Here is a 57671-nt window from a genome sequence, read left to right on the forward strand (position 1 = left end):
CGAGGGCGACGGCCTGCGACACCGGCTGCGTGCCGGCCTCGAAGCGCTGCGGCGCGGGCAGGTACTCGGCCTTGTCGAGGGTGACGGTCGTGATCATCGACCCGCCGGTGGTGAAGGGCGGCAGGCTGTCGAGCACCTCGTCGCGGCCCCAGAGCGCACCGATGCCGTACGGCCCGTAGATCTTGTGCCCCGAGAACACGGCGAGATCGACCCCGGATGCCGGCAGGTCCAGGCGCAAGTGGGGAGCCGACTGGCACGCGTCGAGCACCGTCAGCGCGCCGACGCCGCGAGCCAGGGTCACGAGCTTCGCGACGGGGTTCACGATGCCGAGCACGTTCGACACGTGCGGGAAGGCGACGACCTTCGTGCGCTCGCCGATGAGTTCGGCCGCGGCGTGCAGGTCGAGCATGCCGTCGTCGAGCACCGGGATGTGCCGCAGGCGCGCACCCGTACGGGCGGCGAGCTCCTGCCACGGGATGAGGTTGGCGTGATGCTCGGCCTCGGTCACGACGATCTCGTCGCCCTCGCGCAGGCGCCCGGCGTACCCCAGCGATCCCGCGACGAGGTTGAGGCCGGCGGTGGCGCCGCTCGTCCAGACCAGCTGCTCGGGCTCGGCGCCCACGAACTCGGCGACCGTGACGCGCGCGTCCTCGAACAGCTCGGTGGCCTCGGCGGCGAGGGTGTGCGCGCCGCGATGCACTGCCGAGTTGGCGGTTTCGAGGAAGTCGCGCTCGGCGTCGAGGACGGCGCGCGGCTTCTGGCTCGTCGCGCCGGAGTCGAGGTACACGAGGGGCCGGCCGTCGATCTCGGCCTGCAGGATCGGGAAGTCGGCGCGCACGGCGGCGACGTCGAAGGGGAGGGTCACCCCTCCAGGCTACGTCGCGTGGGGTGGTGGCGGATCGTGCGAGGAAGAAAAGAAGAAAGTACTTGCCTATTTGGAAAGTAGTTGCCATGATCGAGTCAACGAAAGGATCGCCATGGACCGCACGCCCGCGATGACCGCGTCGGAAGCCCAACTGCTGCTCGATCGCGCCGACCGCCTCAGCCACGCCGCACACAACGCAACGCGGTGGCCGTACATCAGCTTCATCCTCGCGCTCGGGATGGCGACCTCGATGGGCACCTTCGCGATGGCCGTCACGACCGGAGATACGTTCGGCCTCGCCTACGTGAGCTTGCTGGCCGTCGTATTCGCCCTCATCATCTTCTTCGTCGTCAGCATCCAGGGCCGCGCCGCCTTCGCTCGCGGCCGCCGCTGGACCGCCTACATCGCGAGCTGGTTCGCTTCGTACGCGCTCGCCCTGGCAGTCGTCATCTGGGCGCACGGTGACGTGCTGCTCGCGGCGCTGGCCTCGGGCCTCGTGCTCGTCGTCTCCCTGGTCTGCGCGGCGCGCGAGGCTCGGTCGTGACCACGTCGACCCCGCATCCCCGGCACCGGCTCGACGAGCTGCTCCAGAACTCCGTGCGGTTCTCGATCCTCGCGGCCCTCGACCGGGCGACCACGCTGAGCTTCAAGGAGGTTCGGGATGCCGTCGAGGTCACCGACTCCGCGCTGAGCAAGCAGGTCTCGACGCTCGAGGGCGCCGGCTACATCGCTGTGGGGAAGTCGTTCGCAGGCAAGATGCCCCGCACCTCGCTCACCCTGACGAAGGAGGGGCGAGCGGCGTGGAGGAGCCACCTCGACACGCTCCGCGAGATCGCGGGGACGTCGGTCTGAGCCGTTCGATCGTTCGACACCGCGTCTCACCGACTCCTCATGGACGACTCGATGAGACGCGGTGTCGTGCGCGAAGAGTGAGGAAGCCGGACCGGCCCGTTCGGAAACCGTGAGCACCCCGGGATCGCCCTCGCCGGGAGCGTAGACCGGATGCCATGACCCTCACGGCTCTGCTCCCCACCCTCCGCTCCAGCATCCCGGCCCCCTTCGACGCGGCCGCCTGGCCCGCCGGCTCTACCCCCACGCTCGACGACGTCACCGTGCGGGCCGTGTCGGTCGGCCGTTTCGCCGACATCTGCGGCACGCCCTGCGTCTGCACGGGCCCCGCGGTGATTCCGGCGTCGGGCGGGGTGGCATCCGCGACGCTCTCGACGACCGTGGTGATCGCGACCGTGACGGAGGCCGGCCCCGATACGCTGCGCCTCGATGCCTGCGTCGCCGGGCTCGCGGCCGTCTGGCGCGAGGCACGGCTCATCGGCCGCGTGTCCCACGCGTACGACGAACCGTTCGCCGTCGTCGACGCGCACGGGGAGCAACCGTGCGGCACGGTCGTGCTGCCCGGGGACGTCCGCGCGGGCGATCGCATCGCCTTCCCCTGCCCCGGGTGCCACACCGTCGGAGAGGTCCGCTGATGCTGCTGCACTCGATCGTCTTCGCCTCCCGCTGCGCCCGAGTGCAGGCGGAGTTCCTGGCCGCGGAGGCCGAGGACGAGGCGGCCGACGTGCGTAACTCCTGAGTTTCGGGCCCGGCTCCTGTGGCAGCCGGCCCGGGCTCCGGTGTCGGCGCGTCTTTCCGACCGGGGGACAAGCCGCCGCGGCGCGAATCTCAGGAGTTTCGCACGCTCGCGGCGGTCGTCCCGCCCGGGCCCGCTCACACGACGAGCCGGTACCCCATCCCCTGCTCCGTCAGCAGGTGCACGGGCGCCGAGGGATCGACCTCGAGCTTCTTGCGCAGTTGCGACATGTACAGCCGCAGATAGCCGGAATCGGCGACCTGCTCGCTCGCCCAGATCTCCTTCAGCAGCGTCTGTCGCGTCACGAGAGACCCGGGGTTGCGGGCGAGGAACTCGAGCATGCGCCACTCGGTCGGCGTCAGGTGCACGCGTGCGCCTCCGCGCAGCACGGCCTTGGCCGACAGGTCGACCTCGACGTCGCCGAAGCGCACGACGGCATCGCCCGACGACGGCACTGAGCGCCGCGCGTGCACGCGCAGACGCGCCAGTAGTTCGTCGATCTGGAACGGCTTGGTGACGAAGTCGTCTGCCCCGGCGTCGAGCGCCTCGACCTTGTCGGCCGAGCCCGTGCGACCCGAGACGACGATGATCGGCGCCGTCGTCCAGCCGCGCAGGGCGTGGATCACCTGCACGCCGTCGAGGTGCGGCATCCCGAGGTCGAGAAGGACGATGTCGGGGTGCGCCCCCGCGGCGAGGGTGATGGCCGCGGCACCGTCGGCCGCCGCCACCACGTCGTAGCCGTGCGCGGCCAGCGTGATGCGCAGGGCTCGCACGAGCTGCGGATCGTCGTCGGCGATGAGTACCTTCACGGCATCCTCCTCGAGATTCCGGATGCCATGGCCTCCGCATCGGCCACGGGCAGCGCCACGACCATGGTGAGGCCGCCGCCGGGGGTGTCCTCCGGGGTGAGCGTGCCGCCCATGCCCTCGGCGAAGCCGCGCGAGAGGGCCAGGCCCAGACCCAGACCCGCGGTGTTGTCGGTGTCGCCCAAGCGCTGGAAGGGCGAGAACATGTCCTCGCGGCGGTCGGCGGCGATGCCGGGGCCGTGGTCGATCACGCGGATCTCGGCGGTGCCGCCGAGGCGGCTCGTCGCGATGCGGACGCGCTCGCCGTCGGGCGAGTAGCGCTGGGCGTTGGTGAGCACGTTGACCAGCACGCGCTGCAGCAGCACGGGGTCGGCACGGAGCATCGGCAGGTCGGGGTCGAGCGCGAGCTCGACGTCGTCGGGGCCGAGGTCGAGCTCGTCGAGGGCGGAGAGCACGACACCCGCGGCGTCGGTCGCCGCCAGAGACACGGCGAGCACGCCGGCCTGCACGCGGCTGACGTCGAGCAGGTCGGTGACGAGCACGGACAGCGTCGCCAGGCTTTCGTCGGCGGTCTCGAGCAGCACCTGGCGGTCGTCGTCGGAGAGCTGGTCGCCGGCGGCGCGCAGGCCGCCGAGCGAGGCGACGGCGGCGGCGAGCGGACGGCGGAGGTCATGGCTGACGGCCGACAGCAGGGCGGTGCGCACCTGGTCGGTCTCGGCGAGGGCGCCGGCCTCGGCCGCGGTCTCGGCGAGATCGGTGCGCTCGAGGGCGGCGGCGAGCTGCGCCACGACGACGTCGAGCAGGCGTCGTTCCGAGGCGTCGAGGTCGCCGCCGTGCAGCTCGAGGGTCGCGCGCCCTTCGCCGACGGGCACCGCGACCGCGCGATCGTCGCGCACGGGCTCCCCGTCGGTGGCGAGCACCGTTCCGTCGGCGGCGACCAGGCGGACTCCCGCGAGGCCGAACGCCTCGCGCGCGCGGCTGATCAGCGCGGGCACGGCGCTCTCGCCCCGCAGCACGCTGCCGGCGATCGTCGCGAGCATCTCGGACTCCGCCGCGGCGCGTCGGGCGGCCCGCGCGCGGCGGGCGGCCTGGTCGACGACGACGCTGACGAGCACGGCGATGACGACGTACAGGGTCAGCGACAGCGCGTGCGCGGGGTCGCTGATGGTGATCGTGTAGATGGGTGCGATGAACAGGAAATCGAGCGTGACCCCCGACAACACGGCCGCGAACACCGCCGGCCAGATGCCGCCGACGAGCGCGACGACCACGACCAGCAACTGGTAGGCCAAGACGTCGGCGGTGATCGACTCGTCGGAACCGGTGGCGATCATCAACAGCGACAGAAGCGGACCGCCGACCAGGGCGGTGACGAAACCCAGGATGCGCCGCTTCGCGCTCAGCGCGGGGCCCGCGAGCCGGGGGAGGGCGAACCGGCCGCCCGCGCGGGCGTGGTTCACGATGTGCACGTCGATGTCACCCGAGGCGCGGATCACGGTCGCCCCGATGCCCGGTCCGGTAAGGGCTGCGCCCAGACGACCGCGCCGGCTCACCCCGATGACCAGCTGCGAGGCGTTGACCGATCGCGCAAAATCGACCAGGGCGGTGGCCACGTCGTCGCCGACGACCTGGTGGTAGGTGCCGCCCAGGGTCTCGACGAGGGCGCGCTGCGTGGCCAGGGCGCCGGGGGCGCTCGCGCGCAGGCCGTCCTGCGTCGACACGTGCACGGCGAGCAGCTCGCCGCCGGCGGAGCGTGCCGCGATCCGGGCGCCGCGGCGCAGCAGCGTCTCGCCCTCGGGCCCGCCGGTCAGGGCCACCACGACGCGCTCGCGCGCCTGCCACGAACCCTCGATGCCGTGCTCGGTGCGGTACCGCTGCAGGGCGGAGTCGACCTCGTCGGCGAGCCACAGCAGGGCGAGTTCGCGCAGCGCCGTGAGGTTGCCGAGACGGAAGTAGTTCGACAGAGCGGCGTCGATCCGTTCCGCCGGGTACACCGAGCCCGCCGCGAGGCGGTCGCGCAGGGACTGCGGTGCCAGGTCGACGACCTCGATCTGGTCGGCGGCTCGGACCACGGCATCCGGGACCGTCTCGCGCTGAACGACGCCGGTGATCTTCTCGACCACGTCGTTCAGGGATTCGATGTGCTGCACGTTGACGGTCGTGATCACGTCGATGCCCGCCTCGAGCAGCTCCTCGACGTCGATCCAGCGTTTGTCGTTGCGAGAGCCGGGGACGTTGGTGTGCGCGAGTTCGTCGACGAGCGCGATTCTCGGGAGCCGTTCGAGCACGGCATCCAGGTCCATCTCATCGAGCGCGACGCCGCGGTGCGCCACGGCCCGGCGCGGAACCACCTCGAGGCCCTCGGCTTGAGCGGCGGTCGCGACGCGGCCGTGCGTCTCGACGATCGCGATGACGACGTCGTGGCCCTCCGAGCGCAGCCGGCGCCCCTCTTCGAGCATCTCGTACGTCTTGCCGACGCCGGGTGCCATGCCCAGCAGCACGCGCAAGCGCCCGCGCTTCACGAGGCGTCCCCCGTGCTCGAGCGTGGTTCCGGCGAACGACGCCGCCGCCGCACGGAGGGTGCGACGGCGGCGACGGGCGACAGGGTCATGACAGCGATTCTCGTCTCTCAGCGGGCGTCGAGCGCGCGATTGAGCTCCACGACGTTCACGCGCGGGTCGCCGAGGTATCCGAGATCGCGAGGAAGCGTGTGCTCCGACACGAGGGCGGCGACCTCCGACGAGGGGATGCCGCGGGCTTCGGCGACCCTTGCGACCTGGCGTTCGGCGTTCTCGACCGAGATGTCGGGGTCGAGGCCCGAGCCTGAGGCGGTCACCGCGTCGGCGGGGATCGAGCCCGCGCCGTTCAGCTCGCCGAACGCCGCACGGCCCTCTTCGATCGAGGCGATCAGGTCCGGGTTCTCGGGACCCAGGTTCGAGCCGGTCGAGGCCGAGGAGTCGTAGCTCGCGGCAGACGGACGCGACTGGAAGTACTGGGGGAGAGCGTTGCCGTCGGCATCCTGGAACGACTGCCCGATCAGCTGCGAGCCGGTGACGGTCCCGTCGGCGGTCTTGATGAGCGATCCGTTCGCCTGGAACGGCAGGGCGACCTGTCCGACCGCGGTGATCAGCAGCATGTAGGCGACGCCGAGCAGGAGGGTGAAGACGACCATCGCGCGGACGGCGACGGCGGTGGTACGCAGGGTGGTGCGCATGACGGGGCCTTTCAGAAACCGGGGAGCAGGCTCACGACGAGGTCGATGAGCTTGATGCCGATGAAGGGGACGATGACGCCGCCGAGCCCGTAGACGAGCAGGTTGCGGCTGAGGATGCTCGACGCGCTCGCCGCGCGGTACTTCACACCGCGCAGGGCCAGCGGGATCAGCACGATGATGACGATCGCGTTGAAGATGATCGCGCTCGTCACGGCCGAGGCGGGGGAGTGCAGCCCCATGATGTTCAGCGCCGCCAGGCCCGGGAACACGCCCATGAACATCGCCGGGATGATGGCGAAGTACTTCGCGATGTCGTTGGCGAGCGAGAACGTGGTCAGCGCTCCGCGCGTGATGAGCAACTGCTTGCCGATGCGCACGATGTCGATGAGCTTGGTCGGGTCGGAATCGAGGTCGACCATGTTGCCGGCCTCTTTCGCGGCCGAGGTGCCCGTGTTCATCGCGACGCCCACGTCGGCCTGTGCGAGCGCCGGAGCGTCGTTCGTGCCGTCACCGGTCATGGCGACGAGGTTGCCGCCCTCCTGCTCGCGCTGGATGAGGGCGAGCTTGTCCTCGGGCGTGGCCTCGGCGAGGAAGTCGTCGACCCCGGCCTCGGCGGCGATCGCCTTCGCGGTGAGCGGGTTGTCGCCCGTGATCATCACGGTGCGGATACCCATCGCGCGCAGCTCCTGGAAGCGCTCGCGAAGGCCGTCCTTGACGACGTCCTTGAGGTGGATGACGCCGAGCACGCGCCCGCGCCCGTGCGAAACTCCTGAAGATTCGGGGGCCAGGGTCGCCACGACCAGGGGAGTTCCGCCGGATTCAGCGATCTCATTCGTGAATTTCAGGAGTTCCGCACGGGTGGCGTCGGACACCGTCGCGCGCTGGCCGTCGAGCCAGGCCACCACGGCGGACGCGGCGCCCTTGCGCACCTGCGTGCCGTCGACCAGGTCGAGGCCGCTCATGCGGGTCTGAGCGGTGAAGGGCACGGGCTCCGCGCCCCGGGGCATCTCGGCGACGATCCCCTGGGCCGCCGCGAGCTCGACCACCGAGACGCCCTCGGGAGTGGGGTCGGCCTGCGACGACAGCGAGGCGTACTCGGCGAGCTCGGGGCCTCCGACGCCCTGCATCGGAACGAATGCCGAGGCGCGGCGGTTTCCGTAGGTGATCGTGCCGGTCTTGTCCAGCAGCAGGGTCGTGACGTCTCCCGCCGCCTCGACCGCGCGGCCCGACATCGCGAGGACGTTGCGCTGCACGAGACGATCCATTCCGGCGATGCCGATCGCGCTGAGGAGCGCACCGATGGTGGTCGGGATGAGGCAGACCAGCAGCGCGACGAGCACGGGGATCGAGACGGGCGATGCCGCGTACGAGGCGATCGGGTTCAGCACCAGGACCACGACGACGAACACGATCGACAGGCTCGCGAGCAGGATGTTCAGCGCGATCTCGTTGGGCGTGCGCTGGCGCGACGCGCCCTCGACCAGAGCGATCATGCGGTCGACGAAGGTCTCGCCGGGCTTCGAGGTGATCTTCACCACGATGCGGTCGCTGAGCACACGGGTGCCGCCGGTGACGGCGCTGCGGTCACCGCCCGATTCGCGGACGACCGGGGCCGACTCTCCCGTGATCGCCGACTCGTCGACGGTCGCGATGCCGTTGACGATATCGCCGTCGCCGGGGATGAGCTCGCCGGTCTCCACGAGCACGATGTCGCCGACGCGAAGGTCGCCCGAGGGGACGTCCTCGACCGCCGCGTTCGAGGCGGCGGGGTCGCCGGGGGAGTACGCGACCACCCGGCGGGCCGAGGTCGTCGTGCGGGTCTTGCGCAGGGTCGCTGCCTGCGCCTTGCCGCGGCCCTCGGCCACCGATTCGGCGATGTTCGCGAAGAACACCGTGAGCCAGAGCCACACGGCGATACCCCACGTGAAGCCGAAGGGGAGGCCGGTGTCATCGCCGCCGAGGAACGGCTCGGCGATCGCGATGAGCGTCGTCAGGGCCGCACCGACCCAGACGAGGAACATCACGGGGTTGCGCCATTGCGCGGCCGGGTTGAGCTTCTTGGCCGCGCCCGGGAGGGCGGCGACGACCTGAGCGGCGCTGAACGCGCGGCGCGGGGCGGCCGGCGCCTCGTCGGCAGCGGGGACCGGCGCGTGGGTGAGGGTGGACATCAGCGGGTAAGTCCTTCAGCGAGGGGTCCGAGGGTGAGGACCGGGAAGTAGGTGAGGGCCGTGACGATCACGACGACGCCGGCGAGCAGGCCCGCGAACTGCGGGCGGTGCGTCGGCAGGGTTCCGGCGGTGGAGGGCACGGCATCCTGGGCCGCGAGAGAACCCGCCAGGGCCAGCACGAACACGATCGGCAGGAACCGTCCGAGCAGCATCGCCACGCCCAGCGCCGTGTTGAACCACGGGGTGTTGGCGGTGAGCCCCGCGAAGGCGGAGCCGTTGTTGTTCGCCGCCGAGGTGAAGGCGTAGAGCACTTCGCTCAGACCGTGGACGCCCGGGTTGAGGATCGAGGTCGTCTCGACATCGTCCCGGATGCCGGGAACCCCGAAGCTCAGAGCGGTTCCGGCGAGCACGAGCGTGGGCGTGACCAGGATGTACAGGCTCGCGAGCTTGATCTCTTTCGGCCCGATCTTCTTGCCCAGGTACTCGGGGGTGCGGCCGATCAGCAGGCCGCCGACGAACACCGCGATCACGGCGAGGATCAGCATGCCGTACAGGCCCGATCCGACACCGCCGGGGGCGATCTCGCCGAGCATCATGTTGATCATCGGCATCATGCCGCCGAGAGCCGTGTAGCTGTCGTGCATCGAGTTGACCGCACCCGTCGAGGTGAGCGTGCTGGTCGTGCCGAAGAGCGTCGAACCGAAGATGCCGAAGCGCACCTCTTTGCCCTCCATGGCGCCGCCGGCGAGCATCGGGGCTGTCCCGTTCCCGGCCATCTCGGCCCAGGTGAGAAGAGCCGCGGATGCCACGAAGATCGCGCCCATGACGCCGAGGATCGTGTAGCCCTGGCGGTCGTCGTTCACGATCCGACCGAACGCACGGGGAAGCGAGAACGGGATCACCAGCATGAGGAAGATCTCGAAGAGGTTCGTCCAGGGGGTGGGGTTCTCGAACGGGGTGCGCGGAGTTCGTGTTGAAGATCCCGCCGCCGTTGGTGCCGAGGAGCTTGATCGCCTCCTGCGAGGCGACCGGCCCGCCGGGGATCGACTGGGCGGCTCCCGCCACCGTCGTGGCATCCGTGAAGCCCGAGAGGTTCTGGATGACGCCGCCGGCGAGCAGCACGACCGCCGCGACGATCGAGAACGGCAGGAGCAGACGGTAGGTGCCGCGCACGAGGTCGACCCAGAAGTTCCCGATCACACCGCTGCGGCGGTACGCGAAACCGCGAACGAGAGCGACCGCGATGGCGATGCCGACGGCCGCGCTGACGAAGTTCTGAACGGTGAGGGCGGCGAACTGCACGGTGTAGCCGAGGGTGGTCTCGCCGCCGTAGGACTGCCAGTTCGTGTTCGTGACGAAGGAGACGGCCGTGTTGAACGACAACGCCTCGCTCGGGGCGTCGAAGCCCAGCGAGAGCGGCAGCACCGCCTGAAGCCGCATGATCGCGTACACGAACACGACGCCGACGAACGAGAACAGCAGCACCGAGCGCAGGTAGGCCTGCCAGGTCTGGGCGCTGCGCGGGTCGACGCCGATCAGGCGGTACGTGCCCCGCTCGACGGCGAGGTCGCGCTGGCCGGTGTAGATGCGGGCGATGTAGTCACCGAGGGGGCGGTAGGCCAGGCCCAGGGCGACGAGAAGAGTGAGGCTGGTCAGGACGATCGACCAGATGGTTCCGCTATCCATGGGTCAGAACTTCTCCGGTCGGACGAGGGCGACCACGAGGTACACGACGGCGGCGACCGCGAGGACCGCGGCGAGGATCGAGAAGAAGATCACGGGCGCTCGCCCCCTCGTCCGGTGGTGCGGGAAGTCGAGGGTCGGGCCTCGGGGCCCAGCTTCTCGACCCCCTTCGCGACGAGGGCGACCAGCGCGAAGAGCGCGACGGTCGCGGCGAGGAAGACGGCATCGAGCACGACGACTCCAGATTCGGGTGAACACACCGCGGAGATCCGCGGGCACCGCGGGGCGGCACGTGTGTCGATACAACTCCTCGAGCCCGCGGCATCCCGGCGTCCTAACGCTTTCCCTACGGGTCGCTGACGGACACATACGGGGTGCTTACGGAGGATCGCCGCCGCCGAGACGGCAACTCGTTGACATCCTCGTTGCCGGCTGGCGCCGAGTTGTCAGCCGGATGCCGTCTCGAGACCATCGACGTCGTCGCCGACCGCGCATGATGGATGCATGCTCCCCTCCGACGGATCCGACGTGCGCGTCAGCGCGGGGCTGGTGATTCCGGCCGCGGAGCTGTCGTGGCGGTTCTCGCGCTCCTCGGGCCCGGGCGGTCAGGGCGTGAACACCGCCGACTCGCGGGTCGAATTGATGTGGGATGCCGAGGCGTCGAGCGTGCTGTCACGGGTGCAGCGGGAGCGGCTCATCGAGCGACTCGGTGACCGGCTCGTCGGCGGGGTGCTGACGATCGCGGCATCCGAGCATCGGGCGCAGCTGCGCAACCGCGACGCGGCGCGCGCCCGCCTCGCCGCTCTCGTGGCCGAGGCCGTAGCCCCTCCCGCCCCGCCGCGACACGCGACGAAGCCCACCCGCGGATCGAGGGAGCGCCGCCTGCAGGCCAAGCAGCGCCGCACCGACGTGAAGAGGATGCGCCAGCGTCCGACCGACTGACCCGCCCCGCCCTCCCGCCCCCTCCGCCCCCATGCCCGACGCCCCGCGCCCCGCGCCCCCATGCCCGACGTTGAGTGTCCAAAACACCCGGACGGTTTTCAAAACCGTCCGGGTGTTTTGGACACTCAACAGGGGTGGGCCGGGGGAGGGGGGCCGCGGGGGGTGGGCCGCGGGGAGCGGGCCGGGGGAGGGGGCAGCGCGGCGGGGGCGTTACGCCTGAGCGCCGCCCTCGGCGCGGCGGCGGCGCACCTGCTCCTCGAGGTCGGCGAGGCGCATCTCGCGCTCGAGGTCGGCGATCTGCTGCTCGGTGGTGCGGGTCTCGCGAGCAGCGGCCGGCGGGGGAGCGGGGTCGGTGTCCTTCTGCCAGCGCCGCGGGTCGCCGAAGGACATCGGCGTCGCTCGCGTCTCGTACTCCCGGCCGAGGGCGAACCACAGGATCGACCCGATCAACGGCAGCAGCACGATGAAGATGATCCACGCGAATTTCGGCAGGTGCTTCACCTGGTCTTCGCGCCGGGTGATGACGTCGACGAGGGCGACCACCATCACCACGAGGGTCAGGAGGGCGAGTACTGGCATGGCATCCACCCTGTCGCAGACTCCCGTCGGCGTCCACCGATTCGTCGCGACCGGGCCGGAGCCGGGGTGAGTGTTCGAAACACGCCGGAGGCACCGCCCTCCCCGCGGCGTGTTCTGGACACTCGACGGGGCGGCGAGAACACCGACGCCCCCACCACGAAGGCGGGGGCGTCGGGCCGGACTCAGGATGCCGAGCCGGGCGGGGTCTTCTTCGGGCGGTGAGCCGTGACCTCGGCCACCGGCTGACCACCGCGCTGCTGGCCCGGGAGGGGCCGCGAGCGGCGTCCGTAGATGACCTCGGACGAGTCGAGCAGCCACGGCACGAGCGTGATCGAGACACCGTGCACGAGCATGAGCTGGTGCGCCAGGCGGCGCGAGCGGCGGTTGTGCAGGATCGACTCCCACCAGTGGCCGACGATGAACTGCGGCAGGTACACCGTGACCACGGCCGAGCCGTTGTTCTCGCGGTACTTCTTGATGAACGTCGACACCGGCGAGGTGTACGTGCGGTACGGCGAGTCGATGATGACCAGGGGGATGGGCATGTCGTGCTCGGCCCACTCCTTCTGCAGCTTCGACGCGTCTTCGTCGGTGATGGCGACGTGCACCGCGAGCGTCTTCTGGTGGTTGGCGGCCAGGGCGTAGTCGATCGCCTTCATGACGGGCTTCTGCAGGCGGTTCACCAGCACGATCGCCACGTCTCCCGACGAGCCGAAGTGCACGGTCTCGTCCATGCGGATCTCGTGCTCGACGTCGCGGTAGTAGCGGTTCACGCCGATCATCAGCACCGCGAGGATCGGGATCGCGATGAACACCAGCCATGCGCCGTGCGTGAACTTCGTGATCGTGACGATCAGCAGCACCAGCACGGTCATGGCCGCACCGACGGAGTTGATCCACAGGCCCGAGACGGCGGAGCGACGCTCGATCGCGGCGGACTGCTGCTTCGCCGCCTCGGGAGTGAGCTCCTTCAACCCCCGCAGCACGCGTCGCCAGTGCTTGACCATGCCGATCTGGCCGAGCGAGAACGAGACGAAGACACCGATGATGTAGAGCTGGATCAGCGTCGTGAGGTTGGCCTGGTAGACGATGAGCACGCCGATGGCGACGATGCCCAGGATGATCATGCCGTTGGAGTAGACCAGGCGGTCACCGCGGGTGTTGAGGGCCTTGGGGGCGTAGCCGTCGCGCGCGAGCACCGCGCCGAGCAGCGGGAAGCCGTTGAAGGCGGTGTTGGCGGCGAGCAGCAGCACGCACGCCGTGGCGGCTTGGATGATGAAGAACGGGATGCTGTTCATGCCGAAGGTCGCGGCGGCGACCTGGGCCATGAGGCTCGGTTGCGGGTTGTTCGCACAGTCGAAGCCGATGAGGTGGCAGGGGTTCTCGGCGTAGTGCACGCCCGAGATGAGGGCCAGCATCGTCAGGCCCGCGAACAGCACAATGGCGATGCCGCCCATCAGGGTCAGCGTCGTCTGGGCGTTGCGGATCTTCGGCATGCGGAAGGCGGGCACGCCGTTCGACACGGCCTCGACGCCGGTCAAGGCGGAGCAGCCGCTCGAGAACGCGCGCAGCACCAACAGGATCAGCGCCGCTTGCGTCAACGATTCCGCCTGCACGCCGTAGTCGGCGCTCGAGGCGTGCGGCGCGTCTCCGAGCAGTGTGCGCGCGAGGCCCACGACGATCATCACGCCGACCGACCCGATGAACAGGTAGGTCGGGATGGCGAAGACGCTCGACGCCTCGCGCAACGCCGCGCAGGTTCACGATCACGATGAGGATGACGAAACCGACGGCGATCTCGACCCGGAACGGGTTCAACTCGGGCAGCGCCGAGATGATGTTGTCGACACCGGATGCCACCGACACGGCGACCGTGAGCACGTAGTCGACCAGGAGCGCCGCGGCCACGATCACGCCCGGCACCTCGCCGAGGTTCTTGCTCGCCACCTCGTAGTCGCCGCCGCCCGAGGGGTAGGCCTTGATGAGCTGCCGGTAGCTCAACACGACCACGACGAGCAGCGTCACCACGGCCACGGCGACCCACGGACTCAGGGTCAGCAGGGCCGTTCCGCCGATCAGCAGGATCATCAGCAGCTCCTGTGGCGCGTAGGCCACGGAGGACAGCGCGTCGGAGGCGAAGATCGGCAGCGCCATCTTCTTCGGGAGGAGCTGTTCGTCGAGTTTCTCGGAGGTGAGGGGCTCGCCGATCAGGATGCGTTTCGCGATCGGCGTCTCTTCGCCGTCAACGCGACTTTCGTCAGTCACGGCGCGCGACACTACGCGTACTGGAGGCCATGCGCAATCTGACGCGCACGCTGTTCAATGCATGGTCGCCAGACCGTGACCTAGCGGCGCATTCTCGCAATGCGAGAAACGCTCACTTCGCGGCCCTATTCCCGATGAATTCCGCGACCGCGTCAGCGCCCTCATGATCGTGCGCGGTCACCGTGACGACGGCGTCGCCGGCGAAGACGACGAGCTGCCCGTGGGCGCCGTGCAGGCGCCAGGCGTCGCCCGGTCCGTCCCACCCGGCGAGGGCGTAGCGACGGTACCCGGCGCCGGGGCTGCCGGTATCGATCCACCCCGAGTGCATGGCATCCACGATCCCCTCCGAGACCACCCGATGGCCGTCGATGACGCCGCCGTCGCGGATGAGCAGACCGAGACGCGCCAGCTCGGCGGTGCGCAGCTCGAGGCCCTCGCCGCCGAGGACGCGACCGTTCGGGCAGCGGCGCCACGACACATCGCTCCACCCCAGCGGGGCGAAGAGCCGCGGGCGCAGGAAGTCCTCGATGTCGCCGGTCCGCTGCGACAACGCGGCCATCGCCGTGTAGGTGCTGGCGTTCGAGTACTGGAACACCCGGCCGCTCGAGGGGCGGGACAGGAACTCCGCGGCGAGATCGGGCCAGTCGGTCATCATCGTCTCGGACCAGGGCAGATCGATGCCGCTCGACATCGAGAGCAGTTCTCGCAGTGTGACCGGCGTCGCGGCGGGAAGCATCGAGCGAACCGGGTCGTCGAGCGACACGATTCCCTCGTCGGCGGCGATTCCCGCCGCCAGCACCGCGACGGCCTTCGCGACGGAGTGGATCTCCTCCCGCACATCCGGCGTCCACCGGTGCATCGCGACGTCGTCGCCCACGCGCACGTGCACGCCGTGCGCGGCGAAGCCGGTGTCGTCGATATGAGCGACGAGCGCGTCGCGGAGGTCGGCGGCGCGGGTCATGCGCCCAGGCTACGGGCCCGAGTGATTCTGCCTAGGCTCTCGGGGTGGACAACATCGTGGGCTCGGGCGTACTCGCTGTCGTCGCGGGCGCCGTGGTCGCGATCCTCGCCTTCGTACCGTTCGTCGCGGTCAGCTATCGGCGTCGCGGTCGGCTCACGGTGTGGCGCTCGCTCCTGTGGGCGGGGGCGGCCGTGTACTTCTGGGCGATCTGGACGTACACGCTCATCCCCCTGCCCGACTCCGAGGTCTACCGCTGCGCGGGCGTGAACCTGCACCCCTTCGCGTTCGTCGACGAGGTCCGCGCGGCCGTCGCCGCCTCGGGCCGGTACCTGACCGACCCCGTCGTCCTGCAGGTGGCGCTGAACGTGCTGCTGTTCGCCCCGCTCGGCTTCTTCTTACGGGTGCTCGGGGGTCGCGGCATCCTGATCGCGGGTCTCGTCGGCTTCGCGACCTCGGGGATCATCGAGACGACGCAGCTGACGGGCGTCTGGGGTCTGTTCCCCTGCGCCTACCGCGTCTTCGATGTCGACGATCTCATCTCGAACACCAGCGGCGCTCTGATCGGGTCGGTCCTCGCGTTCGTCGTCCCGGCGCAGCACCGGGGTGTGGAGAGAGCTGCGGATGCCGACACCCCGCGCCCCGTGACGCGTCGCCGCCGCCTGCTGGGACTGGTGTGCGACGTCGTGGGCGTCTGGCTGGTGGGCTTCGCCGTGGCCGTGGTGGTGCAGGCCGTGCTCGTGCTGCTCGTCGGCGAGAGGTCGTCGTTCTCGACCGACCAGGTCGCCTCGCTCGCGGGGACGATCGCTTCGGCGGGGCTCTGGCTCGGGGTGATCCTGGCGACGGGTCGCTCGATCGGTGACCTCGCCACGCGTGTGCGGTTCACGAACGGTGTCCTCCCCGCGTGGGTGGCGCGCCCCTTGCGTTTCGCGACCGGGGCCGGGGCGTACGCGGTCCTCGCGGGCCTGCCCGCACCGTGGTCGCTGCTGGCCTTCCTTCTGGCGTCGACGACCGCGGCGCTTCTGCTGGTGTGGCCCGATGGCCGCGGCCTCACCGGGTGGATCGGCCGGCGCCGTTTGGTCGACGACCGCGCGGGAGTGGTGAGTCCCTCGGTCGACCGCGGCGCGCGCGTCTGAGACACGTCACCCCGCGCCGAATTCCTCGGCCAGCACGCCCATCAGCACCTCGTCGTGGAACCGCCCGCCGTGGAACGCCACCGCGCGTCGCACACCCTCGCGCACGAAACCGGCCTTCTCGTACGCACGGATGGCCCGGTCGTTGTAGGCCCAGACCCGCAGCTCCACCTTGTGCACCCCGAGCTCGTCGAACGCGTACCGCAGCATCGTGCGTGTGGCATCCGCGCCGTATCCGCGTCCGACGGCGTCGGGGCCGAGGATGATCGCGAACGTCGCGATGCGCGCCGGGAGGGCGGCTCCCCAGAGCGTCGCGTGACCGATGAGCTGCCCGGCCTCGTCGTCGATGCTGAAGCCCGCCCCGCCGGGGGAGTCGTTGCGACTCCACGCCTGGAACATCTCGCGGACGGATGTCGTGGGTCGTAGGCTCACGCTGTTCTGCTGCAGCACGGCGCTGTCGCTGCGCTGCCACCAGTCGACGAGTGGGTCGAGGTCGGCGTCGGTCAGCGCGCGTAACCGCACGCGCTCGCCGCGCAGGATGTCGGCGCCGTAGACCAGGGCGGTGTCGGTGTCGTGGATCGCGTCATCGGCCATGTCCCGACGCTACCGAAGGGGTCCGACACGGGTGCCCGAGGGCGGACTTCCCGGCCGACACGCCTGATCCAGCGGTCGGGGTGCGGCGCGTCTGGTGCGCGATCCGCGGTTGCGCTCGCACATGGGTGTCTCGACGGCGGAACACCCCCGCCGTCGCCGCCGCCTAGGCTTGACCCGGAGGATTCGATGTCGTCGAGAGCAGGGCGCGCGCAGCGGGCGGGGCGCGGCATGGCCGCAGCCGCGGTCGCGACGTTCGTGGCGACCCTGTCGCACGCGGCGGTCTCGGCCGAGCGGCCCACCGTTCGTCAACATCGTGCTGGCCCTGTGCCTCGCCGCGCCCCTGTGCGTGATGCTCGCGGGCCGCGCGATGTCGTGGACGCGCCTCTCGCTCGCGGTCGTCCTCAGCCAGGCACTCTTCCATGCGTTGCTCGTGCTCGACCTGCAGGGCGGATTCGTGCCGGCCGGTCACCACGCCACGACCTCGCTGTTCAGCGCCGCCGGCGGTCACAGTGCCTCGGCCCACGCGTCGGAGTCTCCGTGGATGTGGGCGGCGCACGCCGTCGCCGCTCTCGTGACGGTCGTCGCGCTCGGCCGGGGGGAACGCGCGGTGCAGGTCATCGCGCGGTTCTTCGTCGCGGTGCTCTCGGTGCTGCGGCCGTTCCGGGGGCTCTCCCCGCGGACGGATGCCGTGCTCTCGGCGCCCGCGCCGCTGCTGCTGACGACGGCGATGACCGTGCTGTCGTCGATGAGGCACCGGGGTCCGCCGTTCGCGGCCTGACCCCACCCCTTCATCCTTCGCGCGTAACCAACGCCTCTTCGGCGTGCGCATTTCGCAGAAAGCAGCACTATGTCTCGAAAGACCACTCTTCGCCGCGCCCTCGTCGGCCTCGCCGCCGGCGCGGCCCTGGCGATCGCCGTTCCGCTCGCGGCCTCGGCCCACGTCACCGTCAACCCCAACACGGCGACGCCCGGCAGCTACGCCACGGTCAACTTCCGCGTCCCCACCGAGTCCAAGACGGCATCCACCGTCAAGCTCGAGGTCACGCTGCCGACCGATACTCCGCTGACCTCGGTGCTCGTCGAGCCCGTCCCGGGCTGGACCGCCTCCGTCGAGAAGGGGGCGCTGCCCGCTCCCGTCGAGGTCGACGGCAACACCATCTCGGACGGCCCGCTCAAGATCGTCTGGCAGGCCGACCCCGGCGTGGGTATCGGACAGGATCAGTTCCAGATCTTCTCGGCCGTGCTCGGACCGATCCCCGACACCGGGCACCTCGTGCTCCCCGCCGTGCAGACCTACTCCGACGGCTCGGTCGTCGACTGGACGAACACCCCCGAGCAGGTCGCGGCTGACGACACGCTCGAGCCCGCCCCGGTGCTCTACATCAACGACACCCCGCCCGCGAGCGGGCACGGCGGACACAGCGGCCACGGCAGCGCTTCGGCCGCGCCGACGATGGACGATCACTCCATGGAGGCCTCGGCTCAGACGAGCGACTCCTCGGGCCTGTCCCTCGGCCTCAGCATCGCGGCCCTCGTGATCGCGGTCGCCGGCGCCCTGCTCGGCGCCTTCGCGGTGTCGCGTCGCCCGAAGCGCAGCTGAGTATGGGCAGCGGGAACGCTCTGCGCCGGGCCCTGGTCGGGGCGGTGGTCGTCGCTGCGGCGATGACCGCCGCCCTCGGCGGGGCGGCGGCGGCGTCGGCGCACGACAGCCTCGTGTCGTCGACTCCCGCGGAGGGCGAAAGCGTCTCGACGCTGTCGGAGGTCAAGCTCGACTTCAGCGCCAACCTGCTCGGCTACGACGGCGGCAACATCGTCATCGTCATCGGTCCTGACGGCAAGCACTACGAGAGCGAGTGCGTGGCTCTCGCCGGTCCCACCCTGACCCTCCCGGTCGCTCTGGGGGCACCCGGCGCCTACACGGTCGAATGGCGCGCGGTCTCATCCGACGGGCACCCCGTCTCGGGCGAGATCCCGTTCACGTACACCGGCGAGAACACCTCGGCCGGAGCGGATTCCTCGCCGTGCGCGAGCGCCCAGGGCGCGGCTCCCGCCGAGACCCCGGTGGCAGCACCCTCGACCTCGGGCGGCGTGTCCGGCCTGACGGTGGGCCTGCTGATCGGCGGCGGAGCGATCGTACTGGTCGGTGTGATCGTCGTCGTGATCCTCAGCCGTCGCCCGCGCGAGGACCAGGAGCCGTCCGACAAGGAGTGATTCCGGATGCCACGACCCGGCGCGCCCGCCCCACCCTCCGTTTCGCGGAGTCCGGGCCGGGCGCGCCGGGTTTCGGCATCCGGAGGGCGGGGTGTGGACCGCCGAGTCCGCGGGACGACCGCTGCGCGCGCCTCGCGACGGACTTAAAGGCTCGCGCCGGGCACCGAGAACGTGTCGCAGGCGTTGACGCCGCCCTGACGCCCTTCGTCGAACCAGCGCGTGCGCTGCGCACTCGAGCCGTGCGTGAAGCTGTCGGGGTTGGAGATCTGGCCCGCTTCGGCCTGGATGTGGTCATCGCCGACGGCCGACGCGGCGGAGAGGGCGTCGAGGATCTGCTGCTCGGTGGGTGGCTCCAAGTACGGGGTGCCGTTCTCGTCGACCTGCTCGCTTGCGGCGGCAACCCAGGCGCCCGCGTAGCAATCGGCCTGCAGCTCGGTGCGCACACCGTTGCTGTCGGCGCCCGGGCCGTTGTTCGGGTGCTGCTGCATCACGCCGGTGAGGTTCTGCACGTGGTGGCCGTACTCGTGGGCGAGCACGTAGAGCTGGGCGAGGGGCCCCGCTGTGGTGTCGTACTGGGCGCGCAGGATCGAGAAGAAGGTCGGGTCGACGAACACCGTCTCGTCCGGCGGACAGTAGAACGGACCCGTCGCGTTCGAGGCGGTGCCGCACGAGCTCCCCGTCTGCCCGTCGACGATGACGAGCTGCGGCGGGCGGTACCCGTCGAGGCGTTCGGCCCAGAACTGGTCGATGTCGAGTGAGGCCGCCGCGAGACGACAGGAGTCGTTCTCGTTGGCGTCCTGGCCCGTCTCGCAGCTCGCGATCCGTTCGCCGCCGCTACCGGGGGCGGCAGCGCCGCCGCCCGAGCCGAGCAGGCCCGTGAGGTCGGTGCCCGTGAACATCGAGATGAGCAGCACGACCACCGCGCCGAGACCAACGGTCCCGCCGCCGACGGCCGCCACGGTTCCTCCGCGGCGCTTGGCCGAGTTGCCGCCCACGCGGGCGTTGTCGTTGAACGTCACGACGTTCACCGTATGCGTCCCCGCAAGAGTGTCGAAGGGGCTGGACTTCGGGAGCGCGAGCGGTTCGCGGGGGTACTCGCCGTCTTCGCGCTACGTCGCGGTTCTCGGCCGGACGCCGAGCTGCCGAATGTCGGATGTGTAAACCGTTGTGACCCGTTTCGGTCCATACCATGCTTTTTTGGGTAATTTCGGTGTATCCGCGAGAAGTGTCGTAAGTACCGGTCTTCCCTCCTGTCACCGAACAACCCGGAAAGGTCCCATGCGTCACCAGCTCCTCACACCCAGACTCCTCGGTGCGGCAGCAGCCGTTCTGCTGGTCCTCGGCGGACCCGCCGCCGCCGCGTCAGCCGCACCCAATTCCTCAGACTGGCCGGCGGAGATCTCCGTCCCCGGCGCCTACGGGATGGCATTCAGTCAGGACGGTTCCACGCTCTACGTCGCGCAGCGAGAGAAGGGGGTCGCTGCGGTGACATCGTCCGGCGTCGTGAGTGAGATCATCACGTCGCCCGACGACTTCATGGCCGTCGCGACCGAGGCCGACGGCGACCTTCTTCTCACCGTCGACAGCAAGCCCAACATCTATCGCATCGACATGAAGGACGTCGCGGAGAACCCCGAGGTCTACCACCAATCGGGGATGTGGAAGGAGCGGGCGGCGGTTGTCTACACGTCCCCCTCCAGCTCCTTCCTCTACTCTCTGGCGGAGACGCCCGACGGCACGATCTACTACTCGACGTTCCAGGACCGGCAGATCAACGTCCTCCGCGACGGGGAGTCCACGCCCTTGCTCACCTCGTCGGCGACCTCCCCGTTCGTCGGCTTCTCGTTGCTGCCCGACGGGGGTCTCGGTGCGCTGGACGAGAACGGAGTCATCTGGGAAGTGTCCGCGGCGCAGCTCGCCTCGGGGTCTGTCGAACCCTCCGCATTCACGGTTCTCACCACGGGTATGCGCGGGAACGGCTTCGCCGCTTTCGACGACGGCACCTTCTACAACACCTCGGGCACGAAACGGACCTTCGAGGGCGCCCCTGCCGACGTCCCCGATGCGCCGACCGGACTCACGGCGACGACGGGTGATGGCGAGGTCACGCTGAGCTGGAAGGCCCCCGAGAACGACGGCGGCGCCCACGTGACCGAGTACACCGTCCTCATGTACAACAGCGCCGGTGGCGACTTCGAACCTGTCATGGGGACGACGACCACCACCGCGACGGTGACGGGGCTCAAGAACGGGACGTCCACCAAGTTCGTCGTCACGGCCTTGAACAGCGCCGGTGCGAGCGACTACTCCGACAGCGTCACCGCAACCCCATTCGCGCTGAAGGTGGCGTACGAATCTGGCGGGGCGGCCCTCGAGTCGGACAGCACGATCGAAGCGGGGCAATCCGTGACCGCGACCGGGAGCGCTCTGCCGCCCGGCGCGGCCCTGAGTCTGGTGCTGCACTCCACCCCGGTCACCCTCGTCACCGGAGTGGTCGCCAGTGACGGCACGTTCACGCTCACCGGTACCGTCCCCGCGGACACGGTCGCGGGAGCGCACACCCTCATCCTGACGGTCGCGCCCGCGGGAGACGACGCCCGCTCGGTGGAGCAGTCCCTCATCGTCACCAACGCAGTCCAGACTCCTCGCAAACGGTGATCCCGCCCTCGGGCACGTCGTCGGCGACGCCCGGTACGCCGACCTCCGCTGTCGGCCCGGCTGTCTCGGCAGGACACCTCGCGGTGACGGGGACGGATGACCCGGAGCCGGCACTTGCGCTCGCTGCGTTCCTGGTCGCTGCGGGCATCGTGTTCTCCGTCCTCAGCCGCTCGCGCGCTCGCCGCGCCTGAGGTTCGGCGAGAGAAGACGCTCAACGCGAGACGGCACCCCGCTCGGGGTGCCGTCTCGTCGTTTCGCCTCTCACCTCTCTCGAGGTCGGTCCGACGACGTCGGACACCGCGGAGAGGCGGAACGCGTTCAGCCCAAGAACTCCCGCGCCGCGACCACGAGATTCTCGACGCCGCGATCGATCGTCGGCTGCATGAGCGGCGCAAAGTGCGGGGAGTGGTTCGTCGGGATGTCGCGCTCGATCGTGCCGCCCGCGAAGGCCTTCTGGAACGTTTCGGGATCGACCCCGCCCCAGAACCAGAACACCAGCGGAGCGCCCGACTCGCGGGCGAACCACGACACGTCCTCGCTGCCGGTGAACATGCCCGGGTCGACGACCGAGCCCTCGCCGAACGAGCGCTGGAACGCCGCGGTGAGGCGGGCCGTGGCATCCGCGTCGTTGATGGTCGGCGGCAGGGTGTGGTCGGTGGTGATGGTCGGCGTCTGCTCGGCGCCCGAAGCGTCGGCCTCGGCGCGGATGATGCGCTCGACCTTGGTCATGACGCGCTCGCGCGCGGCGTCGTCGGGGTAGCGCAGGCTGAGCTCGAGCTTGGCCTCGGCGGGGATGATGTTGTTCTTCAGACCCGCGTGGATCGAGCCGACGGTGACCACGGCGACGTCGCGCGGGTCGACCTCGCGCGAGACGACGGTCTGCAGACGCATGACGGTGGCGGCGGCCATGACGACCGGGTCGATCGTGGAGTGCGGGCGCGAGCCGTGACCGCCGCGGCCGTGCAGCACCACGGTGAGGCCGTCGGATGCCGCCATCTGGGTGCCCGGGCGCACGCCGATCATTCCGGTGGGGAGGGGGGTGACGTGCTGGCCGAGCACGATGTCGGGCTTCGGGTACCGGTCGAGGACGCCGTCCGCGATCATCGCCTTCGAGCCCGCGCCATATTCTTCGGCCGGCTGGAAGACGGCGACAACGGTTCCCGACCACTCCTCGCGCGTGGCGACAAGGCGCTCCAGAGCGCCGATGAGCGCGGTCACGTGCATGTCATGGCCGCACGCGTGCATGACGGGGACGGAGTTACCCGCCGGGTCGGTGCCGCGCGCGGTGCTGGCGTAGGCGAGACCGGTCTGCTCCTCGACGGGCAGGCCGTCCATGTCGGCGCGAAGCCACACGACCGGACCGTCGCCGTTGACGATGCTCGTGACGAGGCCGGTGCGGCCCACGCCCTCTTCGACCTCGAGCCCCAGGCCCGCGAGATGCCGGGCGATGACACCCGCCGTCCGCGTCTCTTGGAACGACAGCTCCGGGTGGGCGTGCAGGTCAGTGTAGAGGCTTTCGAGGTCGACGCTCATGTGTCCGAGCCTAGTTCTCCCCGCCCGCGCGCGGTCGGGCTCCTCCTCGTCGAGTGTCCAGAAAACGCCGTACCGAGCGGCGCGGTGACGGCGTGTCGTGGACAGTCGACGAGAGAGCGGCGGCGGGCCACCGCACCGCTACCGGATGCCGGGGACACCCGCAACCCATCCGCTCCGGTCAGGTCGAGCGGCAACGCTTTCGCCATGACCACCACACACTTCGACTACCTCATCGTCGGCGGCGGAATGGTCGCCGACACCGCCGCCCGTGGAATCCGCGAGATCGACGCCGACGGCTCCATCGGCATCCTGAGCGACGACGTCGATGAGCCCTACACGCGCCCCGCTCTGAGCAAGAAGCTGTGGACCGACGAGGAGTTCACGTGGGGCAAGGTGCCTCTCGGCACCTCCGGCGACACCGGAGCCGACATCCGGCTGCAGACGCGCGCCACGGCGATCCGTCCGGACGAGCACGAAGTGGATGCCGACGACCAGACGTTCTCGTACGGCAAGCTCCTCATCGCCACCGGCGGGAAGCCCGTGCCCCTGCCCGTCGACGACCACTCGAACGGCGAGCGGGCGCTGACCTTCCGCACCGCCGAGGATTACCGACACCTCCGAGCCCTCGCGAAGGACCTCGACCGCATCGCCGTCGTCGGCGGCGGTTATATCGGCTCCGAGCTCGCCGCCGCCCTCGTGCAGAACGGCGTCGAGACGGTGCTCATTCACACGGGTTCGGTGCTCGGCGATGCGGTGTTCCCGGCTGCGCTGGCAGAGCGCTTCGAGAAGCTCTTCCGCGACGCCGGGGTCGAGATCGTCTCGGGCTCCAAAGTCGCAGGAGGAGAAGTGGATGCCACGGGCGCCCGCCTCGAACTCGAGAACGGCGATGAGGTGAGCGCGGACGCCGTCGTGAGCGGCCTCGGCATCGAAGTGGCCGTCGACCTGGCCGAGAAGGCGGGTCTTCAAGTCGACGACGGCGTGCACGTCGACGCGCAGCTACGTACATCGGCCGACGACGTCTACGCCGCGGGCGACGTCGCGAGCTACCCCGACCGTCTGCTCGGGCGCCGTCGCGTCGAGCACGTCGACAACGCGAACGAGCAGGGCAGGGCCGCCGGTCGCAACCTCGCGGGGGCTGCCGAGCCCTACACGCACACTCCCTATTACTACTCGGCGGTCTTCGGCATCCGGTACGAGGCGGTCGGCACGCTCGACTCCTCGCTCGAGACGGTCGAGGACTGGATCGACACCGACCGCGGGGTCGTCTACTACCTGGACGACGACCGCGTCGTCGGCGTCCTGCTGTGGAACGTGGAGGAGGCTCGGGATGCCGCCCGCTCGGTGCTCGCCGAGGCCGACACCCTGACGCGTGACGACCTGATGGGTCGCATCCGCTGACGCGGCCGGGCGGCGCGGCGCGAGAGCGGTCTCGTGCGGCGCCGTGCGGATGGCGGGCAGGTCGTGCGGACGACGCCGCAGGACTAACCTGGACGCGCGCTGAGTGTCCTCAGCCCGCGATCCCCCAGGAGCATCCGATGGCCACCGCCGAACTTCGCCTCTCCGTCCCCGTCGACTCCGCACGGGACGCCGTCGGCTACGCGCTCGCCGAGCAGGGCTTCACGGCGCAGCCCACGGCGTCCGGATCCCTCGACGTCTCGCGCGGGAGCATGGGCACCACTCTCGTGGCAGGCGCCTTCGCGGGGCAGGACATGCACGTCCGCTTCGACGTGCATTTCTCGGAGATCGCCGAAGGCACGCTCGTGTCGTTCGAGCACTCCACTCTGGGCGGCTTCTTCAAGGGCGGGGCGATCGGCGCCGCCAAGGTCGGAGACGTGGTGCGCGAGGCGGCCCACCGCGCGGGGGCCCGTCTCGCTCAGCAGGGCCTGCTCGTCGGCGGCGTGCCCGACTCCCCCTCCGACGTGGGTGCTGGCGAACAGCCTGCCGCGAGCGGCGGAACCTGGGCGCCCCCGGTTCCGCCCGCCCCTCCCGGGTACCCGGGAGTCCCTTCCGCCGGCGACGGCTCGGCCGCCGCTCCGGCCTACAGCGCACCCATCGGCGACGCTCAAATCGGGGCCCCCTCTTACGCGGCATCCCCTTACGGCACTGCGTCGGCCGCATCGGACCGCACCAACGGCATCTCGATCCTCGCGATCATCCTCGGTTTCGTCTTCCCCATCGGCGGCATCATCGCCGGTGCGGTCGCCCTCGCCCAGATCAAGCGCACGGGCGAGAAGGGGCGCGCCCTCGCGATCACCGGCATCGTGGCGGGCGCGGTCATCAGCGTCCTGGCGATCCTCGCCGTCATCGGCCTGTTGATCTTCTCTTTCACCGTCGGTTCGAAGGTGTCCTCCGCCGACCCGTTCGATGTCCCCACGTCCCCGCAGGACGGTGGCGTCACCGCGGGCCCCAGCGATGCTGCTCCGGGCGACGAAGACACCTTCACCCTGCCCGTCGGGGTCTGCCTCGACGACGTCCCGAGCGGATTCATCAGCTCGTCCAACATCGTCGAGTGCGCCACCGCGCACACGTACGAGGTGTTCAGCAGTTTCCTCCTCCCCGAGGGGGCTTTCCCCGGCGACGACGCCATCGCCTCCGCCGCTCAACAGGGCTGCGATGCGGCGTTCCCGTCCTTCGTCGGCATCCCGTACGAGCAGTCCGCTCTGAACTATCAGTACGTCGCCCCCACCGAGGGCACCTGGACCGACGGCGACCGCGAGATCTCGTGTCTGCTCTACGACCCCGCCGTGCAGGAGACGACCGGGTCGTTGGCGGGTTCGGCGCGCTGACGAGGGTCGGGGACGGCGGCGGACGCGCCGTCCTTCGACGGGCTGGTCGGGTTCAGCCTCTCGAAAGTCACTCCGAAAGCTGCTGACTCTCGACACCACGGGCTCGCCGACAGGAACGTCAGCGGTCACACGGCCGACCGGTGATGTCCGCATCCCACGGCGGCGGGCTTCGACGCCGAGCCGAGCTCTGGCTGCGGTGGGTCAGAGGCTTGTGTCGATGCCGTTGCTGGTGTCCCGGATCGCTTGGGCGACCCGACATGCCGGGATCGGGCTCTCCACGCCGCTCATCCCAACTTATTCAGGCGAATTATTCCGTTGAGACCCGTTTCAATGCGATGATGCGTTTGTGCACCGTTTAACCCCATTTATCCCGGGGCTGTGTCGCGGTGTGAATCAGGAGATCTCATGCCGCTGGGCCGTTCCCCCGTCAGTGCTTCGCCGAGGCGCGCGCGTTTCAGTGGGCGGGTGACGCTGTCCATTGCCGCAGCTGTCGTCATCGTGTTGGGTGCGGGGGCAGGCGGCACCACGGGGGCATGGTTCACGGCCACAGCCTCTCGGGACGGCTCGCTGGCGTCAGGCTCGATCAGCTCGGTGACGGGAACCGCAGCGGGTACTCGCCTTCAGGGCGTCAATGTCACCTGGAACAGCGCGCTCAGCCAGACCTGGGCGACTGCGAACCAGATCACGACCGATCCCGTGTACACGGTGACCCGCAGTATCGACGGAGGCTCCCCGACAACCGTCTACACGGGTCGAGCGACCACCGCAGCCGACCCCTTCCCGCATGCCGCGCTGTCCCTCGGGCACTCCACCATCTCCTCTGGTCAGGGGATGTCTGGAGCTATCAGCGGGGGGAAGGTCTACACCTGGGGTAAAGACACCGGAGGGTACGGACAGCTCGGCACGGGCAGCAGCGCGGCCGCGACCCCGACCGCTGTGACCATCTCGGGCAGCCGTCAAGTCACAGACCTTTCGATGGGAAGCGCGGGGGCTGTCGCCCTCGCCTCCGACAACACCGTCTGGGCCTGGGGATCAAAGATCTCCACCGACTGCAGTACAGCCTCCACCCGGCCGATGCAGATCACCGTTCCGTCGGGTGTCACGATCGCGTCTGTATCGGTGTTGCCGGACTGCGGGAGCATCTTGCTCTCCTCGGACGGACGGCTGTTCACCTATCTCGGCAACGGGTTCGACACGGCATCCCTGCCTGGCGGCCGCAAAATCAAGCAGATCTCGAAGGGCTTCTGCGTCCTCGCCACCGATGGCACCGTATGGTGCCGAGGTTCGAACACTCACGGTCAACTCGGTAACGGGTCGACCGCCAGCTCCTCGTCCGACTTCGTTCAGGTCCCGCTGCGGTCCGATCTGCAAGCCTCCCAGATCGCGTCGAACGGTTCGACCGTAGCGGTCGTCCTGAGCAACAACGCCGTCTGGGGATGGGGCGACAACAGTTCGGGACAACTCGGCAACGGCTCCACCGGCAGCACGGTGAACACGCCCGTGCAATTCAAGGGGGACGGATCGCTCGATTTCGTCAAGGTCGCTGTCGGAGGATCCCACATCAGCGCACTAGCTCGAGACGGATCCGTCTCGAGTGCGGGGCAGAACAGCTCGGGGCAGCTCGGTAATGGAACGACGACCTCCAGCACCACGCCCGTGATCGCTACACGGAACAACGTTCCCGCTTTCAGCGACATCACGGACGGCGCCTCTCAGACCTATGGGGTCACGAGTAGCGGTGCGGTCTGGGGCTGGGGTACCAACCTCGTCAATGGATCACCGACTCTGGGGGTCAACGACACATCCAATAATGTGTATACGTCGCCCCGCTCCGCTGCCGCCAATCTCACCGTCGACGACGGGTCGAACAGGCTTACCTGCTCCAACGGCGCTACCCCGAACAAGGCCGCGTATTGTGCGCCTTCCGGCACCATCACCTACTCGGTGACGTACGCGTACTACGGGTGGAAGGCCGCTGCGGCGAACACGGATGCATCATCGTCCGCAACTCAGACCGGTTCTCTCGTATTCGGTGCCCCCAGTTCGACCACGTTGTGCCTCGGGCCTCAGAATGGTGCATCGGCGAAGGGGACAGCCGTTGTGCTGGCAACCTGCGACTCGTCTGCCAGCCAGAAGTGGAGTGCATGGTCTGACGGCACGTTCCGATCGGGCGGAATGTGTCTGGACGCCGACGGCAGTGTCCCCGGCAGCAAGGTACAGCTCTGGGATTGCAACGGTTTCGGTTTCCAGTGGTGGACGGTCAGAGACGACGGTACGGTGTTCAACCCCAACTCCGGCCTCTGTCTGACCGACCCCGCTGGTTCAGCGGAAGCCGGAACCCGGCAGATCATCGACACGTGCAACGGGTCATGGACACAGAAGTGGTCCTTCTGATCGTCTGAAATGCCATGCGGGACCGCCGGGTCCATTTCTGGTGGGGAAGCTCCTCTGGGCGGCGATAGGCGGGTGTGCAGCCAGGCGCGTTCGTTCTCATAGTCTCGTGCGCGGTTCCACGGCCCTACGTGCAGCGTGTCACGCCGAACCAGAGGAACGAGGTGGTCGTGACCTGCACAGACGACGCGGTGGTCGCGGTCCATTCCCGGGTGAGGTTCGTTCGGATGCGGACGACGGACGTCCGCCCGAAGGAGAGGCCGTTCGGCGCGACGACGAACTCTCGGGCGTCAGGGCCCCGGCGAGCGATCGATCCCCGACCATCCACGAGAACGTCGAAGTCCAGAGGCCGCTCCCCCGCGTAAGACCAGGACACGGTGGCCGTTCCGTCTGCGTTGTTACGACAAGCCAGCGCGTCGACGGAGCGTGCCGTGGCCGCCGTGAACTAGCCCGACGTGCGCGACGAGGCCCAGAATGATCCCCCGAATGCAGCGCCGGGGAGAGCGATGAGGGCCAAGCTGAGAGCTCCCGCGGTCACAGGCAGGCACCGGTGACCCATGTATTCCGACCTGGCTTGGACGCCGCGGGCACGAGCGATCGCCGGTCCGTCTCTCGGACTCTCTTTTGCGGCCGGACCATGGCTGTGGGATGGAGAGGACGGGCCTCGACCTCGCTCGTCCGGGCGTACGGCCGGTACCAGCGCAAGCCACACGAGGAGGCCGTGCCCCGTGCCGGCCAGGAGGGGGATCAGCTTGCCGAAGTCGCCCGTCGAGGCCAGGAGGATCGGCGTTCCCAGGTACGGCACTCTCATGTACCCGACCCCGATGACCGCCGAGCTGTGCAGAGGGCTCGAGTCGGCGTTCGGGTTCGCATCACCTTTCGTGATGAAAACCTCGCCGTCGCGACGGACGATCCGATGAAGTCGTAACCGCCCGGGATGGTCAGGATCCCTACTGAGGAGTACGTACCCCGATCGCAGATCTCCTGGCGACATCGGACGGCTGACGACGAGGTCGCCGGGTGCGATGGCCGGCTGCATGGAGCCCGTCATCACCGTCGTCGTCGTCCAACCCAGCACGAGGGGTGCTACCGCCCAGAATGTCATCCCGAGAAGCAGGGCCAGGACGACGCGAGCCGTCAGGACGCCAGAAAATCGCGCCCAGAGAAACAACGCCCCAGCCGTTCCCTCGCTGTACCGCGGGTGGCCGGGGTCGGCGCCGATTACTGGTTCTGCGCTTCCCAAGTGAAATTGAGCTTGACGGTCCCGCCCATGGCGGAGGAGGGCGCGTTGCCGGCGACATCGAAGCTGATGCGGTAGGTGCGCGGCTCGGAGTTCGCTCCCGAGGTCACCCAGTCGCCGAAGCCGGTGCCGAAGCTTGTGCTGTTGGTGATGAACGCGTCGAGGGTGTTGTTGTAGGTCGCGCTGTTGGGGATAGCGGTGAAGCCACTGCAGGTGCCGTTTCCGCCCCCCGTGCCCTGAGTCACATGGAGATTGACCCACGAACCGAGAGAGTTCGTCTGAGTGGCGGTCGTGGCATAGAGCTTGACCGATGCCGGCAGCGATCCGCTCGAGGTGACGACGATGCAGTTGCTACCGGCCGAGCCGGGTTTGAGGTTGTCTGCCGTGAAGGCTGCGCTGTTGGGGAGGTCGTTCTTCAACGCGACAGTGCCCGCCGTCCAGTTGTTGGTGCCGTTCGACGTCGTCGCAGAGAACGCCGAGTACGACGCCGTGGAGACGAGGACACCGGCACCGAGTAGTGCGAGCGGTATGGCAGCCAGCGTGCCGAGGCGGGCGAGCTTACGGGTGGGAAGGTGCATGGCGGTTCGTTCTTTCGGGGAGGAGAAGAGAGGCGAGGTGTCTATCCGCGGCTGTTCGGGCGCGAACCGCTCCCTGTGTCGTCGGGCCCGCGAAGCTCTGTTCGGGCGGATGAGCGAGCGCGCGGTTCGCGGGACGGACACAGGGGTTACGGCGCCGCCTCGGTCTGAACTCGAGACGGCGCCGCACGGCGACCCGCCCGTTACCCCCGAGAGATCGCCAGCCTGATTTACGGGTTCTCCACAACCCGGACGAACAGTGAGGCGGATGCGGTCTGCCCCTGGTACTCATTTCCCACCCCGGACGGGAGGGACAGCGTGAACGTCACGTCTGCCGTCTCCCCCGCTGCCAATGTCCCCAGAGCATGAGCGTCGGTGTTCGTGAGAATGCTCGTGACGGTCACGCCGCCGCGCTGAGCGGTCCACGCCACCTGGCTCGCCAGCGGTGCCGACGGATCGGTGCTCGACAACGCGAAAAGCGATACCTGAACGTTCGTGGTGTTGGTGACTTTCGCGGTGACCACGGTCGGCGCGGCTCCGGGGAGCAGGAGGATCGAACCGCCCGCCGACGGTGCCGGATCGATGGAGACCACCGTCACCTGAACCGCGTCGCAGCCCGACCTGACGGCAGCCTGCGCTGCGGGCGTAGGGGCAGCGAAGCCGAGCATGAGGACAAACCCGAGGGCGATGGCCGTCGCCGAACTGCGACCCAACGACCGCGACGCGCGCTGGGGCTGGCGGTGCCGGCGAGCTCGAACGGCAACTGCGATGCCCGTTCCGAGGAGAATCGCAGCGATGATGCACAGGAGAGCGACGTCGATGTTGAGGCCCGTGATGGCCAGACCACCGTTCGTTCCGTCGACCCCACCACCTGCAGAAGGTACGACCCCCGTCACCGAGGGTACGCCGCCGGGAATCCGCACGTCGGGTTTAACGGGTACGGTGCAGTCCAAGATGGTGTCCTCTGGTACAAAACGGGTCTGAGCGGTTCTTGCTGAACCTAGCCCATCGCAATCGGTCAGTCAATTTTTGCGATTTGAAACCGTTATGTACCGTTTTCTCCCGCTGTCAACCGCCATTCGTTTTTCGAGCATCATCAGGCGGTTTGACGCGCGGGGCCGTAGAATGGAGCGACCCGTTACCCCGGAATGAGCACATGGCGAATCACGTAGAGCACCTGTTTGCTGGGTACCCGGCGATCCTGTCCGCGAAGGATGTCGCCGAGGTCCTCGGGCTGAACAACAAGACCGTTTATGAGTACCTGCAGAGTGGCACCCTGCCCGGCTACCACATCGGTACGAAGTGGGTCATCATCCGTGACGAGGTCGTGGACTTCATCTCCCGCGCATCCAACGTCGCCGAGCGCCCGGCGGTCAGCGTCGGCCCGTGAGGCCCTTTCCCGTTCCCTCGGCGTTTTCATAGGGTTTGCATGGCGTAATACCATTGCGCCGTGCTCGCTGACGACGTATCCCGACTTCTGACGACGCCAGCCAACGTTCCGGCTCTGTCGATGCGTGCGATGTTCTCGCACCGCCGTGAGACCCTGCGTGTGGACTACATCACACACCCCGAAGCGGCTCGGATGCTCCTGCCTGAGCCTCTCGAGGTGCCGCCCATCGCGCGCGCGAGCGTGTACGTGACGCAATACTTCGACACCTTCTCCACGGATCCGGTCATCGAGTTGGCCCAGGCGATCGAAGCTGTCGGAACGGACGGCCGCGTGGGTGACTTCGTTCAGGCGGTGTACACGGAGAGTGTGCCGGCTCTCGTGGGCAATAGAGAGAGTTTCCTCCAGCCCAGTCTTTTCGGCGCGGTTTCGATCTCGCACCGGAACGCCGTCACCGACTTCTCCCTCAGAATCAACGACGTCGAAGTCGTGCGCGGCAGTGCCGGCTACAAGACCGAAGCCATCGCCCATGATGACGCCCTCGAGCTGTTCGGCCGGCCGAAGTTCTTCCTGAAGATCCTCGGCACTCCATGGCTCGGGGAGCCCACCCGTCCTACCCTCTTCGGCTTGGAGCCGACGGACCTCGTGATCTCCGAGGCCTACCGAGCTCCCGCTCGTGTGGCTCTCTTCGGTCACGTCATGGCGCCTCTCGATGACCTGCCCATCGTTCACGTGGAGTCTTGTCACATGATCTCTGCCAGCTGGACCATGGGGACCGCGCAGGTCTTGCATCGTTACACGTAACCCGCGTGTTTCTCGCCGCGCCGATGCTCGCGACGAGACGGTTCCCATCTGCTCGCGGGTAGCGGGCCGCACCGGAGCGCCGCCTCGAGCCGGCGCTGTCGTCATCGACGAGCGATGTCGGGACTTCGCGTCGTGCCCTCAAACGGGGTTGCGAGAGTTTCCTCATTTGCTGTTATGGTAACGACGTTCCATCTCACTCCGTTTCAACCCGCATGACGTGTTTTAAGCTGTAAAGACCCGTTTCGGGTGGCTACGGAGCGAGAGGTTCGTCCGAGCCCGTCTTGCGTGTCAAGGCGACCGGTCGTCGTGCCCGCAAGGCCCGGCACCGGTGCTGAAGCACGAGCAACCCGTCCGGTGCATACCGGTCACCGTCGTACCGAAGCCGCTCGGTTGAAGGCGACGTCCATTCCCATCACTCGAAAGTGCACCGCTCATGAACTCCACGTCCCGTCCCAACAAGAAGAAGCTGTTCATCGCCTCCGCGGCGCTGCTGAGCATCGGTCTGACCGGTTCGCTCGCCACCGGCGCCTACTTCACCGATCAGAAGGTCGTCACCGGCAACCAGCTCACCGCCGGGACCGTCACCCTCGGCAACATCGCCGATGACGCGAACTCCACGGCGCCGGTCGTCTTCACCAACGTGCTCCCGATCGACGACTCCACCCCCGCCAAGATCGCGGCCAAGGCGAAGACCTTCAACGTCCACATCCGCAACAACGGCACCGCGGACATCGACTGGAAGTCGACGATCTCCCTGACCACCAGCACCTTCGCCAAGCAGGTGACGGTGTCGTACAGCACCGATAGTGGCGCGACCTGGTCCACGCCGACCCTTGCAGACAACCTCAATGGTGTCGCTATCAACAGCTCGAGCTCCCTTGCGGCCGGCGGATCGCTGCCCATCCAGTTCCGTGCCTGGCTGCCGGCCGCGACCGACAACAGCGCGCAGGGTAAGAGTCTGACGTTCACCCTCACGGTCAACGCCATCCAGGCGGGCGCTCCCTGGTCCTGACCCAGACCGGGTGCCGGTCGAGCCCCAAACCGACCGGCACCCTCTCGGGTCGCCTCCCGGCCGTGAGCACTGACATCGGCCGCGACCGAGAGGCGGACCCCATCAGCATTCCGTGCGATCGAGCGAACCAAATGACACTGATGCACGACATTGATCCCTCACTGGGGGAGACACGAGCAGCTATCGCGGCCTTCGTGATGATCAGCCTCGGTGTGGTCGTCGCTCCCATGCACCTCGACAGCGAGGCGAGTCGCAGCTTCGCGCCTTTCTGCGCGGGCACCGTCTTCCTCGGAGACCCGGCCCTTCGAGCGGCCGCCGCGCCACCACGGCGCGTACTTCGAGAAGCTCTGAGTGATTCGGAGTCGGTTCACACACTCGCGATCGATGTTCGCAATATCGGCCTGGGCTCCGTCGATTGGCACGCCGGGTTCGACGTGGCATCACACGGCTACCCCTCGAAACATGTGTCGCTCTCCATCAGTACCACTGGCGGCGCCACATGGTCACCGCCGGTGTCGATGGACGACGCCAAGAATCCTGCCTTCTGCGCACCGCCGATGCTCTCACCCGGGGCGCTGCACAGCATTCTTCTGCGTGTGCGTCTCTCCGGCCACCTGACGCATGACGGGTCGAGCGCCCTGGGATTGAGCGTGGACACCACCGTCCTTCAGAACGAGCTGAATCCGACCCCTCGGCGCCCCCATTGGCGCTGGGCGCGGTCGCCCGCCCGTCTTCGGGCCGGCGACGCCCTGTCTGACTAACACGTACTTGCCCAGGAGGCCCATCATGCGCATCCTCTCCTACCTTCGTTGGAGCGCCGTCGCCGCGGTGCTGGCCCTGCTCGTCGCCCCAGCGGCCGTCGCCCTCGTCACCGGGACGCAGCTCGTCGTCGTCGATGGAAAGTCCATGACGCCTACCTACGAATTCGGCGACATCGTCCTCCTCGGCGCGCCCCACCCCGACGACTTCGCCCCCGGCCACGTGGTGACCGTCGGGATGCCCAACGGCGACATGTACACCCACCGGATCGTCAGCATCACCGACGGTAAAGCGCAACTCAAGGGCGACGGCAACCCCGCCGAAGATCCCGACACGGTTACGTACGATCAGCTGGTCGGCGCAGTGAGAGGACATATCGGCGGCCCCCTCGCCGGCATCCTGGCATACGCCCAGACCCTGCCCGCCCGTGTCAGCCTCGCCGTCCTCGTTGTCGCGCTGATCATGCTCCCCCTGAGCCATCACCGCCGATCGGCTGACGACGAGGGCGATCACGACGCAACGACCCCGGCTGACGCGGAGGCGGACACACCTGACGACCACGCCTCGTCTTCCGACGACCTGGACATCTTCCTACCGGTGGTGCCAGCAGCCTCACGCGACGGTGATGCCGTCGTTCCCGCACCGCCCCATTCCCGCCGCGCCCGTCAGCAGGGGTGATTCCCTGCGGAGCGCCAACGAACGCCCGCCCCTCGCCCTCCAAACCCCCATTCTCCGGGAGATCACGTGACCGCTAACGAACAACTTCACGCAGTGGCGTTCCGCAGCTGCCCCACAGCGGTGGTCATCGAGAACGACGCTCAGGTTCGCGCTCTTCTCACCCAGACGCTCGAGGCCGCCGGATACGCGACGGATGCATGCCGGGATGGAGTCGAGGGGATCGAGACCATCCTGGCGACATCGCCGGACCTCGTCACGGTGGACGTCGACCTCCCGGGCATCGACGGGCTCGAGGTGGTGCGCAGAGTCCGTGCCGCCGGCCTGGCGACGCACATCATCGTCGTCTCGGCTCAAGACGACGAGCCGGCCACGCTCCTCGGGTTCACGACTGGCGCAGACGACTACGTCACGAAGCCTTTCCGCATCCGTGAGCTCCGTGCCCGCATCGATGCCGTGTCACGGAGAGCAGCCCGCGCGCACCAGAGCCGCTGACGTCTCGTCCGGGTGACCCCGCACTCCGCACCCGACCCGGCATGTACTCGTCTGCCAGTCGGAACTCGGCGGGCTGGGTCACCTCGCTCCGCTCTTGCCCGAGTTATTTGATCTTCGCCCGGTACTCGCAGATCCAAGTCGGCGCCTCAGCGCGCCGGCGCCGCCGTCGACCCGCGGTCGACCAGCTCGAACGGCAGAGTGCCCAGGCCCCGGCCGGGCTCGGCGCCCTCGAGCGCCGCGAGCACGGCCTCGGCCGCGCGTTCTCCCTGACCGCGCGCGAACTGATCCACGGTGGTGAGCGAGAACCACCGGCCGAGCTCGTGTCCGTCGACGCCGACGATCGACACGTCCTCGGGTACGCGTAGACCGAGTTCGCGCGCGGCGAGGATCGCCCCGATCGCCATCTCGTCCGAGGCGGCGAAGAGCGCGGTCGGCGGGTTCTCAGCGGTCAGGGCGCGGGTTGCCGCGGCGGAGCCGCCCTCGATCGTGAAGTCGGCGGGCTCGACCACAGCGTGGGCGATGCCCGCGGCCGCCAGCTGCTCGAGGAATCCCCGGCGGCGCAGCCCAGGCACCGTCGAGCCCGCGGCGGTGACGATGTCCGCCCCGATGTGCGCGAGGCGACGGTGGCCGAGGGCGAGCAAGTGATCCGTCGCCAGGCGTCCCACGGCGAGGTCGTCGACCGTCAGGGTGGTGAGCAGCGGGTTCGGGCCCGCGATCGCGACGATGGGCACGCCGAGTCCGCGCAGTGACGCCGACTCATCGGCATCCAGTTCGAGGGCAATGGTGATGACCGCGTCGATGCGCCGACGACGCAGGTGGTCGTCGAAGACGCGGCGACGCTCCAACGGGTCGGCGCTGACACTGTAGAGCGTGATGTCGTAGCCCTCGCGCACGAGAGCGTCGGAGATGCCCGCGAGCACCGTGCTGAAGAACCAGCGGTCGAGGAACGGCACGACGACCCCCACCGCCCGCGCCCGCCCGGTCGCCAGGCTCGACGCGGCCGCCGACACGACGTAGCCGAGCCGGTCGGCCGCAGCGATCACGCGGTCGCGGGTCGCGCTCGAGACGGGCCCCCGCCCGCTCAACGCACGCGAGACCGTGGCCGTCGACACCCCCGCCGCGCGGGCGACGTCGTCGATACCGGCCACGGTCTCGCGATCGATCGATGGATGCCGCGGCCTACGCCGCCGCGATCCAGACGGTCGTGTCGGTCGGCAGGCGCTCGCCGTCGAGGGGGCCGCTCGCGATGAGCACCTCGCCCGCGGGAAGCTCCACCGTCTCGTCGCCGAGGTTCGCGACCACGAGCAGCGACCCGTTGCGGAACGCCACGACGTCGTCGCCGTACTCGTCGAGCCACTCCAGGTGACCCGCGCCGAGATTGCGGTCACGACGTTCGGCGAGGAGCGACCGGTACAGCGTCAGCGTCGAGGCCGGGTCGTCGACCTGCACGTCGCGCGCGAGCTCGGCCCACTCGGCCGGCTGGGGCAGCCACGACTCGCCCGTGGTGTTGAAGCCGTAGGCGGGGGCGTCGGCGCTCCACGGAATCGGCACGCGGCAGCCGTCGCGACCGTACCGCTCGCCGTTCGTGCGGAACCACGTGGGGTCCTGACGCGCGTCGTCGGGCAGATCGATGACCTCGGGAAGGCCGAGCTCCTCGCCCTGGTACAGGTACGACGAACCGGGGAGTGCGAGCATCATCGCCGTCGCCGCGCGCGCACGGCGCAGCCCCTTTACGGGGTCGGGCTGGCCGGGGGACTTCGGGCCGATGCCAGCACCCTGCGGGTTCTCGGCCGTCAGCGCGAGACGCGAGGCGTGGCGCACGACGTCGTGGTTCGACAGGACCCAGGTGCTCGGGGCGCCGACCGCGCCGTACTGTGCGAGCGACTCGCCGATCACGTCGCGGAGGGCGGCGGCATCCCACTTCGTCTCGAGGTAGTGGAAGTTGAACGCCTGGTGCATCTCGTCGGGACGCACCCACAGGGCGGTCTGCTCGACGGTCGGCAGCCACGCCTCGGCGCACAGGGCGCGGTCGCCGTCGTACGCGGCGAGCACCTCGTGCCACTCGCGCCACACCTCGTGCACGCCGGGCTGACCCCAGTAGGGCACTTCTTCGGCGTCGCCGCCCATCGAGCCGCCCTCGGGGTCGGGCGTGAAGTCGGGCAGGCCCTCGGCCTTGATGAGGCCGTGCGCGACGTCGACGCGGAAGCCGTCGACTCCGCGATCGAGCCAGAAGCGCAGGATGTCGCGGAACTCCGCACGCACCTCGTCGTTGGTCCAGTCGAAGTCGGGCTGGCTCTCGTCGAAGATGTGCAGGTACCACTGGCCGGGGGTGCCGTCTGCCTCGGTGATGCGCTTCCACATGCCGCCGCCGAAGACGCTCTCCCAGTTGTTCGGGGGCAGTTCGCCGTTCTCGCCCTTGCCGTCGCGGAAGATGTACCGCGCCCGCTCGGGGCTGCCGGGGGCGGCCTTCAGGGCCTCTTGGAACCACACGTGCTGATCGCTGGAGTGGTTCGGGACGAGGTCGACGATGACCCGGATGCCGCGCTCGTGCGCACCCGCGAGCATCGCGTCGAAGTCGGCCAGGGTACCGAAGATCGGGTCGACGTCGCGGTAGTCGGCGACGTCGTACCCCGCGTCCTTCTGCGGCGAGGTCTGGAAGGGGCTGAGCCAGATGGCATCCACCCCCAGGTCTTTCAAGTCGTCGAGGTGCGCGGTGACGCCGGGCAGATCGCCGAGGCCGTCACCCGACGCGTCGGCGAACGAGCGGGGGTAGATCTGGTAGATGACGGCGGTGCGCCACCACTCGGAGCCGGGCGCGGAGACGAGGTCGGCCTGCGCCTCTTCCTGCGTGAAAGTCATGGTGTCCACGTTAGTGGAAGCGCTTGCATCGTGGTCAAGTGGGCGGCGGGTGAATCCCGCCGGGCGTAGCCGGGGGGGCGAGGCCCGGGCGACTCGCGCCTGGGGGCGTGAAAACTGTTCGAGTGTCCAGAACACCCGGACGAAATCTCGAAATGTCCGGGTGTCTTGGACACTCGATGCATCGGGCGAGCGCCCGCCGTGCGCTCGCGCCGGCGAGCCCGCCCCGGCGAGCCCCGCCTCGCGGGCGCCGCGATTAGGCTGGGGCAGTGCCCGACGCCTCCGACCTTGCCCGCGCTGAATCGCTCATCACGAGCATCCCCGACTATCCGAAGCCCGGGATCGTGTTCCGCGACATCACGCCGCTGCTCGCCGACGCCGCGGCCTTGCGCGTCGTCGTCGAGGCCCTGATCGAGCCCTTCGCCGGACGCTTCGACGCCGTCGCCGGAGTCGAGGCTCGCGGGTTCCTGCTCGCCGGGGCCGCCGCCATCGTCGCGAACGTGGGCCTCATGCCCATCCGCAAGGCCGGCAAGCTGCCCCGCCCCGCGGCGAGTGTCTCGTACGACCTCGAGTACGGCTCGGCGCGGATCGAGATGCACGACGATGCCGCAGCCGGCGCTCGCGTGCTCCTGCTCGACGACGTTCTCGCCACCGGTGGAACCCTCGGTGCGGGCCGCGAGCTGCTCGAGGCCGTGGGTAGCGAGGTCGTCGGTATCGCGACGCTGCTCGAGATCGACGGTCTGGGCGGCCGCGAGGCGCTCGGCGGCGACCTGCACTCGGTCTTCCACGTCTGACGCGGCGCTTCGCGCGCTGATCGACGGGTCGCCCAAGCGAACTGAACGTCGACGTTCCGGTGAGCGGCGGGGTGCACGTCGGTGAACCACGACGGCCTCGGAGGGCCGATCCCGGCTCACGCGGGCGTGCGCACCGCCGCGAACTTGTTGCGGCGACGCAACGCGAAGCCCAGGCGCTCGTAGGCGGCGATCGCGCCGACGTTGGCGGCGGCGGCGTGCATCATCGCGCGATCCCCGCGCTGCTGGATGTGGAAGGCGACGTCGAGCACCAGCCGCGAGGCGAGGCCCTGGCGACGGTGGTCGGCGTCGACGGCCACCGCGCTGATCTCGGTCCAGCCCGTGGGGTGCAGGCGTTCGCCGGCCATCGCCACGAGACGTCCGTCGCGACGGATGCCGATGTACCGACCGAGCTCGTAGGTGCGGGGCCGGAACGGGCCGGGCTGATTGCGCGCGACGATGTCGATCATCTCGGCCGCATCAGCCGCACTCAGCTCGACGGCCTCGTCGTCGGGCGGGTGCGCAGGGCGTCGGTCTCGACGAGCTGGACTCCCTCGCCGCCGCCGACCCATTGCCAGTCCGAGGGGATCTCGCCCTCGAAGCCGGAGAGCCCCACGTCGGCGCCGGGTCCGACGAGCTCGCGGAGGGCGTCCCACACGTCCGGGTCGTCCCACGTACGCACGGCCACGAAGGGGGCGACGTCTTCGGGGTAGCGCTTGACCAGATCGCCGCCGACCGCGAAATGCGCGTGCGGTCCCGCGAGCGAATGCCACGCCGCGTTGTCGAGCACCGTGGCATCGGCGTGCGGGACGGGGAGCGGGAGGGCGGAGGTGGTGGTCATGGGCATCCGTTCTGGGGGAGGTGCGACGGGGCGCACGTAAGACAACAGCGTCGACCGCTTCGCATTCCGCGGCGCGTCAGCGCACGCCGGCTCGGGCCCGCGCCGCGAGGGCGACCGAGACGGCACCGGCGATCCGATCGGTCTGTCGCAGCGACAGGGCATCGGAGCGGGGGCGGGTGAAGGCCCCGGCCTCCATCGACGAGGTGAAGGGACCGATCGCGAACATCGCCGCACGGGACTGCCCGTCGCGACCGATCACGCGACCGTCGGCGTCGACGTCGATGCGCCCGACGAGCGAGCCGGTGAACGACTCGTCCGAGACGTGCACTTCGCGTCCGTGGCGACTCGCGAGTTCGCGCAGCGCCGGGTTCTCGCTCGCCGACGCGGTCGCGGCGGGGAGCCACGCGTCGAGGAGCGCGCGAGCGCTCACCTCGCCCGCGGTCCGCGGCGACGACGCCACGAAGCCTCGTTCGGCCTCGACGCGCACTGAGATGTCGGGTCCGAGAAAGCGCACGATCCCGGCCTCAGCCAGGGCGAGGAACTCCTCCAGCCGGTGCGCCGGCGGCCCCGAGGCGACGTAGCTGAAGAACGCGTGCCAGGTCACGGGCAGATCGACAGCGCGCGAGCGGGCGCTCCACCGCTCGGTCGGGATGTCGGCGAGCCCGAGGAACGACGACAGGATCGTCAGGAACAGTGCTTGAGCGGCGCTGCGGTCCTGGCTCGTGCGCAGCTGCAGATCGTCGACGATGTGCCGGCGCACCCGCTCGTGCACGTCGAGGGCGCCGCTGAACGTCTCATCGCCCAACGGCACGTCGAGCGTGCGCAGGTCGAAGCGGTCGAGGGGGTCGGGGACCACCTCGGCGGCGGCCAGCCGGAGCGCCGAGGTGTCGGCATCCACCTCCCGAAGGGTCTCTCGGAACACCTCCCACGTCGTCGTCACGCGTTCGGGGTGGCCCGTGAAGAGCTCGCGGTAGTGCCCCCACACGAGCTCGCGCGCGATGAGGGGCCAGACGTCGTCGAGGAAGTCGACGGTGCCCGGTCGCGCGAGCAGCTCGGCGACCGCGGCCGGGGTCAGGATCTCGCGCACGGGTGTTTCGCCCTGCAACCGCGACGACACCTTCGAGCGGTAGGGCACCCCCCGGCGGGAGCCGAGGTGCAGGCGCGGCTCGAGCCCCGACGGCTCGTAGCGCAGGTTGCCGGTCGTATCGGTGACGAAGCGTCCGCCCCGACCCGCGGTCAGCAGCACCACGGCGTCGACCGCGGCCAGGCCCATCCCCCGGACGATCACGTCGCTGCCGGGGGCGAGCACGCTGAGGTCGGCGTCGGCGGTGAACGCCGGAGGGAGGTAGGTCAGCCCGGCGCTCGCGGCGGCTTCGCGCAACGACACCGCCTCGCCCTCGGGCTCGCGCGCGTTGTGCCCCATCGCGTAGACGAGCACGTCGGCGGACAGACGGATGCCGTCGGCGAGGGCGACCTCGTACCCGTCGGCGGTGTCGTCGACCCATTGCACGACGCCCTCGTGCCACCGCACCTCGACCCCGGGCGGGGCGATGGCGACCGTGCGACGCCAGAACCAGTCGAGGTAGGCGCTCTGCAGACGCCGCGTGGGAAAGGAGTCCGGGCGCAGGCCCTGCAGCTCGAAACGCAGCTCGGGATCGTCGATCGTCACGTCGGGGAGCGTTCCCGCGCGTACCCGCTCGGCCCACTCGATGAGCGAGGGGCCCGAGCGGATCGGTCCCGAGATCGTGCAGGACTCGTCGGTGAAGACGGTCACGTCGCCTGCCATCGAGTTGAGCTTGAGCAGGGGCGACTGCTCGCGTCGCCAGATGCGGCCCGCCCCCGGCGGGTACGGGTCGACGAGGGTGATGCGCAGCGGCACCGGGGAGCGTCGGGCGAGCAGCCGCTCGACGAGCATGACCGCTCGAGGCCCCGCCCCGACGATCACGAGGTCGGTCATCGCGCCCCGACGCCCGCGTGGACCGGAGGGAGACCCAGCAGGTCGTGCAGCGTCGCCCCCTCGTCGTACGAGCGGCGGTACGACCCGCGATCCTGCAGCAGGGGCACCACCTTGTCGACGAACTCGTCGAGGCCGTGCGGGGTGACGTGTCCGACCACGGTGAACCCGTCGGTCGCGCGCTCCTGCACGTAGCGGTCGATCTCGGATGCCACGTGCTCCGGCGTGCCGACGAAGGTGTGCTTCGCGGTCAGGCGGATGACGAGCTCGCGGATGCTGAGGTTCTCGGCCCTGGCCTGCTCGCGCAGCTGGCCGACCCGGGCGCGGATCGCGGCGTGCCGCCCGGCGAAGCCCTGCGCCGTCTCGACCCCCGTGTCGGGCTCGAGGTCGGGCAGCGGCCCGTCGGCGTCGTACCCGCTGAGGTCGCGGTTCCAGATCTGCTCGAGGTAGGTGATCGCGGTCTGCGGGCGCACCTGGGCGAGGGCGATCTCGCGCGAGCGCTCGCGGGCCTCGTCGGCGGTGTCGCCGAGCACGAAGGTCGCCGCGGGCAGGATCTTCAGCGAGTCCTCGTCGCGGCCGTTCGCCGCCAGGCGCCCCTTCACGTCGTGGTAGAACTGCTGCGCGTCGTCGAAGGCGGTGTGCAGCGAGAAGATGACGTCGGCGTGGGCGGTGGCGAAGTCGCGGCCGTCGGGGGAGTCCCCGGCCTGCACGATCACGGGCCGCCCCTGCGGGGAGCGCGGCACGTCGAACACGGCGTCGACGTCGAACAGGCGGCTCTCGTGCCGCACCCGAGCGATGGCGTCGTCGCGCAGGAACCGACCCGTCTCGGCATCCGCCACGATGGCGTCGTCGCGCCACGATGCCCACAGCGCCTTCGACAGCGCCGCGAACTCCGAGGCTCGCACGTACCGATCGGCGTGGTCGAGGTAGCCGCCGCGACGGAAGTTCGCCCCGTGGAACGCGTCGGAGCTCGTCACGGCGTTCCACCCCGCCCGCCCGTTCGACAGCAGGTCGAGCGTGCCGAGCTGGCGCGCGAGCTCGTACGGCTCGTTGAAGGTCGTGTTGAGCGTGCCGACGAGGCCGATGTGCGCGGTCACCGAGGCCAGAGCGGTGAGGATCGCGAGGGTGTTCGGGCGTCCCGCCACGTCGAGGTCGTGCAGCTGCCCGCGGTGCTCACGCAGCCGCAGGCCCTCGGCCAGGAAGAGGTAGTCGAACAAGCCCCGCTCGGCGGTGCGGGCGAAGTACTCGAACGACGAGAAGTCGATCTGGCTGCCGGCCGCGGGGTCGGTCCACACGGTGGTGTTGTTCACGCCCGGGAAGTGCGCGGCGAGATGGATCTGACGGCGGGTCATGCGCCGACCTCCTGACGGGCGTAGCGACTGGCGAGACGGGGGAGGCCGAGACGCTCGCGCAGGGTGGGAGAGCCGTCGTCGGTGAGCAGGATGCCGGCGGCCGCCGCGCGCGGCACGACCCGGCCGGCGATGGCCTCGAGGTCGGCCGGAAGCCGGGCGGGGCGCAGGCGCACGCCGTCGATGCCGACGGCGGCGAGGGCGCGGATCTCCTCGACGACGTCGTCGGCGGTGCCGACCACCACGCGGGCGTCGGTCGAAAGCGGTGCGCGCTCTTGCAGGCGGTCCCAGACGGCACGGGCCGCCGCCGGAGTCTCCTCGACGAGCACGAGCAGGTCGGCGAACACGCGCAGGGGCTCCGCGATCGCGCGATGTGCGTCGGCGGCATCGGTCAGTTCGCCGAGGATGCCGGCGACCGCCGCCGCCTCGGAGGGGGTGACGTACACGAGATCGGCCTGTTCGGCTGCCAGACGGTAGGGGACCGTCTGGTGCGCGAGCACGGTGATGAGCGGCTGCCCCTGTGGAGAACGGGGCACGATCGAGGCGCCGGTGATCGAGAAGAACTCGCCCTCGAACTCCACGTTGTGCACGCGGTCGCGGTCGAGGAACCTCCCGGTCTCGAGGTCGCGCACGATCGCGTCGTCCTCCCACGAGTCGGCGAGTCGGCGGATCACGTCGGCCACCTCGCCGGCCTCGCGGAACGCCGCGACGATGAGGGGATCGTCCTCGATGCGTCCGGAGGCGGGGCGGACGGTGGGGCCGTCGGCGCGGCGACCGAAGTTGGCCCGCTCCTGCGCCGTCGAACCCGCGACCAGCCGCACCCCGCCGCGTCCACGGCTGGCGTGGTCGAGGGTCTGCAGGCCCGTCGCGAGGTGGAACGGTTCAGGGTGCGCGGTGGTCGCGGTGGGGACGAGTCCGAGACGGCGCGTGACGGGGGCGAGGAACGACGCCAGCAAGACGGCGTCGAGGCGCCCGCGGGCACGATCGCGGCGGGTCTCGGCATCCGGCTCGAACGACCGGCCGCCCAGGCTCAGGGCGTCCTCGATCGTCGCGAAAAGGAGCCCCGCACCGTCGGCCGTGCGGGCGAGGTCGCGCCAGTACGCGGGCGAAGTCAGCTCGGTGGGCCGGGCCGCGGGCTCGCGCCAGGCGGCCGGGTGCCAGCCGGCGCCGTCCAGGGCGACGGCGAGATGGATGCGATCCGGCATCGGGAGCTCCTTGTGTCAGGCGAGGTGCTGATCACTGTCTCGCCGGAGTGCGCCGGGTCTCAATCCGTGTCGTCATACAACGCCTCGAAGCGTCACGAACGGACAGAGACGCGTGAACGTAGCGCCCGGACCCACGGGGCGCACGACTGTGACGCTGCGAGACGCATCGTGTCGGCCGGTGACGCATCGCGACAGACCGTTTCGCTCGAGGTGAGCGCGTCGCCGAGGCCGCCTACGTTCGGCGTGATCACCGTCCCCGTCGAGAAAGGTCCGCCCATGAGTGTCCCCCACCGCGATCGCCCCGACCACGGCTCTGTCCGCTCTGCTCGACGACCTGCGCGGGGAGGCGCCCGACATCGAGGTACGGGCGTCCTCGCCCGAGACGGCGGAGTTCGGCTACGACGCCGGCACGGCGCCCCGCCGCGACGCCCTGGTGCCCGACGGGCCGGCGGTGGCGTTTCCCGCGACGGTCGCCGAGGTACAGCTGCTGGTACGCCTTGCCGCACGTCACGGCGTCAGCGTCGTGCCGCGAGGGGCGGGCACCGGTCTCTCGGGCGGCGCGACGGCCCACGCCGATCAGCTCGTCGTCTCGACCGACCGCCTGACGCGGATCGTCGAGGTCTCGCCCGCCGACGAGGTCGCCGTCGTCGAGCCCGGGGTGCTCAACGCCGCCCTGAACGAACGCCTCGCCCCCCTCGGCCTGTTCTACGCCCCCGACCCCGCGAGCTGGCGCATCTCGACCATCGGCGGCAACATCGCCACCAACGCCGGGGGCCTGCGCTGCGCCAAGTACGGCGTGACCCGCGAATCGGTGCTGGCCCTCGACGTCGTGCTCGCCGACGGCAGCCTCGTCTCGGTGGGCCACCGCTCGATCAAGGGCGTCACCGGCCTCGATCTGGTGTCGCTGTTCGTCGGGTCGGAGGGCGTGCTCGGCATCGTCGTGGGTGCCACCGTGCGCATTCGCCCCCTCCCCGTCGCGCGTCGCACGGTGACGGCGTTCTTCGACTCGACGAGCGCGGGGGCGGCGGCCATCGGAGCCATCACGGCCTCGCGCGTGCGTCCCAGTGTGATCGAGTTCCTCGACGAGCCCACCCTCGAGGGCATCGACGCGGCCCGGGATTCCGGGCTCCGTGCCCGCGGCGCAGCACTGCTGCTCATCGAGCTAGACGGCTTCGGCATCGACGAGCAGACCGCCGAACTGACCACCGCGCTCGAGGCCGCCGGTGGCCGCGTGCGGGTCGAGAGCGACACGGATGCCGAGATCCTCTGGGAACTGCGACGCTCGGGACGCCGATTCGACGAGCGGTCCTGGTTCGCCGGTGGCGACGTCGCCGTGCCCAAGTCGCGCATCGCCGAGGTGTTCGCCGGCTTCCCCGCGATCGAGGCCCGCTACGGCGTGGCCGTGAGCGCCGTCGCCCACGCCGGCGACGGCAACCTGCACCCGGTCATCACCCTGCCCATCCCGGTGGACGCCGACCCCGCCGTCGTCCCCGCGTCGGTGCACGACGCCGCCGACGCGGTGGTGCGCGCCGCCCTCGCCGTCGGCGGCACCGTCAGCGGCGAGCACGGCATCGGCACCGTCAAGCGCGCGCTCGCCGCCGAGGAGCTCGCCGCCCGGGTGCGCGAGGCCCAGCTCGCGATCAAGACCGCGCTCGATCCCGCCGGGCTGTTCAATCCCGGCAAAGCCCTGTAACCCGCATCCCACCGCACACGCACCCGAGGACACCCCATGACCACTCGCCTCCGTCCGCTGCGGCGCCTTCTCGGCGTCGCTTCCGCCCTCACCGTCGGTGCCGTCCTGCTGAGCGGGTGCGGCGCCGGCTCGACCGCGGCCCCGGCCGCCGGTGCCGCGCCGAAGTCCGGCGGCGACCTGGTGTTCCTCATCGACTCGCTCGGTGCCACGTGGATCCCCAACAACAGCTCGATCTCGAGCTACCAGGGCCACATCTGGGGCCACCTGACCGACAAGCTCGTGTACGTCGACGCCGAGGGCACGCTGAGCCCGTGGATCGCCGAGAGCTGGGACGAGAACGCCGACAAGACCTCGTTCACCCTCCACCTGAAAGAGGGGGTGACCTTCTCGGACGGCACGCCGCTGGACGCCGCCGCCGTCGTGGCGAACATCGACATCTGGGCGAAGGGGCGCCCCGACGAGGGCATCAACCGCATCGGTCTGTTCCCCTCGGCCAACTACGTCGGGGCGGAGGCGGTGGATGCCACGACGGTGACGGTGTCGTTCGCCGCTCCCACCCTGAGCTTCATCCCGACGCTGGCGTACCACGGGTCGATCCTGCTCTCGCCCGCGACGCTCGCCCTCCCCGCCGACCAGCAGGCCGACCTCGCGAACGACATCGGCAGCGGTCCCTTCGTCGTCGAGAAGGTCGCCGACGGCGACAGCGTCGTGCTGAAGAAGCGCGACGACTACGACTGGGGTCCCGAGGCGCTCGGGCACGACGGGCCCGCCTACCTCGACTCGATCACCTACAAGCAGGTCGCCGAACCCTCGCTGCGCACCGCCTCGGTCGAGTCGGGCCAGGCGCAGGTGGCGTACAACGCCAGCCCGCAAGATCTCGAAGCGCTCAAGAGCGAGGGGCTCACGGTCGAGACGCCCCGCTACCTGGGCTTCGTCAACGGCTACGCGCTGAACACCTCGGTCGCCCCCTTCGACGACATCAGGGTGCGCCAGGCGGTGCAGCACGGCATCGACCGCGACGAGATCCTCTCGACCGTCTACACCGAGGACTGGCACGCCGCGGAGTCGTTCCTGCAGAGCACGGTGCCCGAGGCGACCGATCACAGCGCCGACTTCGCGTACGACCCCGACGAGGCGGCATCCCTTCTCGATGAAGCCGGATGGGTGAAGGGTGCCGACGGCGTGCGCACGAAGAACGGCGAGAAGCTGTCGTTCACGCTCTACCCCAACCCGTACCTGCAGGCATCGCAATCGGTCGACGAGCTCGTCGACCAGCAGCTGACCACCCTCGGTTTCGAGGTGCACCTCGAAACCTACGACGTGCCGACCTACGGACAGAAGGTCATCGGCAACGCGACCGTGCCGGCGACCGAGATCACCCGCAGCTTCGTCGACGTCGGAACGGTCGCGGGCGTCCTGACCTCGCAGAAGAAGGGCGACGAGGACTGGTTCAAGGTGGGCACCTCGGATGCCACGCTCAACGACCTGTCGACGCGCATCGCCACGGCCACCGACCGTGACGCCCGCGCGAAGGTCGCCGACGAGCTGCAGGGTTACGTGCTCGACCAGGGTTACTTCGTGCCGCTCACCCAGATCGTGCAGCGCGTCTACGTGCAGGCCCCCGACGTCAGCGGCGTCAGCTACAACGGCCTCGCCTACGCGTACTACCTGGACGCCTGGTTGAACGACTGATCGCCGGGGGCGGATGCCACGGCATCCGTCCCCCGAACCGTTCCACCGAGACGAGAGGAGGAGAGCATGTTCCGCACCTACGGCCGCTTCGCGCTGCGCCGCACCGGCCAGGCGCTCGTCGTCGTGCTGCTGGCGTACCTGTTCACGTTTTTCGTGATCAGCATCCTGCCCGGCGACCCCGTCACGAGCACCCTGCGCAACCCCGACAACGGCTTCACCGAGGACGACATCGCCCGGATCGTGGCGTATTACGGCCTCGACCAGCACTGGTGGGTGCAGCTCGGATCGTCGCTCGGACGCTTCGTGGTCGGCGACCTCGGTGTCTCACTGCGGTCGAACCTGCCCGTGAGCACTCTCGTGCTCGACGCGCTGGGGTCGACGCTGAGCCTTGCGGCGGCCGCCCTGCTGGTCGCCGTGGTGCTCGCCGTCGCGATCGCGTACGGCACGCAGTTCCTCCCCGCGCGCTTCGGTCAGGGCGTGCTGCGCTCGCTGCCGTCGCTGTTCCTGTCGGTCCCGAACTTCGTGATCGGCCTGTTGCTGATCCACGTGTTCGCCTTCGGGCTCGGACTGTTCAGCATGATCGACACCGAGACGCCCTGGGGCACCTTCTTCGCGGCGGTGGCCCTCGGCATTCCCGTCTCGGCGCAGCTCGCGGAGGTGCTCATCGCCTCGCTCGATCACGAGTCGCGGCAGGAGTACGTCGCCGTCGCGCGCTCGCGGGGCCTGCGATCGGGGGCGCTGTTCCTGCGTCACCTCGTGAAGCCCTCGGCGCTGCCGACGGTCACCGTTCTCGCACTCATCGTCGGAGAGCTCCTCGGCGGCGCGCTCATCACCGAGGCGATCTTCGGCCGCGTCGGAATCGGCACCCTGGTCGAGTCGTCGGTGGCCAGTCAAGACCTCCCCGTCCTTCAGGCCGTGGTGTCGCTCGCCGCCATCGTCTTCGTCGTCGTCAACCTGCTCGCCGACCTCGCCTATCCGCTGCTCGACCCCCGCGTGTCCATCGGCTCGCGCGGGCGCGCGGTCACGGCGACCCCGCGAGAAGAGCCGGCGCCGCTGCTGCGGGAGGAGGTGAGCGTCGTATGACCGCCGCACTCGCCGCGCCGCCGCGCTCCGTCGTCGCCCGGGCCCGCGGCATCCGCCTCGCCGTTCCGTTCGGCGTCATCGTGTCGTTCCTCGTCGTGGCGGTGGTGCTGGCGTTCTCGCTCGCGCCGGCCCTGTTCACGTCACAGAACCCCGCGCAGGGCGTGCCGGCCGACAAGTTGCAGCCGCCCAGCGCCGCGCATCTGCTCGGTACCGACCACCTTGGACGCGACCTGTTCGCGCGCATCGTGTTCGGCGCGCAGTCGTCGGTGACGAGCGCCCTCGTCGCCGTGGTGATCGGCGTGGTGGTGGGCGGGCTCATCGGCCTGCTCGCGGGGTTCCTGGGGTCGTGGACCGACACGGTGCTCGCCCGTCTCGTCGACGTGCTGCTCGCGATCCCGGCGTTCCTGCTCGCGGTCGTCATCGTCAGCTCCCTGGGCTTCCAGACCATCAACGCCGCGATCGCCACCGGCGTCTCGGCCGTCGCCGTGTTCGCGCGGGTGATGCGGTCGGAGGTGCTGCGCGTGCGCTCGTCGGTGTTCGTCGAGGCGGCGCGGCTGCAGGGCGGATCGAGCCTGCACGTGCTGTTCCGGCACGTGCTGCCCAACGCGTCGCGCTCGCTCGTGCCCCTCGCGGTCCTGCAGTTCGGGCTGTCGATCCTCGTCATCGCGGGGCTGGCGTTCCTCGGCTACGGCGACCCGCCACCGGCATCCGACTGGGGTCTGCTCATCTCGGCCGGCAAGGACTACCCGCGCGCGCCGTGGCTCGTCGTGTGGCCCGCCCTGGTCACGGTGGCGACCGTGCTGTCGATCAACCGCATCAGCCGTTGGCTTCGGAGGACGTCATGACCATCACGCTCCCTCTCCGCGAGGAGACGCCCGCCACGCCCGCTCCGCTCCTGCGGGTGCAGGACCTCTCGGTCGCGTACGGGCGCACCCCCGTGGTGCACGACGTGTCGTTCTCGATCCCGGCCGGTGGCAGCCTCGCCCTCATCGGCGAGTCGGGCTCGGGCAAGTCGACGATCGCGCGATCCGTGCTGCGGCTGCTGCCGCGGGCCACCGGACGGGCGAGCGGGCGCGTGGAGTTCGGCGGCGACGAGCTGCTCGGGCTGAGCGAGGCGCGGTTCCGCCCCCATCGCGGCCGTCGCCTCGGCTTCGTGCCCCAGGACCCGTCGAACGCGCTCAACCCGGTGCGCACCATCGGCTCGCAGGCGCACGAGGCCGCCGGGTTGTCGGGAATCACGGATGCCGGCGCGCAGCGTGCCGCCATCCTCGACGTCTTCGCCCGCGTGGGCCTGCCCGACCCGGGCCGGGTCTACGGCTCGTACCCGCATCAGCTCTCCGGCGGCATGCTGCAGCGCGTGCTCATCGGGCTTGCGGTGCTGCCGAAGCCCGAGCTGCTCGTCGCCGACGAGCCCACCAGCGCGCTGGACGTCACGATCCAGAAGCGCATCCTCGACCTCCTCGGCGAGCTGCGCGACGAGCTCGGCATCGGCCTGCTCCTCATCACGCACGACCTCGCGATCGCCGCCGAGCGCACCGACGAGATCGTGGTGCTGAAGGACGGGCGCGTGCAGGAGGCCGGGCGCACGCGCGAGGTCTTCGCGGCACCGACCTCGCCCTACACGCTGCAGCTGCAGGCCGACGCCCCGGCGCTCAACCCCGACCGCTACCGGCACGCCGACGAGCGCGGGGTCGACGCGTGGACCACCGACACCACCGCGACCCGCATCGAGGTGCGCGAGGTGTCGAAGAGCTTCGTGGTCGACGGGTCCGAGCGCGCGGCGGTGTCGGCGGTGTCGTTCCGCGTGCCGCCGGGCACGACCCACGCGCTCGTGGGGGAGTCGGGCTCGGGCAAGACCACGACGGTGCGCCTGCTGCTGGGCCTCGAGACCCCCGACGCCGGCGAGATCCTCGTCGACGGCAAGCCCGCGACCGGACGCACCGAGGCGGAGCTCCGCGGCATCCGTCGCCACCTCCAGCTCGTGTACCAGAACCCCTTCACCTCGCTCGATCCCACGTGGAGCGTCGGGCGCATCGTCCGCGAACCCCTCGACCGCTACCGCGTCGGCACGCGCGCCGAGCGGTCGGCCAAGGTCGCCGAGGCCCTGGATGCCGTGGGCCTGTCGCCGCAGCTCACCCGCCGTCGCCCCGACGCACTGTCGGGCGGTCAGCGTCAGCGTGTCGCGATCGCGCGCACCCTGGTGCTCGAACCCGACGTCATCGTGCTCGACGAGCCGACCTCGGCGCTCGACGTGACGGTGCAGGCGGGGGTGTTCGACGTGCTCCGCCGACTGCAGCGCGAACGCGGTCTCACCTACCTCTTCGTCTCGCACGACCTCGCGCTCGTGCGGCAGATCGCCGACACCGTCTCGGTGCTCAAAGACGGACGGGTCGTGGAGGCCGGGCGGGTGGCCGACGTGCTCTCTCACCCGCGCGAGGAGTACACACGGGCCCTCGTCGACGCGATCCCCACCCCCGACCTCCGGAGTCCCTCATGACCCTGCTCTCCCCGCCCCGCTCGCGTCCCGCACTCATCGAGGCTTTCACGGCGCCCCAGGGCTTCGGCGACCAGACCCTGCGCGACCGCCGCGCCGACGCGATCGAGCTGCTCGGTGGCATCCCGGACTCCTCCGTGCTGCCGAGCGCCGAGCTCGCCGAGGCGACCGCCCGGGTGCTGGGTCGCGCCGGTGCGCCGTCGCTGCAGTACTCGCGCACCGAGGGGATCCCGGCCCTGCGCGAGTGGATCGCCGCACACGAGGGTGTGCCCGTGGAGCGCGTGCTCGTGACCAACGGCGGCTTCCACGGTCTCGCGATCGCGGTGCAGACGGTGCTCGAGCGTGGCGATCTCGTCGCGGTCGACAACCCCGTCTTCCCGCTGTTCCTGCGCGGCCTGCAGCTCGCCGACGCGCGTGTGCTGCCCATCCGTGTCGGCGCCGACGGGCTCGACGTCGACGCCCTGGCATCCGAGCTGCGCGCCGGCGCGCGCCCGGCCGCGGTCTACACGGTGCCGGAGTTCCACAACCCCTCGCAGTCGTCGTTGCCGACCGCCCGGCGGCGCGAGCTCGTGGAGCTCGCCGAGAAGTACGGCTTCGTCGTCTTCGCCGACGACCCGTATCGCGAGCTGCGCTTCCACGGCGAGCCGGAGTCGCTCGCGCCGTTCCACGACTCCGACCACGTCATCCACGTCAACACCTTCACCAAGACCCTCGGCCCGGGCCTGCGCCTCGGCTGGGTCGTGTTGCCCGAGCGCCTGATTCCGGATGCCGTCGCCCTCCGCAGCCGCCAGGACGGGCACTCGTCGACTTTCGTGCAGGCGGTCGTCGCCGAGCTGCTGACCAGCGACACCGGACTGTTCCCGCGCGTCTTGGGTGCGGCGCGGGAGCTGTACCGGTCGCGGGCGCACGCTCTGGCCGACGCGCTCTCGGCATCCGGCTTCTTCGACGTCACGGTGCCCGACGGCGGCCTGTTCCTGTGGCCGCGTCTGACCGACGACTCCCTGGATGCCGACCGCCTCGCCGCCGACGCCAGCGCCGAGGGCGTGGAGTACCAGCGCGGATCGTTCTTCCCCTCGGGCCCCGGAACGGATGCCGACCGGCACCTGCGCCTCGCCTACGGCGACACGTCGGAGGAGCTGTTGCTCGAGGCGGCGGCGCGGCTGACGCGGGCGGTGGCGCGGCAGCGCTGACGAGGGCGTGGCCACCGGGGGGGTGTTCGCTCAGGGATCTGCATAACCTCAGTCCGTTGTGGGTGGTTTGGGCTGAGGTTGTGCGGATCGCTGATGTTGCGCGCGGCGGGTTCGGGGTGACCGGCGTGGCGCGTTCGCTCAGGGATCTGCATGAACTCAGTCCGCTGCGGGAGGTTTGGGCTGAGGTTGTGCGAATCGCTGCGGTTGTGGTGGGCGGCGCGAGAGCGTCCCGCGCTCGCGCGTTGACGGCGGTGGCGGCACGCTCACGGCCCGCGGCCCCGCGTGCGACGACGTGACCACCCCTGAGTGTCCAAGAAACCCGGACGTCCCGAAAATTTGTCCGGGTTTCCTGGACACTCAACGTGCCGCGCGGACGGCGGTGCGTCCGGGGCGTCAGGCTGACGGCTGCCAGCCGAGCAGCGGGCCGAGCCGCCCGGCGATGTCCTCGAGGATCTGCGCGTAGTCGTCGGGTTCGAAGGCGAAGGGCAGCGCGAACGCCACCTCGTCGACCTGCGGGAAAGACCGCGACGACAGCAGGCGCTCGGCGATCTGCTCCGACGTGCCCACGAGGTCCTCGGCGAACAGCATCCGACGCGGACCTTGGGGGATGCCGACGCGCCCGCGCCGCGACTCGGCGTACGCCTCGTACCGCCGACGCTGCTCGGGTGTCGCCGAGTCGGTCGGGACGACCACGAGCCCCTGCGACACCCGGGCGTTCTCGCCATCGGGGTGCGTCTCGCGGTACAGGCGGATCTGCGCGTCCTGCTCGACGTCGAAGTCGGTCGAGTCCACCGACTGGATCACGCTGCTGGTGAGCAGATGGAAGCCGTTCTCGGCGGCCCAAGTCGTCGAGGTCGGGCTGCCGGCGCCGTACCAGAGGCGACCGGCGAGACCGGGAGAGTGCGGCTCGATGCGCTCCGAGTACTCCTCGATGCCCTCGGTGCCCGAGAACGGACTGACCCGCTCGCCGGCGAGGAAGCGGCGCAGGCGCGAGAGGCGCTCGTACCCGAAGTCCTCGTCGTCGGCCGTGTCGGGGTACAGCGCCGGCGCGATCTCGTCGAGGCGGCGGGGCGGCCCCACCGAGAAGCCGGGTTCGAGGCGCCCGCCCGTCAGCACGTCGACGGTGGCGAGGTCTTCGGCGAGGCGCAGCGGGTTCTCCCACCCGAGGGGGATCACCGCGGTGCCGAGGCGGATGCGGCTCGTGCGCTGGGATGCCGCGGCGAGCACGGCCACGGGCGAGGAGATGCCGTACTGCAGGTGCCGGTCGCGCAGCCATGCGCTGTCGAAGCCGAGGCGCTCGCCGCGCTCGATGATCGACAGCGTGGTCTCGTGCCCGGCGCGCGGGTTCTCGCGATCGAAGAGGCCGATGGTGAGGAAGCCGAGGGAGCGGAGAGCGCGGGTCACCCCGCCACGCTAACGGCGCCGACGACCGGACGGGGCCGCGGCGTCACGGTCCGTCGTCGCGGGCGAGCCGGGGCAGGGTGCGGAAACCGCGACGGGAATCTGAGGTCGCGGGGGCGCGCGTGTCCGGGAGAGACGGATGCGGACACGCAGCACGCGGGTTCGGCTCCGCCCCCGACCCGGGGGCTGAGCGGACCGCGAACACTCGGGAGGCGGAAACAGAACCGCTATCCGCTGGACGTCGTTTCGAAACACCCCGTCGCTCTACTGGGGGAATGGACAACGCTTCAGCGCTCGCACCCGCCGACCGTGATCGCGTCTCGACGCGTGTCAGCCTAGCCCTGCTCGGCGTCCGCAGCGACGCCCCCGTGCGCCGCACGGGCGGGGCCGGCCCCAGCGACGACGGCCACTTCGTCGTCGACGGCGAGGGGGCGGCAATTCCCCTCAACCCGAACAGCCCGTACGTGATCACCGCCTCGGGGCGCCTCACCCGAGACGGAGCGGATCTCGGCTTCGACGTCGCCCCGGTCGTCCGCCCGCGGTTCTATGACCTCGAGACCGCCGAGGGCGTGGCCTACGACAAGATCGCGAAGCTGCACGGCAAGAACGTGCTGGCCACGACGGTCGTGCAGACCTGCGTGCGATACGACGAGAGCGAGCGTTGCCGGTTCTGCGCCATCGAGGCCTCGCTCGATGCGGGCACGACCATCGCGGTGAAGACCCCCGCGATGCTCGCCGAAGTGGCCGAGGCGGCCGTGCGGCTCGACGGCGTGACGCACATGGTCATGACCACCGGCACCTCCAACGGGTGGGACCGGGGTGCCAAGCACCTCGCCCGCTGCGTGCGCGCGGTGAAGGCCGCCGTCCCTCAGCTCGAGATCCAGGTGCAGTGCGAGCCGCCCGCCGACCTGCAGGCCATCTCCGACCTGTACGACGCGGGCGCCCGCTCCATCGGCATCCATGTCGAATCCATGGACGACGAGGTTCGTCGGCGGTGGATGCCGGGCAAGTCGCGCGTCAGCATGGACGAGTACCGCGCCGCCTGGCGCGAGGCCGTGCGGGTGTTCGGCTGGAACCAGGTGTCCACCTACCTGATCGTGGGAATGGGGGAGGACCCCGATGAGGCGGTCGAGGGCGCCCGCGAGCTCATCGAGATGGGGGTCTATCCCTTCGTCGTTCCCTTTCGTCCGTTGAAGGGAACGCTCGCCACCGATGTCGACAAGGTGCCCGCGCCCCACCGCGCGGTCGTCAACGACATCACTTCTCGCGTCGCCGACCTGTTGCACGCGGCGGGAATGCGCGGGGAGGACCAGCGTGCCGGCTGCGCCGCCTGCGGCGCATGCAGCATCCTCAAGACGGCGGGCGCGTGATGTTCGACGTGCCGGTGCTCACCGGGCAGCGCATCGGCCTCGCGCCCCGAGCGTGGGAGATCCGGGTCGCCGACGAGGCGCAGACGGAGGCCTACCGCGCGATCCGTCGCGAGGTGTTCGTCCACGAGCAGGGTCTGTTCGACGCCCACGACCGAGACGACATCGACGACGACCCGCGCACCGTCGTGCTCGTCGCGACCACCCCGGACGCGGAGGTCCTCGGCGGTGTGCGTCTCGCCCCGGCCACGGCCCGCGACATCGGGTGGTGGACGGGAGGTCGGCTCGCGGTGCGCCGCGATGCCCGGCACGCCGGGGGGATCGGCTCGGCCCTGGTGCGTGCGGCGTGTCACGAAGCCCTCGCGCGCGGCGTCATCCGGTTCGAGGCGACGGTGCAGGAGCGCAACGAGCCTCTCTTCCGCCACCTCGGCTGGGAGCGCTGGGGAGCCACGGTCATCGCCGGGACGCCCCACGTGCGCATGCGCTGGCCCGTCGACCGTTTCGCCGCGCTGGTGCGCGCCACGAAGGTTCCCCTCGGTGACGTGCTGTCGGGCATTCGCGACGATCATCCCGAGGGGCTCGGCGGCGCGGGCTGGGTCGGCGACGACGGCGCGCTCGTCGCGGGCACCGACGTCGTGGTCGCCACCGACGCGATCCTGCCCGCGCTGATCGACAAAGACCCCGAGTGGGCCGGCTGGTGCGGGGTGCTGGTGAACGTCAACGACCTCTCGGCGATGGGCGCGCACGCCGTCGGACTGATGGATGCCGTGTCGGCGCCCACCGCGTCCGCGGTGCGCCGCATCGTCTCGGGGCTGCGCAGCGCCGCCGTGGCGTGGGGCGTGCCGATCCTCGGCGGTCATACCCAGTGGGGCGGAGCATCGTCCCTCGCGGTCACGGCCCTCGGCCGCACCACCCATCCCGTAGCCGGCGGCGGTGGCAGACCGGGGCAGCCACTCGGCCTCACCGTCGACCTGCACGGGCGGTGGCGTCGGGGATTCGAGGGACGCCAGTGGGACTCCACCTCGACGCGCACCGGAGCGGAGCTCCGCCATCTCGCCGGCATCGTGCCGGAGCATCGGCCCGCGGCCGCCAAGGACGTCAGCATGGCCGGCATCGTCGGGACGACGGCGATGCTCGCCGAGGCCTCGGGTGCCGGTGCACTCATCGACGTCGCCGACATCCCGGCGCCCGACGGCGTCGCCTTCGGCGACTGGCTGACCTGCTTCCCCGGCTTCGGCATGGTCACCGCCGATGCTGCGGACTTGTCGTCACCGCTGGCCGCCACCTCGACGATCGGCGAGCTCACGGCCGCGCCCGGTGTCGTGCTGCGCTGGCCCGACGGTGTCGAGACCACCGCTGTCGAGGAGGCGGCCACCGGGCTCGGCAAGGCGTAACGCAAGCTCATTCCGGCTGAAACCATTTCGAAACACAACATCGCGAGCCTGGTATCAGACAGCGCTCCATCCCCGGCTCCACCGACGCGAAGGACATCACCATGACCACCGACATCGACGCCCAGATCGCCGAGAACATCGCAAAGTCGCTCGGCGAGGTTCCGCACCCCTCGCTCCCCAAGGGCAGCAACATCTACGGCTCGACCAAGCTGTTCCCCGACTTCCAGGCCGAGGACGGCGAGACGTACTTCACGCTCATCCACGGCATCCCGCACGAGTCGTCGGTGAGCTTCGTCGCGATCCTCCAGGCCACCCGCGCCCTGCGCAAGGGCTTCGAGTCGGCGATCTACCTGTACGGCCCGGGCACCCTCGCCGCGACGGCGAACCGCGGCTTCCCGACCACGGGCGACGCGGGCTTCCCGGGCGAGCTCAACATGAACAACTCGCTCGAGACCTTCATCAAGGAGGGCGGCACGGTCTACTGCTGCCGCTTCGGCCTGGCTCTGCACGGCATCCGGGAAGAAGACCTCATCGAGGGCGTCATCCCCGCGCACCCCCTCGACGTGCAGGACGCGCTCATCTACTACGCGCGCAAGGGCGCGATCATCAACTCCACGTACAACCTCTGAGGCTCGTCATGTCGATCATCGTCGCCTCCGTCTCGGCCAACTTCACCCGGGACCTGGAGCAGAACTACGCCCTCATCGCCGAGCTGGTGGCCGAGGCGCGCGCCGCGGGAGTGTCGTTCCTGGCGTTCCCCGAGGCCGCGATCGGCGGGTACCTGTCGTCGCTCGGCAACCACGGAGACACCGTCAAGACGACGACCCGCTCGATGCCGCCGGCCATTCGGCTCGACGGCCCCGAGATCGCCCGGGTGCAGGAGCTCGTGGGCGACATGGTCGTGACGATCGGCTTCTGCGAGCTGGCCGACGACGGGGAGACGCGGTACAACGCTGCGGTGTGCCTGGACGGCGAGAACATCTACGGTTCGTACCGCAAGGTGCACCAGCCGCTCGGCGAGAACATGTCGTACTCGGCCGGCG

General features: G+C 69.9%; 50 protein-coding genes and 3 pseudogenes (2 of these 53 cut by a window edge). 29 read left to right on the forward strand and 24 right to left on the reverse strand.

Annotated elements, in window-relative coordinates:
- On the reverse strand, window positions 1-865 hold the 5' portion of the coding sequence (locus QE454_RS06885) for an aminotransferase class V-fold PLP-dependent enzyme (protein ID WP_210076973.1). The gene continues 377 nt to the left of window position 1, outside the view; only the first 865 of its 1242 coding nucleotides appear in the window; its start codon is at window positions 863-865; its stop codon lies off the left edge, out of view.
- Between the two features lie 112 nt (window positions 866-977).
- Here QE454_RS06885 and QE454_RS06890 point away from each other — a divergent pair, with 112 nt between their 5' ends.
- The 3 genes from QE454_RS06890 (at window position 978) to QE454_RS06900 (ending at window position 2349) form a co-directional block, all read left to right on the forward strand.
- A complete protein-coding gene (locus QE454_RS06890; RefSeq protein WP_307456667.1) occupies window positions 978-1409 on the forward strand; it encodes a chemotaxis protein CheY in 432 nt (143 codons plus the stop codon).
- Window positions 1406-1717 (forward strand): transcriptional regulator, encoded by a 312-nt coding sequence (locus tag QE454_RS06895; RefSeq protein ID WP_103211037.1) that lies wholly within the window; start codon window positions 1406-1408, stop codon window positions 1715-1717. The genes QE454_RS06890 and QE454_RS06895 overlap by 4 nt, the downstream gene beginning before the upstream one ends.
- Window positions 1718-1872: 155 nt before the next feature.
- Window positions 1873-2349: a hypothetical protein gene (locus QE454_RS06900; protein WP_210076971.1), complete on the forward strand. Its 477-nt coding sequence runs from the start codon at window positions 1873-1875 to the stop codon at window positions 2347-2349.
- A gap of 238 nt (window positions 2350-2587) precedes the next feature.
- Here the strand turns inward: QE454_RS06900 and QE454_RS06905 are convergent, their stop codons facing one another.
- From QE454_RS06905 to QE454_RS06935, 7 genes and pseudogenes are all read right to left on the reverse strand, one after another.
- The gene (locus tag QE454_RS06905) at window positions 2588-3259 is read right to left on the reverse strand and encodes a response regulator (protein WP_210076970.1); all 672 of its coding nucleotides are present in this window, start codon (window positions 3257-3259) and stop codon (window positions 2588-2590) included.
- Window positions 3256-5778 (reverse strand): ATP-binding protein, encoded by a 2523-nt coding sequence (locus tag QE454_RS06910; RefSeq protein WP_307456660.1) that lies wholly within the window; start codon window positions 5776-5778, stop codon window positions 3256-3258. The genes QE454_RS06905 and QE454_RS06910 overlap by 4 nt, the downstream gene beginning before the upstream one ends.
- A 107-nt stretch (window positions 5779-5885) precedes the next feature.
- Window positions 5886-6470 carry a potassium-transporting ATPase subunit KdpC gene (kdpC, locus tag QE454_RS06915; RefSeq protein WP_307456657.1) on the reverse strand — a complete coding sequence of 195 codons (585 nt, stop codon included), beginning with the start codon at window positions 6468-6470 and terminating at the stop codon, window positions 5886-5888.
- An 11-nt stretch (window positions 6471-6481) separates the two neighbouring features.
- Window positions 6482-8638, reverse strand: a complete 2157-nt coding sequence (kdpB, locus tag QE454_RS06920; protein ID WP_307456653.1) for a potassium-transporting ATPase subunit KdpB — start codon at window positions 8636-8638, stop codon at window positions 6482-6484.
- A pseudogene (kdpA, locus tag QE454_RS06925) lies at window positions 8638-10324 on the reverse strand (potassium-transporting ATPase subunit KdpA). The gene kdpB and the pseudogene kdpA overlap by 1 nt, the downstream one beginning before the upstream one ends.
- A gap of 3 nt (window positions 10325-10327) precedes the next feature.
- Window positions 10328-10417 (reverse strand): K(+)-transporting ATPase subunit F, encoded by a 90-nt coding sequence (gene kdpF / locus QE454_RS06930; RefSeq protein WP_074696280.1) that lies wholly within the window; start codon window positions 10415-10417, stop codon window positions 10328-10330.
- Entirely contained in the window at window positions 10414-10581 is a 168-nt protein-coding gene (locus QE454_RS06935; RefSeq protein WP_210076965.1) for a hypothetical protein, read from the reverse strand. Before QE454_RS06935 ends, kdpF begins: the two co-directional genes overlap by 4 nt.
- 244 nt (window positions 10582-10825) lie before the next feature.
- Between QE454_RS06935 and arfB the strand changes: the two genes are divergently transcribed.
- The gene (gene arfB, locus QE454_RS06940; RefSeq protein WP_307456646.1) at window positions 10826-11263 is read left to right on the forward strand and encodes an alternative ribosome rescue aminoacyl-tRNA hydrolase ArfB; all 438 of its coding nucleotides are present in this window, start codon (window positions 10826-10828) and stop codon (window positions 11261-11263) included.
- 210 nt (window positions 11264-11473) lie between these two features.
- On the opposite strand, the gene QE454_RS06945 is transcribed toward arfB, so the two are convergent.
- The 3 genes and pseudogenes from QE454_RS06945 to QE454_RS06955 form a co-directional block, all read right to left on the reverse strand.
- Window positions 11474-11842, reverse strand: coding sequence for a PLD nuclease N-terminal domain-containing protein (locus tag QE454_RS06945; RefSeq protein ID WP_307456643.1), 369 nt, complete (start codon window positions 11840-11842; stop codon window positions 11474-11476).
- A 182-nt stretch (window positions 11843-12024) separates the two neighbouring features.
- Window positions 12025-14119 (reverse strand): annotated as a pseudogene (locus QE454_RS06950) (APC family permease).
- Between the two features lie 100 nt (window positions 14120-14219).
- The gene (locus QE454_RS06955) at window positions 14220-15068 is read right to left on the reverse strand and encodes a serine hydrolase (RefSeq protein WP_307456638.1); all 849 of its coding nucleotides are present in this window, start codon (window positions 15066-15068) and stop codon (window positions 14220-14222) included.
- Window positions 15069-15112: 44 nt separating this feature from the next.
- Here QE454_RS06955 and QE454_RS06960 point away from each other — a divergent pair, with 44 nt between their 5' ends.
- Window positions 15113-16201, forward strand: a complete 1089-nt coding sequence (locus QE454_RS06960) for a VanZ family protein (RefSeq protein ID WP_307456635.1) — start codon at window positions 15113-15115, stop codon at window positions 16199-16201.
- A gap of 6 nt (window positions 16202-16207) precedes the next feature.
- On the opposite strand, the gene QE454_RS06965 is transcribed toward QE454_RS06960, so the two are convergent.
- Window positions 16208-16792 carry a GNAT family N-acetyltransferase gene (locus QE454_RS06965; RefSeq protein ID WP_307456632.1) on the reverse strand — a complete coding sequence of 195 codons (585 nt, stop codon included), beginning with the start codon at window positions 16790-16792 and terminating at the stop codon, window positions 16208-16210.
- A 313-nt stretch (window positions 16793-17105) separates the two neighbouring features.
- Between QE454_RS06965 and QE454_RS06970 the strand changes: the two genes are divergently transcribed.
- From QE454_RS06970 to QE454_RS06980, 3 genes are all read left to right on the forward strand, one after another.
- Window positions 17106-17570 carry a hypothetical protein gene (locus tag QE454_RS06970; RefSeq protein ID WP_309668564.1) on the forward strand — a complete coding sequence of 155 codons (465 nt, stop codon included), beginning with the start codon at window positions 17106-17108 and terminating at the stop codon, window positions 17568-17570.
- Window positions 17571-17639: 69 nt separating this feature from the next.
- Complete coding sequence (locus QE454_RS06975) at window positions 17640-18392, forward strand: YcnI family protein (protein ID WP_210076959.1); 753 nt, start codon at window positions 17640-17642, stop codon at window positions 18390-18392.
- Window positions 18393-18394: 2 nt separating this feature from the next.
- Window positions 18395-19003, forward strand: a complete 609-nt coding sequence (locus QE454_RS06980) for a copper resistance CopC family protein (protein ID WP_307456623.1) — start codon at window positions 18395-18397, stop codon at window positions 19001-19003.
- Window positions 19004-19146: 143 nt separating this feature from the next.
- Here the strand turns inward: QE454_RS06980 and QE454_RS06985 are convergent, their stop codons facing one another.
- Window positions 19147-20022 (reverse strand): neutral zinc metallopeptidase, encoded by an 876-nt coding sequence (locus QE454_RS06985; RefSeq protein WP_210076957.1) that lies wholly within the window; start codon window positions 20020-20022, stop codon window positions 19147-19149.
- A gap of 259 nt (window positions 20023-20281) precedes the next feature.
- Between QE454_RS06985 and QE454_RS06990 the strand changes: the two genes are divergently transcribed.
- Window positions 20282-21661, forward strand: a complete 1380-nt coding sequence (locus QE454_RS06990; RefSeq protein WP_307456619.1) for a fibronectin type III domain-containing protein — start codon at window positions 20282-20284, stop codon at window positions 21659-21661.
- Between the two features lie 318 nt (window positions 21662-21979).
- Here the strand turns inward: QE454_RS06990 and QE454_RS06995 are convergent, their stop codons facing one another.
- The gene (locus QE454_RS06995; protein ID WP_307456616.1) at window positions 21980-23194 is read right to left on the reverse strand and encodes an amidohydrolase; all 1215 of its coding nucleotides are present in this window, start codon (window positions 23192-23194) and stop codon (window positions 21980-21982) included.
- A gap of 204 nt (window positions 23195-23398) precedes the next feature.
- Here QE454_RS06995 and QE454_RS07000 point away from each other — a divergent pair, with 204 nt between their 5' ends.
- The 3 genes from QE454_RS07000 (at window position 23399) to QE454_RS07010 (ending at window position 28374) form a co-directional block, all read left to right on the forward strand.
- On the forward strand, window positions 23399-24592 hold the full coding sequence (locus QE454_RS07000; protein WP_307456613.1) for an NAD(P)/FAD-dependent oxidoreductase: 1194 nt from the start codon (window positions 23399-23401) through the stop codon (window positions 24590-24592).
- Window positions 24593-24729: 137 nt separating this feature from the next.
- Window positions 24730-25980, forward strand: a complete 1251-nt coding sequence (locus QE454_RS07005; protein ID WP_307456611.1) for a DUF4190 domain-containing protein — start codon at window positions 24730-24732, stop codon at window positions 25978-25980.
- Between the two features lie 465 nt (window positions 25981-26445).
- Window positions 26446-28374 carry a ricin-type beta-trefoil lectin domain protein gene (locus QE454_RS07010; RefSeq protein ID WP_307456608.1) on the forward strand — a complete coding sequence of 643 codons (1929 nt, stop codon included), beginning with the start codon at window positions 26446-26448 and terminating at the stop codon, window positions 28372-28374.
- A 442-nt stretch (window positions 28375-28816) separates the two neighbouring features.
- Here QE454_RS07010 and QE454_RS17260 read toward each other — a convergent pair whose 3' ends face one another.
- The 3 genes from QE454_RS17260 to QE454_RS07020 form a co-directional block, all read right to left on the reverse strand.
- Window positions 28817-29614: a signal peptidase I gene (locus QE454_RS17260; protein ID WP_396652948.1), complete on the reverse strand. Its 798-nt coding sequence runs from the start codon at window positions 29612-29614 to the stop codon at window positions 28817-28819.
- Complete coding sequence (locus QE454_RS07015; protein WP_307456605.1) at window positions 29593-30189, reverse strand: hypothetical protein; 597 nt, start codon at window positions 30187-30189, stop codon at window positions 29593-29595. The genes QE454_RS17260 and QE454_RS07015 overlap by 22 nt, the downstream gene beginning before the upstream one ends.
- Before the next feature lie 227 nt (window positions 30190-30416).
- Window positions 30417-30854, reverse strand: a complete 438-nt coding sequence (locus tag QE454_RS07020) for a hypothetical protein (RefSeq protein ID WP_307456602.1) — start codon at window positions 30852-30854, stop codon at window positions 30417-30419.
- Window positions 30855-31342: 488 nt separating this feature from the next.
- On the opposite strand from QE454_RS07020, the gene QE454_RS07025 reads away from it, so the two are divergent.
- The 6 genes from QE454_RS07025 to QE454_RS07050 all read left to right on the forward strand — a co-directional run bounded on the left by QE454_RS07025 (window position 31343) and on the right by QE454_RS07050 (window position 35318).
- Window positions 31343-31576 (forward strand): helix-turn-helix domain-containing protein, encoded by a 234-nt coding sequence (locus tag QE454_RS07025; protein ID WP_210076949.1) that lies wholly within the window; start codon window positions 31343-31345, stop codon window positions 31574-31576.
- A gap of 60 nt (window positions 31577-31636) precedes the next feature.
- A complete protein-coding gene (locus QE454_RS07030) occupies window positions 31637-32377 on the forward strand; it encodes an acetoacetate decarboxylase family protein (RefSeq protein ID WP_307456598.1) in 741 nt (246 codons plus the stop codon).
- Window positions 32378-32810: 433 nt separating this feature from the next.
- Window positions 32811-33389, forward strand: coding sequence for a hypothetical protein (locus QE454_RS07035; RefSeq protein ID WP_307456594.1), 579 nt, complete (start codon window positions 32811-32813; stop codon window positions 33387-33389).
- A 62-nt stretch (window positions 33390-33451) separates the two neighbouring features.
- The gene (locus QE454_RS07040) at window positions 33452-34150 is read left to right on the forward strand and encodes a hypothetical protein (RefSeq protein WP_210076946.1); all 699 of its coding nucleotides are present in this window, start codon (window positions 33452-33454) and stop codon (window positions 34148-34150) included.
- A 25-nt stretch (window positions 34151-34175) separates the two neighbouring features.
- Entirely contained in the window at window positions 34176-34826 is a 651-nt protein-coding gene (locus QE454_RS07045; RefSeq protein WP_307456589.1) for a signal peptidase I, read from the forward strand.
- Window positions 34827-34919: 93 nt separating this feature from the next.
- On the forward strand, window positions 34920-35318 hold the full coding sequence (locus tag QE454_RS07050; protein WP_307456587.1) for a response regulator transcription factor: 399 nt from the start codon (window positions 34920-34922) through the stop codon (window positions 35316-35318).
- Window positions 35319-35464: 146 nt separating this feature from the next.
- Here QE454_RS07050 and QE454_RS07055 read toward each other — a convergent pair whose 3' ends face one another.
- Both QE454_RS07055 and QE454_RS07060 read right to left on the reverse strand, forming a co-directional pair.
- Window positions 35465-36466 carry a LacI family DNA-binding transcriptional regulator gene (locus QE454_RS07055; RefSeq protein WP_307456585.1) on the reverse strand — a complete coding sequence of 334 codons (1002 nt, stop codon included), beginning with the start codon at window positions 36464-36466 and terminating at the stop codon, window positions 35465-35467.
- Window positions 36467-36497: 31 nt separating this feature from the next.
- Complete coding sequence (locus tag QE454_RS07060) at window positions 36498-38177, reverse strand: glycoside hydrolase family 13 protein (protein ID WP_307456582.1); 1680 nt, start codon at window positions 38175-38177, stop codon at window positions 36498-36500.
- A 266-nt stretch (window positions 38178-38443) separates the two neighbouring features.
- On the opposite strand from QE454_RS07060, the gene QE454_RS07065 reads away from it, so the two are divergent.
- Complete coding sequence (locus tag QE454_RS07065) at window positions 38444-38968, forward strand: adenine phosphoribosyltransferase (RefSeq protein WP_267789050.1); 525 nt, start codon at window positions 38444-38446, stop codon at window positions 38966-38968.
- Window positions 38969-39084: 116 nt separating this feature from the next.
- Here QE454_RS07065 and QE454_RS07070 read toward each other — a convergent pair.
- The 4 genes and pseudogenes from QE454_RS07070 to QE454_RS07085 form a co-directional block, all read right to left on the reverse strand.
- Window positions 39085-39812 (reverse strand): annotated as a pseudogene (locus QE454_RS07070) (GNAT family N-acetyltransferase).
- 70 nt (window positions 39813-39882) lie between these two features.
- Window positions 39883-41763, reverse strand: a complete 1881-nt coding sequence (locus QE454_RS07075; protein ID WP_309668565.1) for an FAD/NAD(P)-binding protein — start codon at window positions 41761-41763, stop codon at window positions 39883-39885.
- On the reverse strand, window positions 41760-43112 hold the full coding sequence (locus QE454_RS07080) for an NtaA/DmoA family FMN-dependent monooxygenase (protein ID WP_307456576.1): 1353 nt from the start codon (window positions 43110-43112) through the stop codon (window positions 41760-41762). Before QE454_RS07080 ends, QE454_RS07075 begins: the two co-directional genes overlap by 4 nt.
- Window positions 43109-44314, reverse strand: a complete 1206-nt coding sequence (locus QE454_RS07085; RefSeq protein ID WP_307456574.1) for an LLM class flavin-dependent oxidoreductase — start codon at window positions 44312-44314, stop codon at window positions 43109-43111. Before QE454_RS07085 ends, QE454_RS07080 begins: the two co-directional genes overlap by 4 nt.
- A gap of 280 nt (window positions 44315-44594) precedes the next feature.
- Here QE454_RS07085 and QE454_RS07090 point away from each other — a divergent pair, with 280 nt between their 5' ends.
- From QE454_RS07090 to QE454_RS07115, 6 genes are all read left to right on the forward strand, one after another.
- Complete coding sequence (locus QE454_RS07090) at window positions 44595-46007, forward strand: FAD-linked oxidase C-terminal domain-containing protein (RefSeq protein WP_309668566.1); 1413 nt, start codon at window positions 44595-44597, stop codon at window positions 46005-46007.
- Between the two features lie 36 nt (window positions 46008-46043).
- On the forward strand, window positions 46044-47699 hold the full coding sequence (locus QE454_RS07095; protein WP_307456570.1) for an ABC transporter substrate-binding protein: 1656 nt from the start codon (window positions 46044-46046) through the stop codon (window positions 47697-47699).
- A gap of 66 nt (window positions 47700-47765) precedes the next feature.
- Window positions 47766-48782, forward strand: a complete 1017-nt coding sequence (locus tag QE454_RS07100) for an ABC transporter permease (RefSeq protein ID WP_307456568.1) — start codon at window positions 47766-47768, stop codon at window positions 48780-48782.
- A complete protein-coding gene (locus QE454_RS07105; RefSeq protein ID WP_210072636.1) occupies window positions 48779-49627 on the forward strand; it encodes an ABC transporter permease in 849 nt (282 codons plus the stop codon). The genes QE454_RS07100 and QE454_RS07105 overlap by 4 nt, the downstream gene beginning before the upstream one ends.
- The gene (locus QE454_RS07110; RefSeq protein ID WP_307456565.1) at window positions 49624-51279 is read left to right on the forward strand and encodes an ABC transporter ATP-binding protein; all 1656 of its coding nucleotides are present in this window, start codon (window positions 49624-49626) and stop codon (window positions 51277-51279) included. Before QE454_RS07105 ends, QE454_RS07110 begins: the two co-directional genes overlap by 4 nt.
- The gene (locus tag QE454_RS07115) at window positions 51276-52466 is read left to right on the forward strand and encodes a PLP-dependent aminotransferase family protein (RefSeq protein WP_309668567.1); all 1191 of its coding nucleotides are present in this window, start codon (window positions 51276-51278) and stop codon (window positions 52464-52466) included. The genes QE454_RS07110 and QE454_RS07115 overlap by 4 nt, the downstream gene beginning before the upstream one ends.
- A 393-nt stretch (window positions 52467-52859) precedes the next feature.
- Here the strand turns inward: QE454_RS07115 and QE454_RS07120 are convergent, their stop codons facing one another.
- Window positions 52860-53870: an LLM class flavin-dependent oxidoreductase gene (locus tag QE454_RS07120; RefSeq protein ID WP_307456561.1), complete on the reverse strand. Its 1011-nt coding sequence runs from the start codon at window positions 53868-53870 to the stop codon at window positions 52860-52862.
- Window positions 53871-54142: 272 nt separating this feature from the next.
- Between QE454_RS07120 and QE454_RS07125 the strand changes: the two genes are divergently transcribed.
- From QE454_RS07125 to QE454_RS07140, 4 genes are all read left to right on the forward strand, one after another.
- Window positions 54143-55237: an MSMEG_0568 family radical SAM protein gene (locus tag QE454_RS07125; RefSeq protein ID WP_307456559.1), complete on the forward strand. Its 1095-nt coding sequence runs from the start codon at window positions 54143-54145 to the stop codon at window positions 55235-55237.
- The gene (locus QE454_RS07130) at window positions 55207-56628 is read left to right on the forward strand and encodes an MSMEG_0567/sll0787 family protein (RefSeq protein WP_307456557.1); all 1422 of its coding nucleotides are present in this window, start codon (window positions 55207-55209) and stop codon (window positions 56626-56628) included. Before QE454_RS07125 ends, QE454_RS07130 begins: the two co-directional genes overlap by 31 nt.
- Window positions 56629-56729: 101 nt before the next feature.
- Window positions 56730-57257 (forward strand): MSMEG_0572/Sll0783 family nitrogen starvation response protein, encoded by a 528-nt coding sequence (locus QE454_RS07135; RefSeq protein WP_210072631.1) that lies wholly within the window; start codon window positions 56730-56732, stop codon window positions 57255-57257.
- Between the two features lie 8 nt (window positions 57258-57265).
- A protein-coding gene (locus tag QE454_RS07140) for a carbon-nitrogen hydrolase family protein (RefSeq protein ID WP_210072630.1) crosses the window boundary here: on the forward strand, window positions 57266-57671 show its start. 497 nt of this gene lie beyond the right edge of the window; the window shows 406 of its 903 coding nt (coding positions 1-406); its start codon is at window positions 57266-57268; the stop codon falls past the right edge of the window.

Source organism: Microbacterium sp. SORGH_AS_0454 (assembly GCF_031453395.1).
In the GTDB taxonomy this organism is placed as follows: domain Bacteria; phylum Actinomycetota; class Actinomycetes; order Actinomycetales; family Microbacteriaceae; genus Microbacterium.

Coding starts and splice junctions, on each gene's coding strand:
- QE454_RS07115 (WP_309668567.1), top strand. CDS start 51,276: ATGACCCTGCTCTCCCCGCCCCGCTCGCGTCCCGCACTCATCGAGGCT.
- QE454_RS07130 (WP_307456557.1), top strand. CDS start 55,207: ATGCAGCATCCTCAAGACGGCGGGCGCGTGATGTTCGACGTGCCGGTG.
- QE454_RS07035 (WP_307456594.1), top strand. CDS start 32,811: ATGAACTCCACGTCCCGTCCCAACAAGAAGAAGCTGTTCATCGCCTCC.
- QE454_RS06945 (WP_307456643.1), bottom strand. CDS start 11,842: ATGCCAGTACTCGCCCTCCTGACCCTCGTGGTGATGGTGGTCGCCCTC.
- QE454_RS06965 (WP_307456632.1), bottom strand. CDS start 16,792: ATGGCCGATGACGCGATCCACGACACCGACACCGCCCTGGTCTACGGC.
- QE454_RS07125 (WP_307456559.1), top strand. CDS start 54,143: ATGGACAACGCTTCAGCGCTCGCACCCGCCGACCGTGATCGCGTCTCG.
- QE454_RS07105 (WP_210072636.1), top strand. CDS start 48,779: ATGACCGCCGCACTCGCCGCGCCGCCGCGCTCCGTCGTCGCCCGGGCC.
- QE454_RS07025 (WP_210076949.1), top strand. CDS start 31,343: ATGGCGAATCACGTAGAGCACCTGTTTGCTGGGTACCCGGCGATCCTG.
- QE454_RS06975 (WP_210076959.1), top strand. CDS start 17,640: ATGTCTCGAAAGACCACTCTTCGCCGCGCCCTCGTCGGCCTCGCCGCC.
- QE454_RS06995 (WP_307456616.1), bottom strand. CDS start 23,194: ATGAGCGTCGACCTCGAAAGCCTCTACACTGACCTGCACGCCCACCCG.
- QE454_RS07015 (WP_307456605.1), bottom strand. CDS start 30,189: ATGCACCTTCCCACCCGTAAGCTCGCCCGCCTCGGCACGCTGGCTGCC.
- QE454_RS06990 (WP_307456619.1), top strand. CDS start 20,282: ATGCGTCACCAGCTCCTCACACCCAGACTCCTCGGTGCGGCAGCAGCC.
- kdpB (WP_307456653.1), bottom strand. CDS start 8,638: ATGTCCACCCTCACCCACGCGCCGGTCCCCGCTGCCGACGAGGCGCCG.
- QE454_RS06980 (WP_307456623.1), top strand. CDS start 18,395: ATGGGCAGCGGGAACGCTCTGCGCCGGGCCCTGGTCGGGGCGGTGGTC.
- kdpC (WP_307456657.1), bottom strand. CDS start 6,470: ATGCGCACCACCCTGCGTACCACCGCCGTCGCCGTCCGCGCGATGGTC.
- QE454_RS07080 (WP_307456576.1), bottom strand. CDS start 43,112: ATGACCCGCCGTCAGATCCATCTCGCCGCGCACTTCCCGGGCGTGAAC.
- QE454_RS07005 (WP_307456611.1), top strand. CDS start 24,730: ATGGCCACCGCCGAACTTCGCCTCTCCGTCCCCGTCGACTCCGCACGG.
- QE454_RS06890 (WP_307456667.1), top strand. CDS start 978: ATGGACCGCACGCCCGCGATGACCGCGTCGGAAGCCCAACTGCTGCTC.
- QE454_RS07000 (WP_307456613.1), top strand. CDS start 23,399: ATGACCACCACACACTTCGACTACCTCATCGTCGGCGGCGGAATGGTC.
- QE454_RS07020 (WP_307456602.1), bottom strand. CDS start 30,854: ATGCTCGGCTTCGCTGCCCCTACGCCCGCAGCGCAGGCTGCCGTCAGG.
- QE454_RS07060 (WP_307456582.1), bottom strand. CDS start 38,177: ATGACTTTCACGCAGGAAGAGGCGCAGGCCGACCTCGTCTCCGCGCCC.
- QE454_RS07100 (WP_307456568.1), top strand. CDS start 47,766: ATGTTCCGCACCTACGGCCGCTTCGCGCTGCGCCGCACCGGCCAGGCG.
- QE454_RS06900 (WP_210076971.1), top strand. CDS start 1,873: ATGACCCTCACGGCTCTGCTCCCCACCCTCCGCTCCAGCATCCCGGCC.
- QE454_RS07085 (WP_307456574.1), bottom strand. CDS start 44,314: ATGCCGGATCGCATCCATCTCGCCGTCGCCCTGGACGGCGCCGGCTGG.
- arfB (WP_307456646.1), top strand. CDS start 10,826: ATGCTCCCCTCCGACGGATCCGACGTGCGCGTCAGCGCGGGGCTGGTG.
- QE454_RS07075 (WP_309668565.1), bottom strand. CDS start 41,763: ATGACCGACCTCGTGATCGTCGGGGCGGGGCCTCGAGCGGTCATGCTC.
- QE454_RS07135 (WP_210072631.1), top strand. CDS start 56,730: ATGACCACCGACATCGACGCCCAGATCGCCGAGAACATCGCAAAGTCG.
- QE454_RS07045 (WP_307456589.1), top strand. CDS start 34,176: ATGCGCATCCTCTCCTACCTTCGTTGGAGCGCCGTCGCCGCGGTGCTG.
- QE454_RS07095 (WP_307456570.1), top strand. CDS start 46,044: ATGACCACTCGCCTCCGTCCGCTGCGGCGCCTTCTCGGCGTCGCTTCC.
- QE454_RS07110 (WP_307456565.1), top strand. CDS start 49,624: ATGACCATCACGCTCCCTCTCCGCGAGGAGACGCCCGCCACGCCCGCT.
- QE454_RS06955 (WP_307456638.1), bottom strand. CDS start 15,068: ATGACCCGCGCCGCCGACCTCCGCGACGCGCTCGTCGCTCATATCGAC.